We start from the raw sequence: 56,265 nt of genomic DNA on the forward strand, positions 1-56,265 counted from the left end.
CGTTCCTGCTCAACGGCCTGTCCTTCGTCGCACCGCTGGCCGGCCTGCTGATGATGCGCTCCCGCGAGCTGTACGCCGTCGAGCGCGCCCCGCGCGGCAAGGGCCAGCTGCGGGAGGGCCTGCGCTATGTCGCCGGACGGCCCGAGCTGCTCTGGCCCATCGTCCTGGTCGGCTTCATCGGCACCTTCGCCTTCAACTTCCCCGTCTACCTCACGGCCTTCGCCGACGACGTCTTCCACGGCGGCGCGGGCGTCTACAGCATGTTCAACACGCTGATGGCGGTCGGCTCCGTCGCCGGCGCCCTGCTCGCCGCCCGGCGCGGCACGGCCCGGCTGCGGCTGCTGATCCTGGCCGCGGTGGCCTTCGGCACGCTGGAGATCCTCGCCTCCACCGCGCCGCAGCTGTGGATGTTCGCCCTGCTCATGGTGCCGCTGGGGCTGTTCTCGATGACGGTCAACGTCACCACCAACACCAGCCTCCAGATGGCCACCGACCCGGCGGTGCGCGGCCGCGTCATGGCCCTCTACATGATGGTCTTCCTCGGCGGCGCCCCGGTCGGCGCCCCGATCGTCGGCTGGGTCACCGACACCTACGGCGCCCGCCTCGGCTTCGCGGCCGGCGGCGCGGTCGCGGTCGCCGCGGCGGCCGTCATCGGCCTGATCCTGGCGAGGGCCGGCGGCCTGCGGCTGTCGGTGGCCTGGCACGGCGGCCATCCCCGAGTACGGTTCGTACCCCGCGAGCGTCAGAGGGCGCTGGCTCCGGTGGCATGAGGGCCACCGGGCCCCACGGTCAGTCGCGGGGGAACTCGTCCGTCTTGAGGACGAGGCCGACGGACGTCCGTGTCAGGTCGATCTCCTCGCCGAAGCCGAAGCTGACATCGCCGTGGTAGGTGCCGTCCTTCGGCAGCGTGTGCAGGTGCCATTGGGCGGTGTACGGATCGACGATCAGGTACACGGGCACGCCGGCGGCGGCGTAGGTGTCCTTCTTCGGGCCGTAGTCGTTGGCGGCGGTGTCCTTGGAGATGACCTCGGCGATGAACTCGACATCCTGGTAGCGCCAGTGGCCCCGGCCGTCCTTCACCGAGCGGTCGGCGAACGCCACGACATCACAGGCGAAGCCGTTCAGCCGACCGGGGAAGTCGATCCGTACATCCGAGGCCAGGCGTTTGCGTGCGTACTTGGCGCGCAACTGTTCCAGGACATCGAAGATGATCTGAAAGTGCGTGTCCCGTTGCGGTGCCATGAAGATGTGCCCCCCGACGATCTCGGTCTTGTAACCCTCGGGGATGGGCATCTTCTCCAGCCACTCGAACATCACGTCGAGTGTGAGCTCGTCGCCGCTCTCGGCCATCTCGATCCTGTCTTCGAGGACGGTCATCGTGGCGCTCCTCACCGGCTGCCGCTCGATGCGTACAGCCGCGCAGTACAACGATACGCACGGCAGCGAGGACACGCGTGAGCGTACGCACGTTCCCCTGTGAGACTGGACGCATGAGACTCTTCGCCGCCGTGTTGCCGCCCGAGGACGTGGTCCGGGAGCTGGGTGTCGAGGTGGGGCGGCTGAAGGGGCTGGCCGGGGCCGATGGGATGCAGTGGACCGGGCGGGCCGGGTGGCACTTCACGCTCGCCTTCTACGGGGAGGTGGACGACGAGCTGGTACCGGAGCTCACCGCGCGGCTGGGGCGGGCCGCGGCGCGCACCGCGCCGTTCCCGCTGGCGGTGTGCGGGGGCGGTCGGTTCGGGCGGGGCCGGGCGCTGTGGGCCGGGGCCGACGGGGATCTGCGCACGATGCGGCTGCTGGCCGAGCGCAGTGAGGCCGCCGCGCGGAAGGCGGGCGTGCCGATGGACGAGCACCGCCGCTACCGGGCCCACCTGACCGTCGCCCGCAGCCGGGACACAGCCGACGTACGGGAGTACGTGCGGGCCCTGCACGCGTTCCGCAGCCGTACCTGGACCGTGGACGAGGTGGTGCTGGTGCGCAGCCACCTGCCGAGGTCCGGGACACCGGGCGAGCAGCCCCGTTACGAGGCGGTCGCCCGTCGGGCACTGGGCGCGGCCGGTTAGGCTCGACGGCGTGGACCCGAAGACCCGGAACCGGATCATGGCCGGTGCGCTCGTGCTGATGTTCGTCGTGGTGGTGCTGGCGGCGGCGCTCGGCAAGTAGGCGCCGCCGCCGGGCGTCACGGCGTGCCCGCGGTCACCAGGCGAAGGCCTCCGGGGACGGCCCCGGCCCCGGGAAGATCTCGTCCAGCGAGGCCAGCAGCTCCTCGCTCAGCTCCAGCTCGACCGCCCGCAGCGCCGACGCGAGCTGCGCGGCGGTGCGCGGACCGACGATCGGGCCGGTCACCCCGGGCCGGGTGAGCAGCCAGGCCAGCGCGGTCTCGCCGGGCTCGAGGCCGTGCTTGTCGAGCAGGTCCTCGTACGCCTGGATCTGTGCGCGCGCGGCGGGGTCGGCGAGCGTGTCGGCGGCCCGCCCGGAGGCGCGGCGACCGCCCTGCGCCTCCTTCTTGATCACACCGCCCAGCAGACCGCCGTGCAGCGGCGACCACGGGATGACACCGAGCCCGTAGTCCCGTGCGGCCGGGATCACCTCCATCTCGGCACGGCGTTCGGCGAGGTTGTACAGGCACTGCTCGCTGACCAGCCCGATGGTCCCGCCGCGCCGGGCGGCGATCTCGTTCGCCTGGGCGATCTTGTAGCCGGGGAAGTTCGAGGAACCGACGTAGAGGATCTTGCCCTGCTGGATCAGGACGTCGATCGCCTGCCAGATCTCCTCGAACGGGGTGTTCCGGTCGATGTGGTGGAACTGGTAGAGGTCGATGTGGTCGGTCCCCAGCCGCTTCAGCGAGGCGTCGACCGCCCGCCGGATGTTCACCGCGGACAGCTTGTCGTGATTGGGCCAGGCCTCGCCGTCGGGGCCCATGTTCCCGTACACCTTGGTCGCCAGCACGACCTTGTCGCGGCGGTCCCCGCCCTTGGCGAACCAGCTGCCGATGATCTTCTCGGTACGGCCCTTGTTCTCACCCCAGCCGTACACGTTGGCGGTGTCGAAGAAGTTGATCCCGGCGTCCAGCGCCGCGTCCATGATGGTGTGGCTGTCGGCCTCGTCGGTCTGCGGACCGAAGTTCATCGTCCCGAGGACGAGCCGGCTGACCTTGAGTCCCGTGCGTCCGAGCTGCGTGTACTTCATGGTCGTCCAGCCAACGGCTTGGAGCGCGCTCCAGGCAAGAGGGGTCAGTCGTGAGGGAAGCCGTCGGTCTTGAGGACGAGGCCCACATGGGTGGTGGTCATGTCGACCTCCCCGCCGTAGTTGATGGACGTGTCGCTCACGTAGGTGCCGTTCTTGGGGTGGGTGAACAGACGGCACTTGCGGACGTAGGGATCGGCGATCAGATAGACCGGCACCTCTGCGAGGGCGTACGCGGTCTTCTTGGGGTCATAGTCGTTCCGCGCGGTGTCCTTCGAGATGACCTCGGCGACGAACTCCACATCCTGGTAGCGCCACTTGCCCTTGTCGTCCTTCTGCGCTCCGTCCCTGATCTTCGCCACGTCCGGGCAGAACCCGTTCCGGTAACCAGGGAAGTCGATGCGGACATCCGAGAACAGCCTGGCCTCTCGCCCGAACCGGTCTTCCAGAGCCCAAAGGATCATACGGATGGTTTCCCAGTGGATGTCCCGCTGCGGCGCCATGTAGACGGCCCCCCCGACGATTTCGACCTTGTATCCCTCGGGGACGGGCATCTTCTCGAGCCGGTCGAACATCTCGTCGAGCTGGCGCGTGTTGTCGCTCTCGGCCATCGCGATCCTGTCGTCGAGGACGGTCATCGTGGCGCTCCTCCCCGGCCGCCCACGGACGAGTGCGGCCGCCCACGGACGAGTGCGGCCGCGCGGTACAACGATACGCACGGTGAGCAGGACACGGGGCCGGGCGCATATGCCAGACCCCCCGGGTCGCTACACCGCCCCGTACGGCCCGCCCAGCCCCCACCCGTGCCACATCGCCTCCGCGAACGCCGCCGCGAGCTTGTGTTCGCCGGTTTCGTTGGGGTGGGTGCCGTCGTAGGTGTCCGTGTGGAAGTCGTACGACGGCGGGGGCGGGACCAGGAGCAGCGGGGAGGCCGCGTCATCCAGGTCGGCGACGGCCTTCGCCAGGAGTTCGTTGAAGCGGTCGACCTGTTCGGCGAAGGGCGCGTCGGCCTCCACCCGGATGTTGCGGATCACCGGCATGACGGCCACGCGGACGCGCGGGTCGGCGGCCCGCGCCCCGGCGACGAACGCGCGGACGTTGTCCGCCGTCTGCTCGGCGTTGGTGTAGAAGCCCAGGTCGATCAGGCCCAGCGACACCAGCAGCACATCCGCCCGGCAGGAGCGCACGTGCTCGCCGATCAGCGGGGCCATGTGGTGCCAGCCCTCGCCCCAGCCGGCCAGATGGCCGCGGGGGAAGTCCGGGTCGGCGTACGCGTACGACGTGGGCGCGTCCGTCGACGGGTCGTGGAGCGTCTCGCGCGGGCCCACCAGCGTGAAGGGGCGGTCGTACGCCGTGCACAGGTGCTGCCACAGCCTGTAGCGCCAGGTGTGTTCACCCGCGCTCCCGATCGTCATCGAGTCACCTACGGGCATGAACCTGAGCACACGATCATCATGGAGGACCGGCCGGGCCGGCGCGATGTGAGCCCGGCCACCTGCCGTGAAGTCCGCCCGGTGATGGCAGTCTTGGGTCATGCGCCGACCTCTCGCCCTGCTCGCCGCGACCCTCCTCACGGGCGCGCTCGCCGTGCCCGCCTCCGCAGCCGGAGGGGACGACGGTTTCGCGATCAAAGACCCGCGCATCACCGAGTCCAGCGGGCTCGCCGCCTCCCGCCTCCACCCCGGCGTCTACTGGACCCACAACGACAGCGACGACGGCCCCTACCTCTACGCCGTCGACGGCGCGACCGGCGAGACCGTCGCCCGACTCACCCTCACCGGAGTGGGCACGCCCCGGGACGTGGAGGCCATCTCGATCGGACCCGGCAACAAGATCTACGTCGGGGACATCGGCGACAACCTCGGCGGCACCTGGCCGCACGTCTGGATCTACGAGCTGCCCGAGCCCGAGCGGCTGGCGGACGCGACCGTGCGGGCCACGCAGTACGTCGTGAAGTACTCCGACGGGGCCCGGGACGCCGAGTCGATGGTCGTGCACCCGAAGACCGGGCGCGTGTACATCATCGACAAGAACGAGGAGGGCGGGCACCTGTACGAGGGGCCCGAGCAGCTCTCGGCGAAGGGCGACAACGTGTTCCGGCCGGTCGCGCCCGTCGAGCTGTGGGCCACCGACGCCGCGCTCTCCCCGGACGGCCGCGACCTCGCCGTACGCGGCTACTTCGGCGGGATCCACTACGCCTGGAACGGAGGGAAGCTCCAGCGCAAGGGCCGGCTGAGCGTGCCGTTGCAGGGGCAGGGGGAGTCGGTGACCTACTCCGCCGACGGGTCCCGGCTGCTGTTCGGCAGTGAGGGCACGGAGAGTCCCGTGGAGTCCCGGGAGGCGCCCGGCGCCGGGAACGGGGACGGCGGGGGCGGGAAGGGTGCCCGCGCGGGGGACGGGAAGGACACCGCGGGTGAGGACGGCGGCGACACGGTCAGAGTCGGGGGCGCCGTCGCGGCGGCCGTCGTCGTCGCGCTGCTGTTCGGGCTGGGGCGCAGGCGGCGGCGCCGCTGATCCGGCCCGATCGGGGCGGCAGCCTCTAGGGTCGCGTCATGCGCCAGATGCCGTCGTCCGACATGGTCAGCCTGATCTCGTTCCTCGCCGTGCTGCTCATCTTCTTCAGCATCGACGTGCGCTCCAGGACGACCGGGGTCTCCAAGCCGTGGCACGCGCACCTCTTCGAGTGGGCGTCCCGGATCGGAGGCATCGCCACCGCGGTGGCCCTGGCGCTGGGCTGGGTGGACCTCTTCCTCCCGGACGAGGACAGCCCGATCCACGTGGCGTTCGTGGCGGCCCCGGGCTCCGTGGCGGTGCTGTGCGCCATCGCGCTGGGGCTGGAGATGCTCTGGCAGCGCTGGCAGGCCCCCGACCGGGGCAGGAGCAAGCGGTAGCAGGGAGCACGCCGTGGAACCGCTGAACAGCGGTGAGCGCAGGGGCAATGCTGTTGCCTTTCCAGACGCTCGCGCCGACCCACCTCGGCTTTGCCCAGTCTTGCCGTGCCCGTCACTTTGCCTGAACGGACCTGGACACCTTGCCTCTCGCACAGTCCACTGAAAAGGAGGCAGTATCGCCGGTGAGGAGGAAAACAGATGCACGGGCGCAAATCGCGGGAGCGGCCCCTGATTCTGCAGGCGTCGCGAGGCGGGGTGGGCGCGCGGCGTGAGCTGCCCAGGGCCGGTGTCTCTGTGCTGCCCCCGCCCACCACCAACGTACTCCAGGAGCTTCAGCGCAGCGCGGGCAACGCCGCGGTGACCCGCATGATCGCCCGCAGTGCTCGCCCCACGGCCACTTCGGAGCGCCAGGACGGAGCGACCTCGCCGATCTCTGTCGGTCCGGCATCTGCGCCTTCGGTTGACGGGGCGCACGGGCCGGGCCGGACCTTAGCGGTACAGCGCGTCGCCGGTCAGGCCAGGCACCTGGAACAGGTGCTGCCCCGCGAGGAGTGGTACCGCCTGCAACTCGATCCCCGGCATCACGACGAGGCACGCCGGACGCACCCGAACAACCCTGGGGAACTGTACGACCACCAGCAGTCGCCGGGATTCCAGGGCAGCATGAACGCCGCCTACGAGAAGTTCCTGAACGATCCGGAAACCATCGGCGAACGTGTCGACTTCCGCATGTACGAGGCCATGCACCACGCCGTGGGCTCCCAGTTGGGAGAAGAGGTGGAAAAGTCTGGTGAGGCCGGTGCCCACACGATGTATCCGCTCCGCGCCGACTCCCCGACACCCTCGGTGCTCGAGGAAAAGATCGCCGGCAGGCCTCTCATGGTCAAGGCGGACCCTCTGATGCAATTCAACATCATTCCGCGCGATCCGCTGACGTGGAGTGGCCACTTCCGGCCCCACGGCGCGGATGGGGTGTACACCGAGACCCTCTACCAGCACACGGAGGTCGAACACCTTGTGGACGAGGTGTTCGACCGCTACTACGAGAAACTCGGCACGGCCCGGTCCCCGAAAGAGAAGCTCAAGGCCATCGCCTGGGCGGTGCGGACCCTTCACATCATCCACTCGTACGCGGACACCAACCGTCGCCAAAACGTTCATGTGCTGTTGCATCGGTTGCTGATGGCGGCGAACTTCAATCCGGTGATCTACAAGGACATGGACGAGTTGTTCCAGGGTGGTCGGTCCCTGGAAGAGATCGCCAACGCGCTGGAGTCCGGCCAGGGCATGGATCTGCTGTCCAATTCGATGCCTGCGACGGCGCCGCAGTACGAGGTCGAGTGGCACCAGCGGGGCAGGTTCGCCCGGCAGGAGCAGTCGAATCCCGTACCTCAGGGGACCTCTACCGAGTTGATCGAAATTCCGGACTTCTGATCGAGAGCCATCGGCGGGGCAGCGGGAGACCACACCCGACCCCGGCCGGGAATACGCCAGGTGACTCACGCCCGAAGGGTGATGCCGCCCAGCGTTGCATGAGGCGGAAGACGTAGCGCCCGTCGGCGGTCACCCGTCGGCGGACTCCGCCGCCTCCGCCGTGCGGCGGGTGACGAAGACCTCCAGGCCGTCCAGGATGCGCTGGAGGCCGAACTCGAAGTGGTCGAAGTCGGAGCCGAAGGTGTCCTCGGAGAGCCCGGACAGCACGGGGTAGCGCCCGCTGCGCATGGCCTTCTCCAGGGCCGGCCGCTGCGCCTCCCAGAACTGCGCGTCCGTCAGGCCCGAGCTGCGTTCGGCCTCCGCCTGGTACAGCTGGGTGCGGGCGGCCCCGACGACGTATCCGTCGATCATGATGATCGCCGACAGCAGTTCGGGGTCCGACAGGCCCATCGGCCTGATCCGGGAGAACACCTTCTCCAGGCCGTCCAGGGCGCTCGGGCCGAGGACCGGACGGGACTGGTTGACCTCCAGCAGCCAGGGGTGGCGTCGGTACAGGGCGAGGGTGGCCCGGCCCAGGGCCTCCAGGGCCGACCGCCAGCTGCCGTCGCCGAGGTCCGCGGGGTTCTCCGACGGGCGCTGCACCCGGTCCAGCATCAGGTCGAGCAGCTCGGCCTTGCCGGGGACGTAGCGGTACAGGGACATCGTGCCGGTGCCCAGCTCGGTGGCGATCCGGCGCATCGACAGCGCGCCGATCCCGTCGCGGTCGGCGACCTCGACGGCGGCCTCCACGATGCGCTCCAGCGTCAGCCCGGGTTTCGGCCCTCTGCTGGGGCGTGGGCCCGTGTCCCACAGCAGATCGAGGGTGCGGGCGATGTCGCCGCTGCCGCTGCTCCGGGTACCGCCCCTGCCGCTGCTCATGGAGGCAGTCTAGATCCGCGCCAAAAAACTGGGTACGACGTACGCACAATCGGGTACGGTGTACTCAGTTGATGGAAGGGGGACCCCATGGACAACGGCGACGGCTGCGCCGTCCGGGCCGAGGGCCTGGTCAAGCGCTACGGCGGCAAGCGCGCCCTCGACGGCTTCGACCTCACCGTCCGCGAGGGCACCGTGCACGGACTGCTCGGTCCGAACGGCGCCGGGAAGACCACCGCTGTGCGCATCCTGTCGACCCTGATCCGGCTCGACGGCGGCCGTGCGGCCGTGGCGGGGCTCGACGTCGCCCGCCGGCCGCGCGAGGTGCGCGGGCGGATCGGACTCACCGGCCAGTACGCGGCCGTGGACGAGGTGCTCACCGGACGGCAGAACCTGGAGATGTTCGGCAGGCTGTTCCACCTGGGCGGCGCCCGCGCCCGGGCACGGGCCGCCGAGCTGCTGGAGCGGTTCGGCCTGAGCGACGCCGCCGACAAGGGCGTCGGCGACTACAGCGGCGGCATGCGGCGGCGCCTCGACCTCGCCGCCTCGATGATCCTGGCACCGGCCGTGCTCTTCCTGGACGAGCCGACGACCGGGCTCGACCCACGCAGCCGCGGCGAGGTCTGGGACGCCGTACGGGCGTTGGTGGCCGACGGCACGACCGTGCTGCTGACCACGCAGTATCTGGAGGAGGCCGACCGGCTCGCCTCCCGGATCACCGTCATCGACCAGGGCCGGGCCATCGCCGACGACACCCCGGACGGGCTGAAGAACCGGGTCGGCGGCGACCGCATCGAGGTGGTGGTCGCCGAACGCTCCGAGATCCCGCGCGTGGCGAAGGTCGTCGCCCGCGTCGCCGACGGCGAACCCGAGTCGGACGACACCGAGTTGCGGGTGCACGCCCCCGTGACCGACCGGGTGGCCGCGCTGACGGACGTGGCGCGCACCCTCCAGGACGAGGGCGTACGGGTCGAGGACATCGGGCTGCGCAGGCCCAGCCTCGACGACGTCTTCCTGCGCCTGACCGGACACCGCACGGAGAAGAAGGAGGAGGCGGCGGCATGAGCGTGCTCGACCCGGCCGTCCCGGACGGCCACGGCCGCGTGTACTGGGCCCTCGCGGACTGCTGGAACCTCGTCCGCCGGGGCCTGACCCACTACCAGCGCCAGCCGGTCAACATCGCCTGGCAGCTGGGCTTCCCGATCCTGTCGGTCCTCCTGTACGGCTATGTCTTCGGCAGCGCGATGACGGTGCCCGGCGGGGGCGACTACAAGGACTTCCTGATGCCGGGCATGTTCGTGATGACCATGGCCTTCGGCTTCATCAACACCGCCACCGTCGTGGTGTACGACTCCACCAAGGGCGTCATCGACCGCTTCCGCTCCATGCCGATGGCCTCCTCGGCGGTGGTGGCCGGACGCGGGGTGACCGATCTGATCGTCGCCTGCGCCGAGTTGGCGATCCTGATGCTGACGGCGCTCGCCATGGGCTGGCGCCCGGACGGCGGCTGGGCCTTCCTCGCCGCGTTCGGGCTGCTGCTGTGGCTGCGGTTCGCGCTGATCTGGCTCGGCGTCTGGCTGGGTCTGCTGGTGCCCAACCCGGAGGCCGCGGGCGGTCTGTTCGCGGTCGCGTTCCCGCTGACGATGATCTCCAGCATCTTCGTCGCCCCGCAGCTCATGCCCGACTGGCTGGGCACGGTGGCGGCCTGGAACCCGATCTCCTCGACGGCCGCCGCGACCCGCGAGCTGTTCGGCACCCCGGTCGGCGGCGGCGACTCCTGGGTCGAACAGCACGCCCTGCTGATGGCGGGCCTGTGGCCGGTCGTCCTGACGGCCCTCTTCCTGCCGCTCGCGGTCCGCAGGTTCCAGCGGCTCAGCCGGTGAGGCGGGCGGCCACCGCCCGCCTCGTGCCGCGGCCGGAGGTCAGCCGGCCGGGACCGGCTCGACCACGCGTGTGGTCGAGGCGACGTCCGGCAGGGGCCGTTCGCCGGTGAGGACGGCCTCGCCCCCGGCGTCGTTCCTGAGGTGCTTGTCGAAGAACGCGGTGGCGTAGGTGGTCAGCGCGTTCTGCTGGGGCGCCGGGGCCAGTTCGCGGTCGGGGCAGGTGCTGTCGTCCTCGCCGAGCGGGGCGGGCGGGGTCCACCGGGTGTTGAAGTAGTTGTGGTTGCCGTCGCGCAGCGAGACCGAGTAGGCCGGTTGCGTGGTGCGCCCCACGACGTCGTCCAGGTACTCCTGCCCCCACTCGTGGACGGCGCCGTCGCAGCCGGAGGTCACCACGGCGACGGGCGTCCGCGTGACGAGGGTGTCGCTGTTGTCGCCCACCGGGTCGTCGAACTTGATGGGCGCCAGGGCGAGTACGGCGCCCATCCGGACCCCGTCCGGGACGTCGTCCCGGTGCTTGTCCGACGCCTGCCACATCACGCCCTTGCCGCCCCGGGAGTGCCCGACCGTCCCGACGCGCCGCATGTCCACGTGCCCGCCCAGGGCCGGCAGGTCCCGGGCGAGCGCGCCGCGGCCCGAGGCGAGCTCCCGCCACAGCCGCAGGTGCTCGTTGATGAGCCGGGCGCGGTCCCCGTAGTCGAAGGAGGTCATGTTGATGCCGTCCGCGCTGAGCGAGACGACCACGTAGCCGCGAGCGGCGAGGGCCCGGCCGAGGTAGTCGTAGCCCCGGTGGCTCGGGAACGGCTCGCCCCGGTCGCAGGGCCACGCCTGGGCATCGGTGTCGGTGCACGCCCACCAGGAGCCGTGGGAGATCACGACGAGCGGCAGCTTGCCCCTGACCCGGCTCGGACGGTGCACCACCGCGCGGATCTCGCTGACCGTGCCGGTGGCGGGGTCGGTGAACGCCGTGTCGCCCAGGTCGTAGCCCTCGGTCACGGTCCGCCCCGCGGAGCCGTGGCCGGTTGTGGCCTGGTCGGTGGCCCCGGTGGCCGCCGACGCCCCGCTCCCCCCGGTGAGGCTCGCGCCCAGCAGCACCGCGGCGGCCAGCGCCCCGACAGCGGTGGCCCTCGTCCTGGCGTGTAAGCGGATCCGTCGTGTCATCACCATTCTCCTGTCCGGCGGGCGTCTCCCGCCGTGTGGAGAGACGACGGGGCAGGAGGTTCGGTTGGGACGGATGTGTGGGACGGCAGGGCGCTGACGGCGGCGGGTCGGATGGCATAGGCCGGAGGCATGTTCACTCGTACGGCTGAGGCTGCCCCCGAATGTCCTCGCATGGTGTGCGCGTGCAACTACGTTCTGTCGCATGGTCAGTTCACCGCATGAGGCATTGCACCGCATCTTCCGGGTGGATCCGGGGCTGTTCGCCCGGCTTCTGCCGCGGGCCGGTATCGGTTTCCCGGAGCACACCGCGATCGAGCCCTTGGATACCGACCTCACGGAGATCAGGCCACTTGAGCGCCGAGTGGACAGTGTGTTCCGGGTGCGTGTGGCCGACGAGGAGGGCGGCTTCGTGCTGGCCGTCGAGTCGCAGGGCAAGCCGGATCCGGACAAGCACAACAGCTGGACGTACTACCTGGCCCACATGTACGCCAAGTACCGGCTGCCGCCGTTCCTTGTGGTGGTGTGCAAGGACAAGGCGACCGCGTCGTGGGCGGCGGAGCCGATCCGTATCGGCCGCGGGTTCCACACGAGCATGGTCGTCTTTCCGCTGGTCCTGGGGCCCGGCACTCTCCCCGTGATCACCGAGGCGGAGGAGGCGGCCCGGGATCTCGGAGTCGCCGTCTTCTCCGCCCTCGCCCACGCCAAGGATCCGGGACTGACTGCGATACTGGACGCGCTGGCGTCAGGAGTGGCGGAGGACGCCGACGAGTCCCGGTCCCAGGGCATCATCGGGTCGGACGAGGGTGGCGAAATGGACCGCGTGGACTGGGCGGAAATCGTCGAAGTCGGTCTGGGCGAGGGCCCGGGCCGTGAGTACTGGAGGCATCTGATGGCCACTTACACCCCGAACTTCCCGGGCAGCAACACGATCGTCGAAGAGTCCTGGCTCGAGGGCAAGGAAGAGGGCAAGGAGGAGGGCAAGGCCGAAGGTAAGGCCGAGGACATCCTGCATATTCTCGGAGCGCGGGGTGTCGAGGTCTCCGAATCCGTGCGGGAGCGGATCACCGGGTGCACCGATCTCGACGTGCTGGGGACCTGGCTCGACCGCTCGCTGCACGCGGTGCACGCCGAGGAGCTGTTCGCCGAGGAGTGAGCAGGGAGCACGGACACGCGACGGGCGCCCGGTGGATCGTCCGCCGGGCGCCCCTCGCTCAGTGGTGGCGGAGTCGACGCACCGCGTCAGCGCTTCCGGGGCGCCTCTTCCCGTCACCCCACGACCGATGCCGACAGCCCGGTCAGCAGGAGGTCGACGAGGCGCCGCAGGCCGGTGGCGGGGTGTGCCGAGCGGTACGAGGCGATGGCGGCGAGGCACACGCGTACATCCTCCACGGTGACGTCCGGGCGCACCGCACCGGCCCTGCGGGCGCGGTCCACGAGTTCCTCCAGGGCCCGTGCCTGTGCGCGCCGGTCGCCGGCGAAGGCGGCGGCCGCCGGGTGGGAGCCGAACAGGGCCTCGTTGAGCCCGCGGTCCCGCACCCGGTGCTCCGCGAAGCCGCGCACGGCACCGCTGAGGGCCCGCCAGGGGTCGGGCTCCTCCAGGGCCGCCCGCATGTCCGCACGGCACCGGGCGACCTGCTCGGCGAGCGCCGCTGCGACGAGGTCGGAGCGTGCCGGGAAGTGCCGGTGGACCGTGGCGATGCCGAGCCCCGCGCGGCGGGCGATCTCCCGCATCGGCAGGTCGAGCCCGTCGGCGGCGAAGGCGGCGCGGGCGGTGGCGACGATACGGCGACGGTTGAGTTCCGCTTCCCTGCGTGGTTTCCGAGTCACTTCCCGCTCCGCGATTCTCACTTCGGACCGATACGGAACAGCTGTTCCACCTCCCTGTCTACCGTGAGGCGGCGCCCGGACGGTCCGGGCGGGAGAGGTGATCATGCAGGCAGTGCAGTTCGACCGTTTCGGTCCTCCCGAGGTGCTCGGCGTGCGCTCCGCGCCCGAGCCGCACGCCGGTCCGGGACAGGTGCGCATCGCGGTCCGTGCCAGTGGGGTCGCCCCGGTCGACCTCGCGCTGCGGGCCGGCACCTCACCCTCCCGCGACAGCCTGCCCCTGCCCCACATCCCCGGCGTGGACGCGGCCGGTGTGGTCGACGAGGTCGGCGAGGGGGCCGAAGGCTGCGCCCCGGGCGACGAGGTGTTCGGCGTCGTCGACGCCGCCCGACTGGGCGGGGCGAGCGCGCAGTTCGCCGTCCTGGCGTTCTGGGCGGCGAAGCCGGCCGCCCTGTCCTGGGAGGAGGCGGGCGCCGCCGGGACGGGCGTGGAGACGGCGACCCGCGCCCTTGACGTGCTCGGCGTGCGCGACGGGACGGCCCCGACCCTGCTGATCGACGGTGCGACGGGCGGGGTCGGCAGTATCGCCGTGCAGCTGGCCGTGGCGCGCGGAGCCCGTGTCGTCGCGACCGGCCGCCCCGGCAGCGAGGAGTTCCTCACCGGCCTCGGCGCGACCCCCGTCCCCTACGGGCCCGGCCTGGCCGAGCGGGTCCGGGCGCTGGGCGTCGCACGCGTCGACCTCGCGCTCGACGTGGCCGGAGCCGGCTCGCTCGGCGAACTCGTCGCTCTCACCGGCGGACCCGGGTCGGTGGTCACGCTGGCCGACTTCACCGGACCCGGCGCCGGGGTGCGCCTGTCCACCGGGCGGATCGGCGGTCAGCCCGACGGGCGTCACGGACTCGCCGTCGCCGCGGCCCTCGCCGAGAAGGGGCTGTTCCACGTGCCGGTGCAGGCGGTCTTCCCCGCCGTCCGGGCGGCCGACGCGCACGCCGCGGCGGCGACGGGCCCCCGCCGCGGGAAGACCGTCCTCGATCTCACGGCACTCGCGCCGGGCGCCCCTCGCTGACGCAGGAGCCGTTACAGGCGCTCGATGACGTAGTCGACGCACCGCGTCAGGGCCTCGACGTCCGCCGGGTCGATCGCCGGGAACATCGCGACGCGGAGCTGGTTGCGGCCGAGCTTGCGGTAGGGCTCGGTGTCGACGACGCCGCCCGCGCGCAGCACCTTGGCGACGGCGGCGGCGTCGATCTCGTCGGTGAAGTCGATCGTGCCGATGACCTGGGAGCGCTTGGCCGGGTCGGCGACGAACGGGGTGGCGTACTTGGACTCGTCCGCCCACGTGTACAGCCGGGTCGAGGAGTCCTTCGTACGGGCCGTGGACCAGTCGAGGCCGCCCTGGCCGTTCAGCCACTCCAGCTGCTCGTTCAGCAGGAACAGGGTGGCCAGCGCCGGGGTGTTGTACGTCTGGTTCTTGCGGGAGTTGTCGATCGCCGTGGGGAGCGAGAAGAACTCCGGGACGTGGCGGCCGGAGGCGTGGACGCGCTGGGCGCGCTCGATCGCGGCGGGGGAGAAGATGCCGATCCACAGGCCGCCGTCGGAGGCGAAGGACTTCTGCGGGGCGAAGTAGTAGACGTCCGTCTCGGTGATGTCGACCGGGAGGCCGCCCGCGCCGGAGGTGGCGTCCACCAGGACCAGGGAGCCCTCGTCGGCGCCGGCCACCCGCCGGATCGGCATGGCGACACCGGTGGAGGTCTCGTTGTGGGTGAAGGCGTACACGTCCACGCCCGCCTCGGCGGCCGGCTCCGGGTGGGTGCCGGGGTCGGCGGAGATCACGGTGGGCTCGGCGAGCCAGGGGGCGAGCTTGGCCGCCTTGGCGAACTTGGAGCTGAACTCGCCGAAGCTGAGGTGCTGCGACTTGTTCTCGATCAGTCCGTGCGTCGCGATGTCCCAGAACGCGGTGGAGCCGCCGTTGCCGAGGATCACCTCGTAGCCCTCGGGCAGGGAGAACAACTGGGAGACGCCCTCGCGCACCTTGCCGACCAGGTTCTTCACGGGGGCCTGGCGGTGGGAGGTGCCGAGCAGGGACGTGCCGGTCGCGGCCAGGGCGTCCAGCGCCTCCGTCCGCACCTTGGAGGGACCCGCGCCGAAACGACCGTCGGCGGGCTTGATGTCAGCGGGAATCTGGATCTCGGCCACGACCGGAGCCTAACGGCTGAGGGAAACCCCGGCGAAACATCGTCCGTCCGCTGAGACGGGTGGCGGACGGCCGCTGAGACGGCCGGTCGACGGGTGACCGATGGCCGTGGACGGGTGGCGGACGGGCCGGGGGGAGGCCCGTCCACCACCCGCGTCCCTCACCCGCCGAGCTTCACCGGAAGCTCGAACAGGTCGTTCTGGGTGACCACCGGCTTGTTGCGCAGCTCGCTCGCCGGCACCGCCAGGTCGAGCCCCGGGAAGCGGGCGTACAGCGCGGGCAGCGCCACACCGGCCTCCAGCCGGGACAGTGCCGCGCCGGGGCACACGTGCGGGCCGTGCCCGAAGGAGATGTGCCGGCCGGCGCTCTCCCGGGTGATGTCGAAGTCACCGGCCGTGGGCCCGTGCGCCTGCTCGTCGCGGCCGATCGCGGCGTACGACACGATCAGCGCGTCCCCGGCCGGCAGCACCTTGTCCCCGACCGGTACGTCCTCCGTCGCGAACCGGATCAGCACATGGGACGTCGGCGTGGAGTACCGCAGCGTCTCCTCGATCACCGCCGACCAGTCCGCCGCGCCGGAGAGCACCATCTCCCGCTGCTCCGGGTGGGTGGACAGGTTCACCACCGCGTTGACGATGAGGGAGATCGTCGTCTCGTGACCGGCCGCCACCATCAGCTGGAGCGTGGCGACGATCTCCTCGTCGGTGAGGCTGTCGCCGTTCTCCGACGCCTGGATGAGCGCGGAGGTCAGGTCGTCGCCCGGGTGCTCGCGCTTGTGCGCGACCGTCTCGGCCATGATCCCGGCCAGCTCGGTCAGCGTCGCGACGACCTCCTCCGGCGGGGTCTGCGTGGAGAAGAACTTCTCGAACAGCTCCTTCAGCCGCGGCAGCCGTTCCTCCGCCAGACCCATCAGATCGGCGATGACGTACATCGGCAGCGGGTAGGCGAACACGGCCTTCAGGTCGAGCGTGTCGCCGGGCTGCGCGGCCACCTGGTCCAGCAGGCCCTCGGTCAGCTCCGTGATCCGCCCGCGCATCCGCTCCACCCGGCGCGGGGTGAGGGCCTGCGCGACCAGCGTGCGCATCCTGCGGTGGTCGGCGCCGTCCACGGTGAGCATGGAACGGGGCGGGTTGGCCAGCCCGATCAGCGGCCAGTCGGGGGCTATCTCACCGCGCTGCCAGGCTCCCCAGACGTTGATGTCCTTCACCAGCCGCGGATCGGTGAGCAGCTTCTTCGCCTCGGCGTGATGCGTCACCGCCCACACCGGCACGCCGCCCGGCAGGGTCACGGCGGCCAGCGGCCCCGCCGCCCGCAGCGCCGCGCTCTCCGCGTCCAGGTCGGAGACGAAGGGGTCCAGGGGGATACGGGTTCGATCCGTGTCCGGTGTCGTGGTGTCCGTACCAGCCGTCATGCGAGCGTGCCTCCAAGGGCGGGAGTGGGAGTGAAGGTGACCGGGAGCTCGGACAGCCCGCGCAGCCACGGCGACGGGCGGCGGGTGAGGCTCGCGGCCGGCACCGCGAGGTCGAGGTCCGGCAGCCGGTCCAGGACGACCTCGATGCCGGTCCGCGCGATCACCTCGGCGATCTCCTGGGCCGGGAACGGGCAGCGGTGCTCCCCGTGACCGAAGGAGAAGTGGGCGCCGTTGCCGCCGGTCAGCGCGGAGCCGTCGGTGCGCACCTGCGGGTCGGAGTTGGCGCCCTGCAGGCCGAGGAGCAGCATGTCCCCGGCGCGGATGCGGCGCCCGCCGAGCTGGGTGTCGCGGGACGCCCAGCGGGCGGCCACGTTCTGGGTCGGGGTGTCCTCCCACAGCACCTCGTTCATCGCCTCGGCGACGCTGTTGCGGCCGCCGAACAGGGAGGCGGCGAACCGGCTGTCGGTGAGCATCAGATGCAGCGAGTTGCCCATCCAGTCGGCGGTCGGCTGGTGCCCGGCCGCCATCATCACCATCAGGTCCTGGACGATCTCCTCCTCGGTGAAGCCCGAGGGGTCGGCGAGCATCCGGGAGGCGACGTCGTCGGCCGGCTCCTTCTTCCGCGCGGCCACCAGTTCCGTCATCGACGTGAACAGGTGGGTCTGGCCCGCGAGCGCCCGCTCCCGCCCGTCGATCATGTCGTTGAGGGCGGTGACCAGCGCCGGACCCGCCTCGTCGGGGAAGCCGTAGAGCCGGGCCAGCACCCGCACCGGCAGCAGCATCGCGTACTCGCCGACGATGTCGGCGCTGCCCCGGGAACAGATGGCGTCGATCAGCCCGTCTGCGAACTTCTCGGCGTACTCCCGTAGTTCGGACGGGTCGACCTCCTCGAGGGCGGTCACCAGCATGCCCGCCCGCTCGCGGTGCCGCTCGCCCACGGTGTACAGGATCGACGGCTGCCTGCGGCCGATCATCGGCAGCAGCGGCCAGTCGTCGGGGATGTTCTCCCACTGGTTCCACAGCTCGGAGTCGCGGCTGAACAGCACCGGGTCGCCGGTGATCTGGTGCAGCTCGCGGTAGCCGAGCACCAGCCAGGCCGGCGCGTCGCCGTCCAGCACCACGGGGACGACACTGCCGTGCTCGCGCCGCATCTCCCGGTAGACCCGGGCCGGGTCGTCCTGGAGCAGGGATCCCTGGAAGCGGACGGCGTTGGGGAAGGAGGAGGGACTCACACCAGCTCCTGACGGGAGGCTCGGGCCGGATCGGCGTACCGGCTCCGGATGTGTTCGACCAGGGTGATCAGGACGATCTTGCTGGACTCCCGGGAGCGCGCGTCGCAGTTCACCAGCGGTACATCGGGTTCGAGGTCGAGGGCCTCGCGGATCTGCTGGGGCGTGAAGGTGGGCCCGCCGAAGTCGTTGCAGGCCACGATGAACGGCGTGCCGTGCTTCTCCAGCCGGTCGATGGCGTACCAGGAGTCGTCGATGCGCCGGGTGTCGACCAGCACCACCGCGCCGAGCGTCCCGGAGAACAGCCGGTCCCACAGGAACCAGAAGCGCTCCTGGCCGGGCGCGCCGAACAGGTACAGCACGTTGCGGCTGTCCAGGGTGATGCGGCCGAAGTCGAAGGCGACGGTGGTCGCGGTCTTGCCGCGCACCCCGCTGACGTCGTCGACGCTCTCGCCGGCCTGGGTCATCGTCTCCTCGGTGTTGAGGGGACGGATCTCGCTGACCGAGCGGACCATCGTCGTCTTGCCGGCGCCGAAGCCGCCCACGACCACGATCTTCAGGCCGTTCTCGGCCGACGCGCCGAGTGGCGTACGGGTCTCGGCCGCGGTGCGTGTCTCAGAGGTTGCGGAGTCCAACGAGCACCTGCTCCAGGATGTCGGGGTCGGGTACGGCGGCCTGGCGGGGGTGACGGGCGCTGACCCGGCCCGCCGCGAGGAGATCGGAGAGCAGGATCCGCGTGATGCTGACGGGCAGCTTCAGCTCGGCGGCGATCTCCACGACCGCCGTGGGGCGCTCGGTCAGCCGGAGGATCGCCGCGTGCTCGGACTGCATGCCGGGCACCGGGGCGCCTTCGGCGACGACCAGGGTCACCAGGTCGAAGGGGTTGCCGGGGCCGGACCGGCTGCGCCCTCCGGTGAGGGTGTAGAGCCGGTCGGGGGAGTCGTCCCTGCCGGGCCTGCTCATGATGTGCGCGGCAGGGCGGTCAGGTGCTCGCCGAGCTGTTCCACGAGTTCGCTCATGTTGTGCCCGATGAGCCCGGCGTCCGCGTCCTCGGTGGTGACGACGGCCAGGTGCGCGCCCTGGCCGGCCTCCACGATGAACAGGACGCCGCCGTAGAACTCGGTCATCGCCGAGCGCACCCCTCCGCTGCCGTCGCCGAACTCGACGGAGGCGCCGTGGGACAGCGACTGGATACCGGCGGCGATCGCGGCGAGCTGGTCGGCCTGGTCGGCGGAGAGCTCCGGGGTGCGGCACAGCTTCAGGCCGTCACGTGACAGCACCAGGGCGTGCCGCGCGCCCGGCGTGCGCTCCAGCAGGCCCTCCAGCAGCCAGGTGAGCTTCTCGTCGGCGGTGGTCGTGCCGGTCATGAGGTGGTGTCGCCTTCCGGAGTCGTGGGGGTGGGCTGTGCTTCGGGGTTCGGTTCGGGGGTGGTCGGGGTGTCGCCCGCGCCGGCGAGGGCGTCCGGGGCGGCCGGCGTGTCCGCGGGGGCGGCGGAGTCCGGGGCGGCCGATGTGCCGGCGGGGGCGGCGGAGTTTGGGGCGGCCGTGTCGTCCGCGGTGGGGGCGCGTACGGCCTGGCGGAAGCTGCTGAAGCGGGCGGTGCGGGCTCTGGTCTCCTCGGCCGTCGGGGCGGGCCGGTCGGCGGCGGGCCCGGTGCCCGTACGCGCGCGTTCGGCCTCGGCGAGGGTCCGGCCGCGGCGCCGGCGGGGCAGTACCAGGGGCGGCGACGGGTCGGAGTCCGCGGTCGGGGACTCGTGGGTCGGTACCGGGTCGGGGTCGACGTCGGCTCCGGAGCGAACGGCGGCGTAGGAGGGGGCGGGGCGGGTGCTCTCGCGGTGCGCCGGACGGCTGTCCGGGGCGGTGCCGTCGCCGTCCTGGCCGCCGTCGGGCGCGGTGGTGTGGCCGGTCTCCGGTTCGGGCCGGCCGGGGGTGGGGGCCGGGTCCGCGGGGCTCTCCTGGCCGGCCGGGGGCGTCTGCGCGGGGACGGAGGCGCGGGACGCCGGTGCGGAGGCGCGGGAGGCCGGTGCGGAGGTGCGGGAGGCCGGTGCGGAGGTGCGGGAGGCCGGTGCCTGGGGTGTGGACGGGGCCTCCGGCGGGACGAGGATGTCCTGCGGGACGAGCATCAGGACCCCCGTGCCGCCGCGGGCCGAGGGACGGTAGGAGACCCGGAGCCCGTACCGCCGGGCCAGCCGGCCGACCACCGCGAGGCCGAGGCGGGTGCCGGTCAGGCCGCCGAGGTCGGCGGACTCCCCGGAGACGGCGAGTTCGGCGCGGCGCAGCTGCGCCTCGCCCATGACGAGACCGCTGTCCTCGACCGACACGATGACGCCGGCCGGGACCTCCTCGACGTAGACGTGCACCTCGGCGGTCGGCGGGGAGAAGTTCGCCGCGTTGTCGAGGAGTTCGGCGAGCGCGTGCATCACGCCCTCGGCGGCGTGGCCCGCGACCGCGGCGTCGCTGGCGGAGTGCACCCGGATCCGCTGGTAGCCGCTGATCCGGCCCATGGCGCCGCGCAGGATCGACTCCATGGCGATGGGCCTGGCCCAGCGGCGGCCGGAGCGGGCGCCGGTGAGGACGGCGATGGAGTCGGCGAGCCGGCCCGCCTGCGCGGTGCGGTGGTCGAGGTGGAGCAGGTCGGCGAGGACCTCCTCGTCGTGGTGCTTCTCCTCCATCGCGCGCAGGTCGGCGAGCATGCCGGTGGACAGCGCCTGCATCCGCGCGGCCGCGTTGGCGGTCGCGGCCAGGGCGGCGGCGCGGGCCCCGGTGGCCTCGCGCAGCTGGGCGGTGAGCCGTGTGTTCTCCCAGGCGAGCCGGGTCTGCTCGCCGGAGAGCCGGTCGCGTTCGGCGGTCAGCCGGTCGCGCTCCTCGGTGTGCTCACGTGTCAACCGCGCGATGTCGGCGGAGTGTTCGTCCGCCGCGCGGCGCAGTTCCTCCGTGTGCCGCTCGACGGTGCGGGCGAGCCGGCCGGTGTGCTCGTCGGCGAGCCGGGCCTGCTCCTCGGCGTGCTCCTGCGCCAACCGCGCGGTGGTGATGTTGTGCTGCTCGGTGAGGCGCTCGCGCTCCGCGGCCAGGGTCTCGGCGAGATGGCTGCGCTCCTGGTCCAGCTCGGCGGACAACCGGGCGCGCTCACGCGTCAGTTCGCCGGTGAGCCGGTCGTGCTGGCGGCGGGACTCCTCCGTGAGCCGGGACCGTTCCTGGAGCAGCCGCCCGACATCCTCGGTGACGGCCTCCAGCCGGGCCCGTGCCGCACGCGCGGACAGGACCGCGTACGCCGCCCAGGCGGTGGCCGCGCACAGCAGCACCGCGGCGACCGACCCGGTCACCGCCACGGCGCCGATCGCGGCGTCCGGGACGAGGAAGACGGCGGCGAGCACGGCCAGCGCGCCGAGTGCCGCCGTGAGCAGCGGGACGGGCAGCAGGCTGCGGGGGGTGGGGCGGTCGCCGGGGAGCAGGGGGGAGGTCATCAATCAGGGTCCTCGGTCGGGTCCTCGGTCGGTCCGCGGGCGTGCGCCGGGTGGCTGCGCGGGCCTCGGGGCGGGGTCGACGGGACGCCGGACCTGTTGTGGGGGTCGCCTTGTGGGGTCGCCTTTCGAACGAGGTCCGACATCAGTGCGCAACTCGCCGTCACTATATGCAAGTTAGTGTTCCTCTTGGGAAGATTCGACTTCCGTTTTCAGTAAATCCGGTGTCTCCCGGGTGATCGGCGCACCGCGGGACCTGTGCGTCGCCCCATGTCGTCCCGGCCGCGCGGGGGCATCCTGAGGGCATGACGGATCACCGGGAACTGTCGGCCGGACTGCGGGCCGCCGTACGCGGCGAGGTCGACTTCGGCACGACCGCGCGTGCGCTGACCACGATGGACGCCTCGAACTACCGCCGGGTACCGCTCGGCGTGGTGGCCCCCCGGGACGCCGACGACGTGGCGGCGGTGCTGGCGGTGTGCCGCTCGCACGGCGTGCCCGTGGTGCCGCGCGGCGGCGGAACGTCGATCGCGGGACAGGCCACCGGCACGGGCGTGGTGCTCGACTTCACACGCCACATGAACCGTCTGCTGTCCCTCGATCCCCAGGCACGCACGGCCGTGGTCCAGCCGGGCCTGGTCCTCGACCGGCTCCAGGAGGCCGCCGCCCCGCACGGCCTGCGCTTCGGCCCCGACCCCTCCACCCACAGCCGCTGCACCCTCGGCGGCATGATCGGCAACAACTCCTGCGGCTCCCACTCGGTGGCCTGGGGCACGACCGCCGACAACGTGCGCGAACTGTCGGTCCTCACCCCGCGCGGGGAGCGGCTGCGTCCGGCACGGGCGTGGGCGGGCGCCCCGGCGGGCCTGCGCGAGCTCGTCGACGGCGAACTGGCCCGCCTGCGCACGGGCTTCCCGGACCTCCCGCGCCGGATCTCCGGCTATGCGGTGGACGCGCTGCTGCCCGAGAAGGGCGCCGACGTCGCCCGCTCCCTCTGCGGCTCGGAGGGCACCCTGGGGGTGCTCACGGAAGCGGTCGTGGACCTCGTTCCCGCGCCCCGCGCGCGTGCGCTCGCCGTGCTGGCGTACGCGGACGAGAGCGGGGCGGCGGAGGCGGCCGCGGGGCTGCTGGAGCACGGCCCGCTCACCGTGGAGGGCATGGCGGCGGACCTGGTGCCCGCCGCGTCCGCCGCGGACCTCCCGCGCGGCGGGGCCTGGCTGTTCGTGGAGACCGGCGGCGACACCGGCGAGGAGGCACGCGCGCGTGCCGGGACGATCGTCCGCGCGGCGGACGTCGTGGACTCCCTGATCGTCACCGACCCCGCCCGACAGCGCGCCCTGTGGCGGATCCGCGAGGACGCGAGCGGTAAGGCGACGAGGATGCCTGGGGGCACCTCCCGGACGAAGTCTGGGGGAGGGTCGGAGGCCTGGCCCGGCTGGGAGGACTGCGCGGTGCCGCCGGCCCGGCTCGGCGCGTATCTGCGCGACTTCCGGGCGCTGCTGGCCGAGCACGGGCTGCGCGGCACCCCGTACGGGCACTTCGGGGACGGCTGCATCCACGTACGCATCGACTTCGACCTGCTGACCGGACCCGGCATCGCCCGCTTCCGGCGCTTCTCGGAGGAGCTGGCCGGCCTGGTCGTCTCCCACGGCGGCTCCCTCTCCGGGGAGCACGGCGACGGACAGGCCCGCGCCGAGCTGCTGCCCCGCATGTACGGCCCGGAGACGGTCGCCCTCTTCGAACGTGTCAAGTTTGTCTGGGACCCCGACGACCTGCTCAACCCGGGCATGCTGGTCCGCCCCGCCCCCCTGGACGCGGACCTCCGCTTCTCCGTCCTCCCGCGCGAACCGGTGGACGTCGCCTTCGGCTACCCCGCCGACGGCGGCGACTTCTCGGCGGCCGTACGCCGCTGCGTGGGCGTCGCCAAGTGCCGTACGACCTCCGTGTCGGGGTCCGCGGTGATGTGCCCGTCGTTCCGCGCGACGGGCGAGGAGCAGCACTCCACGCGCGGACGCGCCCGCCTGCTGCACGAGATGCTCGCGGGCGAGCTGGTGACCGACGGCTGGCGCTCGACGGAGGTACGGGACGCCCTGGACCTGTGCCTGGCCTGCAAGGGCTGCCGCTCGGACTGCCCGGTCGAGGTCGACATGGCCACGTACAAGGCGGAGTTCCTGCACCACCACTACGCGGGCCGCCGCCGTCCGCCCGCCCACTACGCGATGGGGTGGCTGCCCGTCTGGCTGCGCCTGGTCGCGCGGACGAGGACGGCGGGCGTGCTGAACACGCTGGCCTCCGTCGCCCCGCTCGCCCGCGCGGCGAAACGGCTGGGCGGGATCGCACGGGAGCGGGAGATCCCCCGGGTGGCGGGGGAGACGTTCACGCGCTGGTGGCACGGCCGGCCCGATGCCCCGCGCGGGGAGGGCACGACGGTGCTGCTGTGGCCCGACACGTTCACGGAGCACCTGTCGCCGTCCGTGGGCCGCGCGGCGGTCCGCGTACTCGAGGCCGCGGGCCTGCGGGTGGTCCTGCCCCCGACCCTGCGCCCGGCCCGCCGCCCGGTGGGCGACGCCCGCTCCCGCTCGGCCCTCTCCCTGCTGACGGCCCGCAGGGCCCGCGTCTGCTGCGGCCTGACCTACATCTCCACCGGCCAGCTGGACCGCGCCCGCGCGGTGCTGCGCCGCACCCTGGACCTGCTGGAACCGGTCCTGGACACGGACATGCCCGTGGTCGTCCTGGAACCGAGCTGTGCGGCGGCCCTGCGCACGGACGCCCCGGAACTCCTCCACGACGACCCCCGCGCGGCACGGCTGGCCGCCCGCGTCCTCACCTTCGCCGAAACCCTGGAACGGCACGCCCCGCACTGGACCCCGCCGGCCCTGAACCGGCCGGTCACCGGCCAGACCCACTGCCACCAGCACGCGGTCCTGGGCGAGGCCCCCGACCGCCGGCTGCGCGAGGCGGCGGGCCTCACCGGCGAACTGACCGGCGGCTGCTGCGGCCTGGCCGGCGACTTCGGCTTCGAGTCCGGCCACTACGAGGTCTCCACGGCGTGCGCGGAGGAGGCCCTCCTTCCCTCGGTGCGCGAGGCACCCGAGGACGCGATCGTCCTGGCCGACGGCTTCTCCTGCCGCACCCAGCTCCACCAACTGGGTGGCGTGCGGGCCCGCCACCTGGCGGAGGTGCTGGCGCAGGCGCTGGAGGACTGAGCGGGCGCGGCGCTGTCGCTCCGGGCACCGGCGGTGCCCGAACGGGCAACGGGCCCTGGCCCCCCGTCCGCTGTGCCGTGCGGCAGGCCCGGTTACCGTCTGGCTTGGAGCCGGTATCTCCCTCCGCCGTCACGCCCCGCCGTGACGCCGTCGAGGATCCGCGCCGGCAGATGACCAGGGAACGGGGAAGAGACGGCGTACCCCTGCGATGCGGGGACCGGCCGGGAACACACCATGGACAACGAGCCCACCGGCGACGGCGCGGCGCAGCCCGAGGACCGGCCCGAGGAGCGGACGCCCGAAGCGCGGACGCCCGACACTCAGGCGCCTGACCCGGAGGCGTCCGCCGCGGAGGCGCCCGACAGCCAGGCGCCCGACAGTCAGGCGTCCGACAGTCAGGCGTCCGACAGTCAGGCGTCCGACAGCCAGGCGTCCGGCAGCCAGGCGTCCGGCAGCCAGGCGTCCGGCAAGGGAAAGGACGGCCGCCGTCGCCGTCGCGGCACCGGCGTCTTCACGGTGGTCGTGCTGCCGGCGGCGGTGACGCTCGCCGGGGTCTTCGCCTTCGTCTCCATGGCCGGCATCTTCGACACCGCCGCGCCGCAGGGGCAGTCGGAGACGGCCGTCAGCAACGTGGACGGCTCCTACGTCCCCTGGCTGCGCAAGGCGACCGAGGACTGCAAGGGCATCGGCCCCGCCCTCCTCGCCGCGCACATCGACCAGTTGTCGGGGTGGAGCGACGACGGCGCGAGCCTCTCCCGGCAGGGCCTGGCCCGTTTCACGGAGGCCGACTGGAAGAAGTGGGGCGGTGACGACGACGGCAACGGCACGTCCTCGCCGCAGGACGCGGCCGACGCCATCATGGCGCTGGGGCGGCGGGACTGCGCCCTGGCCGAGGACGTGACCGCGCTGCGCACCAAGGGCAGGATCAGCGGATCCGTCGCCGACCTCACCCTCGCCGCCTACGCGGTCGGAACGGACGAGGTCACCAAGGCGGGCAAGGTCCCGAAGGCGGCCCGCTCCTTCGTCGCCGACGTCAAGGACCGGCTGCCGCAGTACGAGTCCCTGGTCCGGCGCAACCCCGAGAAGCAGGACGGCCGGGTCAGCACCGCACTGCTGCAACCGCCCGTCACCACGCTCACCGTCACCTCGCCGTTCGGCACCCGCGAGCACCCCCTGACCGGCGTCACCAAGCTGCACACGGGCGTCGACTTCAACGCCCCGCAGGGCGCCCAGGTCTCCGCGACCCGCGAGGGCCGGGTGACGTTCGCCGGCCGGACCTCCGCCTACGGCATCCGGGTCGTCATCGACCACGGCGCGATCGACGGCAAGCGGCTGGAGACCACGTACAGCCACCTGTCCGCCCTCCAGGTGACCACCGGTCAGTCCGTGGTGGCCGGCCAGGCCGTCGGCCTCGTCGGCTCCACCGGCCTGTCCACCGGCCCCCACCTCCACTTCGAAGTCCTCCTCGACGGCGAATACACCAACCCGATCCCCTGGCTCACCCAGCCCCAGAACTGAAGCCCTCCGGCAACCTGCGTCCCCGGCTCTCCGCGACGCGCAGTGCGTCGGCGAGGGCATGGGTGAGGCACTCGGCGAGGTGCCTAAGCTCACCGCGCGGCGTACCGGGCAGCAGCTCCCGCGCATGGGCGAGCAGTTCCCGGCCCATCCCAAGCTGTACGGCCTCGGTGGCATCGGCCAGGCGGGAGACGGGCCCGTCGTGCTCGTCGGTGATCAGGTAACAGGCCTTCCCACCGGTACCGCCCCAGGGCAGCAGACGCGGCTCGCACGACTCCGTCATACCGCCCGCCCTTCGTGAAACCAGGAAGCGGCCGCATACGGACGCACGGCCACGGTCGCGGAACCGTCGAGCAGGGGGTGGAGCCCATAGGGGCTGCGGTGCGAGGGGAGGGGGATGCCTGCTGGCACGGGGATGCCTGCTGGCACCGGACGGGACGAGGGCGGGGCGGCGGCCACCGTGCGGGGACCGGTACGCCGGTGGGCTCCGCGCGGGCTGAGCATCAGGCTCACCCACTCGACCAGACGGCCGCGCGACAGTCGTGCGGACCTGTCCAACATCACCCAAGACTGGACCGGTGGACCGGTCCAGCGGTAGGTCCGCCGGGCGCCGGGGTCGTCCCATGGGCCGGGCAGGATGCGCGCATGGTCGATCGAGCCCCGGCACCTGTTCCCACCGCACTGGTGAGTGAGGAGCGGGCGTTTGCGCTCGCCGGCGACCAGCGAGGCCGGAACGCTGATCATCGTGGACGCGGGAGACGCTCCCCACCGCAGCGGCGCGTGGAACGCCGAGGAGGTCCGTCTGCTCGGCCCGGTTCCCGCGCCGGTCGGGGAACGACTGAACGGCATTTGCAGTCAAGCCCATTGAAAGCTGCCGCACATGAGCCAAGCGTCATGTGCACCAGGCAGATCACAGGTCGGCCCTTGGCCGGTCCCATCCCACAGGGGGCACGGTGGCGATCTCGGCGATCATCCTTCTCTTCATCATGGCGGTCACGCTCCTCGCGTTCGTGGTGGCGCGGCGCCTGCTGACGACCGGCGCGGCACTGGCGGTGACCGGCGCAGTGCTGGGCGCACAGATCGTGGGCGTCCTGATCGTGGCGGAACTCACGCTGGCCAACATGGGCTGAGCCGCTGACAGGAGCGGCGAGAGCGCCGATGTTCCAGGCCGCAGGCTGGGCACCCGGTCGACCACCTGGCCCCCGGCATTCGGGGCCCGCCCGGCGCCCTTGGGCACCACGCCGGCGTAGAACCCGAGGCCACTCAGAACGTTCGTCGCCGAGCGGCCGGGAGTCGAGGCGGACGGGGTCGCGTCGTAGAGGCCGGGCGTGTGGCTCGGAGGGCGCTCAGGGAACCGTCTTCCCGCGTACCAGCGGGTGGCACACCGGCTGGATCTCTTCCGGGAGGTCGTCGGGGGTGCACCAGCGGGCCTCGAGGATCTCGAAGGGGTCGAGGCGCAGTTCGCCGCCGAGCAGGCGGGCCTCGTAGGCCACCTCCATGCGGGTGCGCAGGCCGCTGTTCAGCATGACCAGCCGGCCCGTCTCGACGTCGAGGCCGGTCTCCTCCTTGACCTCGCGCACCACCGTCGCGCGGAAGTCCTCGCCCTTGCGGGCGAAGCCGCTCGGCAGGCCCCACTGGCGGCCCGGCGGCCACATCCGGTGCCGCAGCAGCAGCACCCTGCCTTCGTCGTCGCGCACGACGCCGGTCACGCCGACCACGAACTTGGCGTGCAGCAGCCACATGATGCGGCTCTGTAGCGGGCGCAGAAGTCGCCAGAGACGGACGAGAAGACGTCGCACAGGGCCTCGGATGTCGGGAACGGACGGGGGTGCCACCAGAAGAGACCGTACCTGGTGGGGGTCCACGTCGTGGACGGAGTTGACCGAGGTGGCGCGCGGGCCTCATCGTCAGGCATATAAACGCTTTACGGTGCTGACTTAGTTCAATACGCTGGACCGGACAGTCCAGCAAGTCGCACACTCGGTACAGCCCTGTCTCCGCTCCGACGTCCCTGGAAGGCACCGTGACCACCCCCAGCGCCGCCACCCCGTCCACCTCTTCCGGAACGGGTCACGCTCCCGCGTCCCCCTCGGGCGGCGTCCTGCGAAGGCGGGGCTCGCTGGGACCCGTCGGGCTGGTCCTGGCCGGCGGGGTCTCCGTGCAGTTCGGCGGGGCGCTGGCGGTGACGCTGATGCCGCGGGCGGGCGCGCTCGGGGTCGTGTCGCTGCGGCTGCTGGTGGCCGCGCTCGTGCTGATGGTGCTGTGCCGGCCCCGGCTGCGCGGGCACTCGCGCGCCGACTGGAGCACGGTGATCGTCTTCGGTGTCGCCATGGCCGCGATGAACGGCCTCTTCTACCAGTCCGTCGCCCGCATCCCGCTCGGCCCCGCGGTCACGCTGGAGGTCCTCGGCCCGCTCGCCCTGTCCGTCCTGGCCTCACGGCGGGCGATCAACATCGTGTGGGCCGCGCTGGCCCTGACCGGCGTGTTCCTCCTCGGCGGCGGAGGCTTCAGCGGCCTCGACCCGCTGGGCGTCGCCTTCGCGCAGGGCGCCGGCGCCATGTGGGCGGCGTACATCATCTTCAGTGCGCGCACCGGGCGGCGCTTCCCGCAGGCGGACGGGCTCGCCCTCGCGATGGGGGTGGCGGCGATCCTCTTCCTGCCGCTGGGCATCGCCGAGTCCGGCACGAAACTCCTGAACCCGACGGTCCTCGCCCTGGGCGCGGCGGTCGCGGTGCTGTCCTCCGTGCTGCCCTATACCCTCGAACTGCTCGCCCTGCGCCACCTGCCCGCCTCCACGTTCGCGGTCCTGATGAGCCTCGAACCGGCCCTCGCCGCCACCGCCGGCTTCCTGGTCCTCGACCAGGCCCTGACCGCCACGGAGGCCGCCGCCATCGCCCTGGTCATCGCGGCGAGCATGGGCGCGGTACGGACACAGGTGGGGCGGGGGAAGGTCAGGAGGGCGAAGGCTCTCTCCTGACGGTCGCGGGGCGCGGCGAGGCGTGTCGGGACTAGAGTCGCTCTCGTCTCTCGAAACAAGCGGCCCCGTCACGGGACCGGCCCGTCCCAGAGGCACGAAGGGAACAGCGCCATGAGCGTGCAGCACGGTGAGAACGTCGACGACCGTCCGCTCATCCCTCGCCCGGAGCGAACACCGGGTGCCCTGCGGGCTGCCTGTACGGTCGTGGCCCCCGGCCTCCTGGCGGCGTACGACCGGGCGAAGGACCAGGCGCTCGCGGAGGCGGTGGAGCACGGCTCGCTGGGGCCGGTGCACGCCTACCTCAGCCACTGGGCCGCTCTGATCGAGATCGAACGTCACCCGGCCACCGCCGGTGAGTACCACCGTGCGGAGTACCTCGCCCAGATCGCCGCCACGCCGGATGAGGCCCGCCGGCACCTCAGAACGGCGAGTTCCCTCTACCGCGCGGCCGCCAAGGCGGTGCACGCGGAGTGACCTGGCGTTGGGAGTACGAGCCGGATCAGGAGACGGTGGCGGGCGGCGCCCCGGCCGGCTTTCTCGCAGAGGTGGAGAAGATGGCCGACGAACTGGTCAGAGCGGCCGAAGCGCTCCACCTGCACGGTCCCGGATTCCAGGGCGCCGATGAAGGGGCCAAGCACGCGTTCGTCGCCGGGGGCTTCTTCGTCTACATGGTCACCCCACGCTCGGAGCTCGTCACCATCTGGCAAGTGACACCGGACCCCCTTTTCTGACGGCTCGGCCTTTTCTGACGGCTCGGCCGGAGCGCGGCGAACAGGCCCCTCCCGCCCCGTGCAAAGCGCGAACGAATCCATGCAAGCACGCTTGCTTGTTTTGTCCGCCGCTGCCATGCTCCACGCAACCGCGCCGCACACCGCCGTGCACGTGTTCCGAGGGGAGCGCCTCGTGTCCGATCCGACGCCTGTGATCGACGATCTGCGTGAGGAGAGCGAGGAGCTCGACCGGCTCGTGGCCGGGCTCGGGGACGAGGGGTGGGGGCGGGACACGCCCGCCGCCGGATGGACCGTCGCCCACCAGATCGCCCACCTCGCGTGGACCGACCACTGCGCCCTGCTCGCCGTCACCGACGCGGACGCGTTCAAGGCGCTGGTCGAGCGGGCGCTCACCGCGCCCCGCACCTTCGTCGACGAGGGCGCCGAGGAGTACGCCAGGGCCGCCCCCGCCGAACTGCTCGCCCGGTGGCGCGAGGGCCGGGCGGCGCTGGAGAAGGCGCTGCGGGAGGCCCCGGCCGGGGCGCGCTTCCCCTGGTACGGGCCGCCCATGTCCGCCGCCTCCATGGCCACCGCCCGTCTCATGGAGACCTGGGCCCATGGACTGGACGTGGCGGACGCGATCGGTGTGATGCGGCCACCCAGCGACCGGCTCCGGCATGTGGCGTGGCTCGGGGCACGCACCCGGGACTTCGCCTACGGCGTGCACGGGCTCACCCCGCCCGCCGAGCCGTTCCGGGTCGAGCTCGCCGCGCCCGGAGGCGGGACCTGGGCGTACGGGCCCGAGGACGCGGCCCAGCGGGTCACCGGGCCCGCGCTCGACTTCTGCCTGCTCGTCACCCAGCGCGCCCACCGCGCGGACCTCGCCCTCACCGCCTTCGGCCCCGACGCCGACCGCTGGCTGGACATCGCCCAGGCCTTCGCAGGACCGGCCGGAGGCGGTCGGCAGCCGAAGGGAAGCACCCGGTGACCCTGCGCATCGGCAACTTCTCCGGCTTCTACGGCGACCGCCTCGACGCCCTCCGCGAGATGCTCACCGGCGGCGAGGTCGACGTCCTCACCGGCGACTACCTCGCCGAACTGACCATGCTCATCCTCGCCCGGGACCGCCTCAAGGACCCCTCCGCCGGGTACGCCCGCACCTTCCTGCGGCAACTGGAGGAGTGCCTCGGCCTCGCCCACGAGCGGGGCGTCAGGATCGTCACCAACGCCGGCGGACTCAACCCGGCCGGCCTCGCCGACGCCGTACGGGCCCTCGCCGGCCGGCTCGGCATCCCCGTGCGGGTCGCCCACGTCGAGGGCGACGACCTCACCGCGCGGTACCCCGGCAGCCTCGCCGCCCACGCCTACCTCGGCGGTTCCGGCATCGCGGAGTGCCTCCGCGCGGGCGCCGACGTGGTCGTCACCGGCCGCGTCACCGACGCCGCCCTCGTCACCGGGCCGGCCGCCGCCCACTTCGGCTGGGCGGCGACGGACCACGACCGGCTCGCGGGAGCCGTGGTCGCCGGGCATGTGCTGGAGTGCGGGACACAGGCCACCGGCGGGAACTACGCCTTCTTCACCGAGCACCCGCCCGGCGCCCTCCGCCGGCCCGGCTTCCCCCTCGCCGAGATCCACGCCGACGGCACCTGCGTCCTCACCAAGCACCCCGGCACCGGCGGCTTCGTCGACGTCGGCACCGTCACCGCCCAGCTGCTCTACGAGACCGGCGGCGCCCGGTACGCCGGGCCGGACGTCACCGTCCGCCTCGACACCGTACGGCTGCGGCAGGACGGGCCCGACCGGGTGCGCGTCGAAGGGGTGCGGGGCGAGGCACCGCCGCCCACGCTCAAGGTCGGCCTCAACCGGCTCGGCGGCTTCCGCAACGAGGTCGTGTTCGTGCTCACCGGGCTCGACATCGAGGCCAAGGCCGCCCTCGTCAAGGAGCAGATGGGCGACGCGCTCGCCAAGTCCCCGCCCGCCGAGGCGCGCTGGGAACTCGCCCGCACCGACCGGCCCGACGCCGACACCGAGGAGACCGCCAGCGCCCTGCTGCGGCTCGTCGTACGCGATCCCTCGCAGGAGGCCGTCGGACGGGTACTGAGCGGGGCCGCCATCGAACTGGCCCTGGCCGGCTACCCCGGATTCCATGTGATGGCGCCACCGGGAAAGGGCTCCCCCTATGGGGTCTTCGAGGATGTGTACGTCCCCCATGGCGACGTAGACCATGTGGCCGTTCTCCACGACGGACGCCGCGTCCCCGTGGCGCCGCCCCCCGACACCGCCGTACTCGAGGACGTACCGGAACCCGCGCTCCCCGCACCGCTGCCACCGGGTCCCGTCACGCGAGCCCCCCTCGGGCTCCTCGCCGGCGCCCGCAGCGGCGACAAGGGCGGAAACGCCAACGTCGGCGTCTGGGCCCGCACCGACGAGGCCTGGCGGTGGCTCGCGCACGAACTCACCACAGCCCGGTTCCGGGAACTGATCCCCGAGGCCGCCGCCCTGCCCGTCACCCGCCACGTACTGCCCCGCCTGCGCGCCCTGAACTTCGTCGTCGAGGACATCCTCGGCGAGGGCGTCGCCGCGCAGGCCCGCTTCGACCCCCAGGCCAAGGCGCTCGGCGAATGGCTGCGCTCCCGGCACCTCGACATCCCGGAGGCCCTGCTGTGACGGTCCTCGAATCCGCCCTGAACACCGCCGACCCGGAGTACCGCGCCCACCGCGACGCCATGCTCGCCAAGCTCGCCGAACTCGACGCCGAACACGCCAAGGCCCTCGCCGGCGGCGGCGAGAAGTACGTCCGGCGCCACCGCGAGCGCGGCAAACTCCTCGCCCGCGAACGCATCGAACTCCTCCTCGACCCCGACACCCCCTTCCTGGAACTGTCCCCGCTGGCCGGCTGGGGCAGCGACTACACCGTCGGCGCCTCCCTCGTCACCGGCATCGGCGTCGTCGAGGGCGTGGAGTGCCTGATCACCGCCAACGACCCCACCGTGCGCGGCGGCGCCAGCAACCCCTGGAGCCTGAAGAAGGCCCTGCGCGCCAACGACATCGCGCTCGCCAACCGGCTGCCCGTGATCAGCCTCGTCGAGTCCGGCGGCGCCGACCTGCCCTCCCAGAAGGAGATCTTCATCCCCGGCGGCGCCATCTTCCGGGACCTCACCCGGCTCTCGGCGGCCGGCATCCCCACCGTCGCCGTCGTCTTCGGCAACTCCACCGCGGGCGGCGCCTACATCCCTGGCATGTCCGACCACGTGATCATGGTCAAGGAGCGGGCGAAGGTGTTCCTCGGCGGCCCGCCGCTGGTGAAGATGGCCACGGGGGAGGAGAGCGACGACGAGTCCCTGGGCGGTGCCGAGATGCACGCGCGCGTGTCGGGCCTCGCCGACTACTTCGCCGTCGACGAACCCGACGCCCTGCGCCAGGCCCGCCGCGTCGTCGCCCGCCTCAACCACCGCAAGGCGTACGACGATCCGGGACCGGCCGCCCCGCCCAAGTACGACGAGGACGAACTGCTCGGCATCGTCCCCGGCGACCTCAAGATCCCCTTCGACCCGCGCGAGGTCATCGCGCGGATCGTCGACTCCTCCGACTTCGACGAGTTCAAACCCCTCTACGGCACCAGCCTCACCACCGGCTGGGCCGCCCTGCACAGCCACCCCGTCGGCATCCTCGCCAACGCCCAAGGGGTCCTCTTCAGCGAGGAGTCCCAGAAGGCCGCCCAGTTCATCCAGCTCGCCAACCAGCGCGACATCCCGCTGATCTTCCTGCACAACACCACCGGCTACATGGTCGGCAAGGAGTACGAGCAGGGCGGCATCATCAAGCACGGCGCCATGATGATCAACGCGGTCGGCAACAGCCGGGTGCCGCATCTGTCGGTGCTGATGGGCGCCTCCTACGGCGCCGGCCACTACGGCATGTGCGGCCGCGCCTACGACCCCCGCTTCCTCTTCGCCTGGCCCAGCGCCAAGTCCGCCGTCATGGGCCCGCAGCAGCTCGCCGGCGTGCTGTCCATCGTCGCCCGCCAGTCCGCCGCCGCGAAGGGACAGCCGTACGACGACGACGCGGACGCCGCCCTGCGCGCCATGGTGGAGCAGCAGATCGAGTCCGAGTCGCTGCCGATGTTCCTCTCCGGACGCCTCTACGACGACGGCGTCATCGACCCGCGCGACACCCGAACCGTCCTCGGCCTGTGCCTGTCCGCGATCCACACCGCCCCCTACGAGGGCGCGCGCGGCGGCTTCGGCGTCTTCCGGATGTGAGGCCCATGATCACGACCCTTCTTGTGGCGAACCGCGGCGAGATCGCCTGCCGCGTGATGCGCACCTGCCGCGCGACGGGCATCCGGACCGTCGCCGTCCACTCCGACGCCGACGCCGGCGCCCTCCACACCCGCGAGGCCGACGCCGCCGTACGCCTGCCGGGGACGACGCCCGCCGACACCTACCTGCGCGGCGACCTCGTCGTGAAGGCCGCCCTCAGCGCCGGAGCCGACGCCGTGCACCCCGGCTACGGCTTCCTCTCCGAGAACGCCGACTTCGCGCGGGCCGTGCGGGACGCCGGCCTGATCTGGATCGGGCCGCCCCCCGAGGCGATCGAGGCGATGGCGTCCAAGACGCGCGCCAAACAGCTCATGGGCATCGAGCCCCTGCGCGACGTCACCGAGGCCGACCTGCCCGTCCTGGTCAAGGCGACGGCGGGCGGCGGCGGACGCGGCATGCGCGTCGTACGGCGCCTCGCCGACCTGGACGGCGAACTGGCCGCCGCCCGCGCGGAGGCCGCGAGCGCCTTCGGCGACGGCGAGGTGTTCGTCGAACCGTACGTGGAAGGCGCCCGCCACGTGGAGGTGCAGGTCCTCGCCGACACCCACGACACGCTGTGGGCGTTCGGCACCCGCGACTGCACCCTCCAGCGCCGCCACCAGAAGGTGATCGAGGAGGCCCCGGCACCCCACCTCGACCGGGGGATCACCGACGAGCTGTACGCCCTCGCCATCCGCGCCGCCCGCGCCGTCGGCTACGTCGGCGCGGGAACCGTCGAGTTCCTCGTCACGAACGACCGGGTCCACTTCCTGGAGATGAACACCCGCCTCCAGGTGGAACACCCCGTGACGGAGGCCGTGTCCGGCGTCGACCTGGTCGCCGAGCAGATCCGCGTCGCCGAGGGCCACGCGCTGGGCGACGGGCCGCCCGCCCTACGGGGACACGCCGTCGAGGCCCGCCTCTACGCCGAGGACCCCGCCCAGGACTGGGCACCGCAGACCGGCCGGCTGCACCGCCTCTCCGTCCCCGACTCCGTACGCCTGGACACCGGCTACGCCGACGGCGACGACATCGGCGTCCACTACGACCCCCTGCTCGCCAAGGTCGTCGCCCACGCACCCACCCGCGCGGAAGCCATCCGCAAGCTCGCCTCCGCCCTCGAGCGCGCGGTGATCCACGGCCCCCGCACCAACCGGGACCTCCTCGTGCGCTCCCTGCGGCACGAGGAGTTCACCGAAGGGCGCATGGACACCGGGTTCTACGACCGGCACCTGCCCGCACTGACCGCCCCCGCCCCCGACCCGCACGCCCCGCTCGCCGCCGCCCTCGCCGACGCCCACGGCCGCTCCCGCTTCGGCGGCTGGCGCAACCTGCCCTCCCAGCCGCAGATCAAGCGGTACCTCATGGACGGACAGGAGCACGAGGTCCGCTACCGGCACACCCGCGAGGGCCTGACCGCCGACGGCGTCCAGGTCGTGCACGCCGACGCCGGCCTGGTGATCCTCGACGTGGACGGCGTACGGCGCCGCTACGAGGTCAGCCGGTACGGCGACCGGGTGTACGTGGGCACCACCGCCCTCACCGCCCTGCCCCGCTTCCCCGACCCCACCGCCCAGCACGCCCCCGGCTCCCTCCTGGCCCCCATGCCGGGCACGGTCGTCCGCGTCGCGGAGGGCCTCACCGAGGGCAGCCAGGTGGAGGCCGGACAGCCCCTCCTCTGGCTGGAGGCAATGAAGATGCAACACAAGATCACCGCCCCGGCCACGGGAGTCCTGGCCACTCTGAAAGCCACCACGGGCCAACAGGTGGAGCCCGGCATGTTGCTCGCAGTGGTGCAACCCGCCTAAGGGGCGCGGGGAACTGCGCGAGTAACCACAGCGAATCCGCACCCTCCGAACCACGCGAAGCCCCTCCCCCTCAGGAGCCCTCATGGCGATGACCGAATCAGAAGAGCACAAGGCCCTCCGCGCGGCCGTCGCCGCGTTCGCGAACAACCACCCCCGCGCCACCCACACCACCGACCACCGCACCTTCTGGCAGGACGCAGCCAAGCTCGGCTACATCGGCGTCAACCTGCCGGAGGCATACGGCGGTGGCGGCGGCGGCATCACCGAACTCTCCCTCGTCCTCGAAGAGATGGGCGCCGCGGGCAACCCCCTGCTGATGATGATCGTCTCCCCGGCGATCTGCGGCACCGTCATCTCCCGCTTCGGCACCGACGCCCAGAAACGCCAGTGGCTGCCCGCCCTCGCCGACGGCAGCCGCATGATGGCCTTCGGCATCACCGAACCCGACGCCGGCTCCAACTCCCACCGCATCACCACCACCGCGCGGCGCGACACCGGCACCGGCGACTGGATCCTCACCGGCCGCAAGGTGTTCGTCTCCGGCGTCGACATCGCCGACGCCACCCTCATCGTGGGCCGCACCGCCGACGCCCGCACCGGCAGGCTCAAGCCCTGCCTGTTCATCGTCCCGCGCGACGCCGAAGGTTTCCAGCGCCGTCCCATCGACATGGAACTCAACGCCGTCGAAAAGCAGTTCGAGCTCGTCCTCGACGACGTACGGCTGCCCGCCGACGCACTCGTAGGGGACGAGGACGCGGGACTGCTCCAGCTCTTCGCCGGCCTCAACCCCGAGCGCATCATGACGGCCGCCTTCGCGATCGGCATGGGCCGCCACGCACTGACCCGCGCCCTCGCCTACGCGCGCGAACGCACCGTCTGGAACGCACCCATCGGCGCCCACCAGGCCATCGCCCACCCCCTCGCCCAGGCGCACATCGAACTCGAACTCGCCCGCCTGATGATGCAGAAGGCCGCCCACCTCTACGACGCCGGTGACGACGTCGGCGCGGGCGAGGCCGCCAACATGGCCAAGTACGCGGCCGCCGAAGCCTGTGTGAAGGCCGTCGACCAGGCCGTGCACACCCTCGGCGGCAACGGCCTCACCCGCGAGTACGGGCTCGGCGCGCTGATAACCGCCGCACGCGTGTCTCGTATTGCCCCGGTGAGCCGGGAGATGATTCTCAACTACGTTTCCCACCAGACCCTGGGCCTGCCCAAGTCGTACTAGGCACCGGTCCCTCGGCCGTCTTGGAGGAACCATGTTCCGCAGCGCGTACGCAGACGTCCCACCGGTCGAACTCCCCACTCACGACGCGGTGCTCGCCCGCGCCGCCGAGTTCGGCAGCACCCCGGCACTGATCGACGGCACCGACGGCACCACCCTCACCTACGAACAGGTCGACCGGTTCCACCGCCGGGTCGCGGCCGCGCTCGCCGAAGCCGGCGTACGCAAGGGCGACGTGCTCGCCCTGCACAGACCCAACACCATCGCCTTCCCCACCGCCTTCTACGCGGCCACCCGCGCCGGGGCCTCCGTCACCACCGTCCACCCCCTCGCCACCGCCGAGGAGTTCGGCAAACAGCTCAAGGACTCCGCGGCCCGCTGGATCGTCACCGTGTCCCCGCTGCTGGAGACCGCACGCAGGGCCGCCGAACTCGCCGGCGGCATCCAGGAGATCTTCGTCTGCGACAGCGCGCCCGGACACCGTTCGCTGATCGACATGCTCGCCTCCACCGCACCCGAACCCGTGGTCGACATCGACCCGGCCGAGGACGTCGCCGCCCTGCCCTACTCCTCCGGCACCACCGGCGTCCCCAAGGGCGTCATGCTCACCCACCGGCAGATCGCCACCAACCTCGCCCAGCTCCAGCCGCTGATCACCACGGGCCCCGGGGACCGCATCCTCGCCGTCCTTCCCTTCTTCCACATCTACGGACTGACCGCCCTGATGAACGCGCCCCTGCGGCAGGGCGCCACCGTCGTCGTCCTGCCCCGCTTCGACCTGGAGACCTTCCTCGCCGCCCTCCAGAACCACCGCATCACCGGCCTGTACGTGGCCCCGCCCATCGTGCTCGCCCTCGCCAAACACCCCCCGGTCGCGCAGTACGACCTGTCCTCCCTGAAGCACATCATCAGCGCCGCCGCCCCCCTGGACGCGAGCCTCGCCGCCGCCTGCGCCCAGCGGCTCGGACTGCCGCCCGTGGGACAGGCGTACGGCATGACCGAACTGTCGCCGGGCACCCACGTCGGCGAACAGAGAAGCACAAGCAGGCGCACACAGGGTAATTCTGCTGTTACGCTGAGGTGCGTCGGGGTGGTCATCATGACGCCCGGGCCTACCGCCGGGCTGGCGGGAAGTCAGGTCTGTGGAGCTGATGTAAGACCGCTGGACGGTGTTCCGTCCCCTGCCTTTACGGGAGTGGCTGTCGGCGTTGAAGCAGAAAGGCCGACCTGTGAGGGGCGGGCTCCCGGCCGTTCGCGGCAGGGAGGAGGTCAACAAGTACAAGGGCTTCCTCGCGGCCAACGCATCGGGTCTGGTTGCCCTGTTCTCGATGGCAGGGCGATAACCAAGCCGCCGTCGTGGGTACGACGAGGCGCTCCGGGGCTGGCAGCCGTTGGAGCGCCTCGCGCCCATGGCCTCTCTGAAGGCGAGACCGACGTGTCCCTCGCCGAGCACGTCGCCCCGTACAAGCGGGTCCGCCACGTCACCTTCATCGACGGCATCCCCCGCGCCGCCTCCGGAAAGATCCTGCGCCGCGAACTCCGCGCGGCGCACAAGGAGCCCTCGTGACCCTGATCGGCCGCACCCGCGACCGGGGCGTCGAAACGCTCAGCCTCGACGCCCCGGAACGCCGCAACGCCCTGTCCGCCGCCCTCGTCGGCGAACTGGCCGCCGCCCTCACCGACGCCGGCCAGGACGCCGGCGTCCGCGCGGTGCTCCTCACCCACACCGGCACCACCTTCAGCGCGGGCGCCGACCTGCGCGACCCGCCCCCGCCCGAAGCCTTCGTGGGCCTGCTGCGGCAGATCGTCGAACTGCCCAAACCCGTCGTCGCGCGGATCACCGGACACGTCCGCGCCGGCGGACTCGGCCTCCTCGCCGCCTGCGACATCTCCGCCGCCGCGCACACGGCCACCTTCGCCTTCACCGAGGTCCGCGTCGGCGTCGCCCCGGCCGTCATCTCCCTGCCGCTGCTGCCCCGCACGGACCCGCGCGCACTCGCCCGCTACTACCTCACCGGCGAGCGCCTCGACACCGCCGAAGCGGCCCGCATCGGCCTGCTCACCGCGGCCGGCGACGACGTCGACGCCACCCTCGCCCCCGTCCTCGACGGCCTGCGCAAGAGCGCCCCCGAAGCCCTGGCCGAGACGAAACGGCTGCTCACGGCTAGGGTGCTGGAGACCTTCGACCGGGACGCGGCCGGCCTGACCGCGCTCTCGGCCCGACTCTTCGCCTCCGCCCACGCGCGCGAGGGAATGACCGCCTTCCTCGAACGACGGGATCCGCAATGGGCGCTGTGAGCACGGCCGACCGTGCCGAACGAGTCCCCAAGCAGGACCGCAGCCGGGCCACCCGGCAGCGGCTCCTGGAAGCCGCCGTGGCCTGCCTCGCCGAACACGGCTGGGCGGGCTCCACGGTCTCCGTCGTCGCCGAACGCGCCGGCGTCTCCCGCGGAGCCGCCCAGCACCACTTCCCGACCCGCGAGGACCTCTTCACCGCCGCCGTCGAGTACGTCGCAGAGGAACGCTCCACCGCCCTGCGCGCCCTCTTCGCCGACGGCCCCGACGGCTCCGACGGCCCCGGTGGCCCCGACGGCCCCGACGGCCCCGGTGGCCCCGGCGGCTCCGGTGGCCCCGGCGGCTCCGGTGGCCCCGGTGGCTCCGGTGGCGCCGCCACGGGCGACCGCCGCGCGGTGGTCGCCGCCCTCGTCGACCTCTACACCGGGCCCCTCTTCCGCGCGGCCCTCCACCTATGGGTCGCCGCCACTAACGAGGAACAGCTCCGCCCGCGCGTCACCGAACTCGAACTGCGCGTCGGCCGCGAGTCCCACCGCATCGCCGTCGACCTCCTCGGCGCCGACGAAACCCGCCCCGGCGTCCGCGAAACCGTCCAGGGCCTCCTCGACATGGCCCGCGGCCTCGGCCTCGCCAACCTCCTCAGCGACGACACCGCCCGCCGCGAACGCGTCGTGACCCAGTGGACGGTCCTCCTGGAGCAGGCGCTGCGCTGACCCGCCCCCGGGTCACGGAGCGAGCCGCTCCACCCGCCAGGCACCGCCGCGCTCCGCGACGTAGCGCAGCCGGTCGTGCAGCCGGTTCTCCCTGCCCTGCCAGAACTCCACCGACGCCGGCACCACCCGGAAACCGCCCCAGTGCGGCGGCACCGGCACCTGCTCACCCTCCGGATAGCGCGCCGCCAGACCCGCGTACGACGCGTCCAGCTCCGCACGGTCCGCGATCACCGACGACTGGCCGCTCGCCCACGCCCCCAACTGCGAACCGTGCGGACGGGTACGGAAGTACGCCGCCGTCTCGTCCCGCCCGGTACGGTGCGCGGTCCCCGTCACGATGACCTGCCGCGCCATCGGATGCCACGGGAACAGCAGCGACACCCGCGGGTTCACCGCCAGGTCACGGCCCTTGCGGGACGCGTAGTTCGTGTAGAAGACGAAACCCTCGTCGTCGAAGTGCTTCAGCAGCACCGTGCGCGAACTGGGCCGTCCCTCCGCGTCCGCCGTCGACACGATCATGGCGTTCGGCTCGAACAGCCCGCCGTCCGTCGCGGCCTGCTTGAACCAGCGCGCGAACTGCTCCACCGGGGTGGCGGCCACGTCGGTCTCGGAGAGCCCCTCGGTCCGGTACTGCTTGCGCATCGCGGCGAGATCGAAGGGAACGGGGTCTCGATCGGTCACGCCGTCATCCTCCCCCATGACCGCCCGCCTCCGGGGGCACGGTGTCCTTCATCACGCCATGGCACTCAGTGCCGCGAACCCTCCCCAAAGATGGCACCCGGGGATATCGTGCAGGCACTGATCCGGTTGGGTGACCGCCAGCCGGGCACTACAGGGATGACGTCCCGGACCGCGAGTCCACACAGCGTGACCGCGGAACCACCGGACGCACCCGATCGCACCGGCTTGATCCGACACATGGTCGTCCCATCCCACAACACCATCTGTCACCCACCTCACGAGGAGCCGCCAGATGTCCGACTTCGTACCCGGGCTCGAAGGAGTCGTCGCGTTCGAGACGGAGATCGCCGAACCGGACAAGGAGGGCGGCGCCCTCCGCTACCGCGGCGTCGACATCGAGGATCTCGTCGGGCACGTCTCCTTCGGCAACGTCTGGGGCCTGCTCGTCGACGGAGCGTTCAACCCCGGCCTGCCGCCCGCCGAACCCTTCCCCATCCCCGTGCACTCCGGCGACATCCGCGTCGACGTCCAGTCCGCCCTCGCCATGCTCGCCCCCGTCTGGGGCCTCAAACCACTCCTCGACATCGATGCCGAGCAGGCCCGCGACGACCTCGCCCGCGCCGCCGTCATGGCCCTCTCCTACGTCGCCCAGTCCGCGCGCGGCCAGGGCCTGCCCATGGTCCCCCAGCGCGAGATAGACAAGGCCGAGTCCATCGTCGAACGCTTCATGATCCGCTGGCGCGGCGAACCCGACCCCCGGCACGTCGCCGCCGTCGACGCCTACTGGACCTCCGCCGCCGAACACGGCATGAACGCCTCCACCTTCACCGCCCGCGTCATCGCCTCCACCGGTGCGGACGTCGCCGCCGCCCTCTCCGGAGCCGTGGGCGCCATGTCCGGCCCCCTGCACGGCGGCGCCCCCTCCCGCGTCCTGCACATGATCGAGGAGATCGAACGCACCGGGGACGCCGAGGCCTACGTCAAACAGGCCCTCGACAAGGGTGAACGCCTCATGGGCTTCGGTCACCGCGTCTACCGCGCGGAGGACCCCCGCGCCCGCGTCCTGCGCCGCACCGCCCGCGAACTGGGCGCCCCGCGCTTCGAGGTCGCCGAAGCCCTGGAGAAGGCCGCCCTGGCCGAACTCCACGCCCGCCGCCCCGACCGCGTCCTGGCCACCAACGTCGAGTTCTGGGCCGCGATCGTGCTGGACTTCGCCGAGGTCCCGGCGCACATGTTCACCTCGATGTTCACCTGCGCCCGCACCGCCGGCTGGTCGGCCCACATCCTCGAACAGAAGCGCACCGGCCGCCTGGTCCGCCCCTCCGCCCGCTACGTCGGCCCGGCCGCCCGCGACCCCCGCGACATCGACGGCTACACCGACCTCGCCCGCTGACTTCCTCGGAAAACGCAGACGACCCGCGAGCCTGGTTCCCCCTCGGGGGAGCCGGCCGGACGTTACCGGCGACTCGCGGGTCGGGTGACTGCGTTGGATTAGGCCGGCTGCACGCGTAGCTCGCGCGCTGGCTCGGCACCGCACCGGGTGTGGTGACGGGCCACTAGCCCGCAGCCACCTCTTCCGTCCGGTTTGCATACATCTGCCGAACCACCTCCCTTCCGAAGTACCGCCACCCTAAGAACCGATCGCCGCCGGATCAACCACTTTTTTCGTTGCCTTTTCGCCGGAGGGATCAGGGCTGGTTGAGGGAGGTCAGGAAGGGGTCGATGGCGGTGAGCCAGGCTTCTGGCTGGTCGTAGTGGATGAGGTGGCCGGCGTCGGTGACCTCGGCGTACCGGCCGTGGGGGAGGACGCGGACCATTTCCTGGGCCTCGGCGCGGCCCAGTTCGCCGTCGAGGCCGCGGACGACGAGGGCGGGGCAGCGGACCTGGGCCAGTTCCTCCCAGTGGGCGTCGTAGACCCAGGTCTCGCGGGTGCGGAGCATCTGGTCGGGGTCGAAGACGGGGCGCCAGCCGTCGGGGGACTCGGCCATCACCTCGGCGTAGAACTCGCCGCGGGCGGGGTTGGGGCGCTCCACCCAGGGGTCGTCCTCGCCGAACCATTTGCGGACGTCGGCGAGGGTGGCGAAGGGGACGGGCCAGGCCTTGAACCACTCGGCCCACTCGCGCTGGGAGGCGGCGCCGAGGGCGGAGGCCCGCATGTCGCAGATGATCAGTCCGCGGACGAGGTCGGGGCGTTTGGCGGCCAGCTGCCACGCGGTCAGTGCGCCCATCGCGTGGCCGATGAGGACGGTGGGGCCGAGGCCGAGCTGTTCGAGGGCGGCCTCGGCGTCGTCGACGTAGGCGTCGCGGGTGAAGGAGGCGTCCGAGGGTTTGTCGCTGCGGCCGTGGCCGCGCTGGTCGAGGGCGACCGCGCGGTAGCGCGCGGAGAGCCGGCGGGCGGTGGACGCCCAGTGGGAGGCGCGGCCCATCAGGCCGTGGAGTAACAGCACGCCGGGGGTGTTCTGCGCGGCCGCCGGTTCGGTGCCGGGCTTGGGCGGGTCGCCGAACTCCCAGGCGGCGAGTCGTACGCCGTCCGCTCCGGTCACGTCGATGCGTCGCGCCATGGTCCCGGCACCCCCCAAGCTCGCTGACTGCCCACTGCTGGTGTCCTGCGCCCTGCCCGTGTTGCCACTGCCCGCAGATTATCGAATGCGCATTCGAGGAAGCCTTCCTGTCCGGCAACACCCCTCGATCGAGTGACCTCCGTCGGGGATTGATCGCCGCGACCCAGGGGAGATCTTCAGCGGGAGGCGGACCGCTCGGGGAAACCGGTCCGAGGGGAATGACCCTGAGAGCTCGGGGCTCCGGGTCAGCACAGGGGAGGACAGGCCCCGGCGCCACGCGGCGCCGGGGCTCCTCACGTGGTCACGGCACATCCTCCCGCCCCTCCCCGGCCGGGGCGACATCGCTGCCGGACCGGCCAAGAATCCCTCAGGTCATATGCCTCACGCGACAGCCTTGCACGCGTTTCCGGCGTGCGCTGCCATTCGGCGTACTGGATCTCCGATTCGGCGCGTTCACACCGGCAGGCGTGAACCGTTCGCCCGGCGGTGGACGGGGGGCCGCCGGTGCGGGGCCTCCCCTCGCGACCGGCCGCTGCGCTCCGCCGTCAGGGCTTGGCCACAAACACGTGCGAGGCCACGTCCGCCTTCAGCTCGGCCGCCTCGCCGCTGCTGCCCACCAGCACCCCGCCCGCCGACTCCGTCACGCTCACCACCGAGCCGGGCTGCACGCCCGCCCGGCGCAGCGTGTACATCAGCTGCGCGTCGGTCTGGATCGGCTCGCCGATCCGGCGCACGACGACCGTCTTGCCTCCGGTGCCCGGGTCGAGGTCGGCCAGGGACACCATGCCCTCGTCGAGGAACGGGTCGGCGCCGTCCTGCTCGCCGAGCTCCTCGAGACCCGGGATCGGGTTGCCGTAGGGCGACTCGGTCGGGTGCCGCAGCAGCTCCAGCACGCGGCGCTCGACGGCCTCGCTCATCACGTGCTCCCAGCGGCAGGCCTCGGCGTGGACCTGCTCCCACTCCAGGCCGATCACGTCGACCAGGAGGCACTCCGCGAGCCGGTGCTTGCGCATCACGCGTGTGGCCAGCCGGCGGCCCTCCTCGGTGAGGTCGAGGTGGCGGTCGGGGGCGACGGACACCAGTCCGTCGCGCTCCATGCGCGCCACCGTCTGGCTGACCGTCGGCCCGCTCTGGTCGAGCCGCTCGGCGATCCGGGCGCGCATGGGGACCACACCTTCCTCCTCCAGCTCGAGGATGGTGCGGAGATACATCTCCGTGGTGTCGATCAGTCCGGACATACATGCCCCTTGATGAGATGTGCGTATTGGCTCTGCCGGAGGCTGGACTGCTCACCGGCCCGTGCGCTGGCCCAGAACTCAATTCTTACCCATCCGGCTGACAACCGGGCGGTGCTGTGGAAAGGAGCGGTGCCGGAGCCGGGGATCGGGGTGGCCGGGCGCCGTATTGACACGGCGATGGTCCAGACCGCACGGTGATCCGCGACACCCCGGCGCTCGCTCCGGGGCACGCTCCGGGGCGCGCTTCACCGCGCAGTGCTCCACCGTTCTCCACCGTCCTCCTCCGTCCACCTCCACCGTCCTCCGCGAAGGGATGCCGCATGAGCGACCGCACTCCGGCCGGTCAGTTCCTCGACGCCGCGATCGACCTGCTCCGGCGGATCCGCGACGAGGAGGGCGACGCCGTGGCGGCCGCGGGCACCATGCTCGCCGACACGGTCGCGGAGGGCGGCCGTCTCTTCGCCTACGGCGCCGGGCACTCCTCGCTGGCCGCGCAGGACCTCGTCTACCGCGCGGGCGGCCTCGCCCTGATGAATCTGCTCGCCGTGCCGGGTGCGGTGGGCGTCGACGTGCGGCCGGCCACGCTGGGGTCCGCGCTGGAGCGGGTCGACGGGCTGGCGAGCGTGGTGCTCGAGTCGTCGCCGCTGCGCGCGGGCGACGCGCTGCTGATCATCTCGCTCTCGGGGCGCAACGCGCTGCCCGTGGAGATGGCCATGAAGGCCCGTGAGATGGGCGTGCGGGTGATCGGCGTGACATCGGTGGCGTACGCGGCGCAGACGTCGTCCCGGCACGCGTCGGGGACGTTCCTGAAAGACCACTGCGATCTGGTGCTGGACTCCGGGATCGCGGTGGGGGACGCGGAGCTCACGCACGACAAGGTGCCGGCGCCGTTCGCTCCCGCGTCGACGGTGGTGACGTCGGCGTTGTTGCAGTCGGTGGTGGCGACGGCGGCGGTGGTGCTGGCGGAGCGGGGGATCGAGCCGCCGTTGCTGCGGTCGGGGAATGTGGACGGGGGGCACGCGTGGAACGCGCGGGTGTTCGAGGAGTACGCGGACCGGATCTTCTACGGCCACTGAGTTCTGGGGCCGCTGAGTCGTACGGCCATTGAGTTCGCCCCCGCCGCCCCTTCCCTTCCCGTCCCGTCCCCGGGGGCAAGCCCCCGGACCCCCTTTTCGGCCCTGAACGGGCCTCGTCCTCAAACTCCCCCAGAGGGGGCACCCCCAGACGGGCTGGAAGCGACCCCACGTCACCGATCCGGGCGCGTCAAGGACGCCAGGTCCAGGGCCGTGGCGATGTGGGCCGCCACGTCCTCCGCGTACGTCGCGTCGGAGCGTTCGAACGCGTGGCGGCCCGCGCCCCGGAGAAACGTCACGGCACCGAGCGTCCGCCCCCGGCTCCGCAGCACCGTGCACAGCGCGTGCACCGCGTCCGGCGGCCACTGGCGGGCCTGAGCCCACGCGCGGGCGTCCTCGGGGGACAGGGAACCCGCCCCGGCCCGCACCGACCCCGCCCGCTCCACGCACTGCACCGCGGGATGCCCCTCGCCGTAGCGCACCGGCAGTCCCGCCCGGCCGTCGATCCGGGTGGGGCCCGGCGCTCCGGACGGCGTCGCGGCGACCCGTACGAGGCGCACCGGGCCGGCGTCCTCCGTACCGTCGGCCACGCGGTCGATCAGCGCGTGGTCGGCGAACCCGGCGAGGGCGAAGTCGAGGTGGACCGTCGCCGCCTCCGCCGGATCCTCGCACTCCGCCGCCGCACGCGCCGCGCGGTGCAGCTGCTGCGCGCGGAACCGCAGCAGCGAGGCCTCCTGCTCGCCCTGCCGCGACTCGGTCACGTCCTGGAACAGCCACCCCACGCCGAGCGGCACCGGCTCCTCGGCGAGCGGCGACGCCAGCCGCACGAACCCGCTGCGCCAGCACCGCCGCTGTTCGCCCTCGGGCGTGCGCACGGTCACCCACAGCTCGGCCGGTGCCGGCGGGGCGCCCTCGGCGAGCACATGGGCCAGCGCGCTCTCCAGCTCCTCCACGCCCTGCGCCAGCAGCTCGCCCAGCGGCCGCCCGAGGACGGAGGTCCGCCCCGCGCCCAGCGCCCGCGCGGCGTGCGCGTTGACCACCGCGGGCCGCAGGTCGACGTCGACCAGGACGACGCCCCAGCTCGCGTCCTCCAGCAGGGCCTCGCTCAGCGCGATGGACCGCTCGAGGTCGATCTGCGTGTGCACCTCGCTGAACGCGCAGTACACCCCCGCGGGCTTGCCGTCGGGCCCGCGCACGGCCGCGGACTGCGTCCGCACCAGCACCCGGCCGCCGTCCTTCGTCAGCAGCGCGAACTCGTGCACCTGCCGGCCGGGGGCGTCCATGGCCGACATCAGCCGCGCCTCGACCTCCTCGGCGTCCGCGTGGCGCACGGCCCACCCGGCGAACCCGGGGCGGCCCACCGCCTCGGCCGCGGTCCAGCCGAGGATCCGCTCGGCCTCACGGTTCCAGTGCGTCACCACGCCGTCCGCGTCGAAGGCGCACAGCGCGGCGTCCATGCCGTCGAGGAGCGCGGCGAGGAGGTCGGAGCCGTCCGATCCCTCCCGCCCGGGCTCGGGCTCGTCCGGCCCCAGCTCGTCGGTGGTCCCACTACGCCGGGAAGCACTCACCTGGACCCCCTGCAGGCTGCGTCCGCACGTACGGCACGACGGGTTGTCTCACTTGCAATCATTCAACTTGAACGTGACTCAGCGCACATCGGCTTCTCTACAAGATTGAGAGAATTGTTGTACGAACGAGCCGTGCCACCCCGTTCACGAGGGAAAAGGCCCCCGCGGCCGCCCCGCCCTGGGGCGCCGCTCCGGGCAGAACATACCGCGCGACCTTGTCGGCGGAGGCGGTGCGCCCAGGGCGGTGCGCCCAGAGCGGTGCTCACAGGGCGGTGCTCACAGGGCGGCGCGCTCAGCCCTTGCTGACCGCCGTGAGGATCTCCGGCAGCCGGCGGGCCGTCCGCGGTGCGGCCAGGCGCAGTCCCAGCAGGGTCAGGGCGGCTCCGTAGACCGTGCCGACCGGCAGCAGCAGCCAGCGCAGCTCCCGCCCGTCCGCGTCGATGTTCAGCCAGATGGTCAGGGCGATGACCGGGACGCACAGCACCGCCGCCGCGACCATGCCGCCGAAGATCGAGATCCAGGCGAGCCCGACCTGGCCGGGAGCGACGTTCTTGTAGCCCTCCTGCGGGATGGAGTACGGGAAGCGGGCCGAGGTCCACGCGCCCGTGGCGAGCATCGCGCCGAGCAGCGCGAAGGACAGGCCGAGCGCCTCCGGCAGCCGGCCCCAGTCGCCGAGGATCGCCGCCGTCACCACGGTGACGAAGGCGGAGTACGGCAGCGTGATCAGCAGCAGGGTCAGCGCGCGGGCGCGCAGTTCGAGGTAGGCGTCGCGGGCCGAGGAGATGGTCATGGCGACCATCCAGAACGCGGAGGTGTCCTGCCCGAACTGGTTGTACATCATGATGCCGAGCATCCCGGCGGCGAAGCAGGCGAAGTACACCGAGCCGGTGCCCTGCCAGGCGTTGAACACCGGCACGATCAGCCCGATCGCCAGCGAGGTGACCCAGGCGGTCTTGGTCTTGGGGTCGCGCCAGATGTAGAGCAGGCTGCGCTGCACGGCCGTACCGGTGCGGCCCGCAGGGAGCAGCCGGGCGAGCCCGGTCGACGCCCTCTCGCGCACGGCCGCGTCGCCCGCCTGGAGGGTGGAGGCGTCCGGGGAGGTCATCAGCCGCGTCAACGCGCGTGACCACAGCGCCAGCAGCGCCACCAGGGCCGCCGCGCTCACCGCCAGCTGCGCCGCCGCGATCCCGTACGACCCCTCGCCCGCCGCGTGCACCGCGCCGAGCGCCGACGCCGGCGGGAACCAGCGCAGCACGTCGGCCGCCGGGGCGAGTTGCTCCAGGCCGGACGAACCCAGCCGCTGCGCGCCGAAGTTGACCACCTGCGCCCCGACGGCGATCACCAGTCCGCTGAGGACGGCGAGGTCGCGGCCCTTGCGGCTGGTCAGCAGCCGTACGTTCGCGGCGGCGACCGCCCGCGCGAGGGCCACGCACACCAGCAGCGCCAGCGGCGCGGCGAGCACGCCCACGGCGATCGCCGCCCCGCCGTGCGCGACGGCGGCCACCGAACCGGCGAGGAGGCAGAGCGTGAACAGCGGTCCGATGCCGACGAGTGAGGCGGCGAGCAGGGCCCGTACCAGGGGCCGGGGCCGCAGCGGCAGCATCACCAGCCGGGTCGGATCGAGGGTCTCGTCGCCGCCGGGGAAGAACAGCGGCATCACCGCCCAGCCCAGTGCCAGTACGGCCACGAGGAGCACCACCAGGGACTCGACGTGGTCGAAGCCGCGCAGCGCGATCAGCCCGATCAGCTGGAGCGCGGCGAACAGCAGGGCGGCGACGGCGGAGGCGATGTACGCCGCCTTGCGGCCGCCGGACTGGCGCAGGCCGTTGCGCAGCAGGGACAGCTTCAGCCGTACGAGGACGGGGGTGACCGCGGCCCCGCTCATCGGGCGCCGCCGCCCAGCCAGTCGAGGTCGGAGCCGGCGTCGCGGCTGTCGGCGCCGACGAGTTCGAGGAACGCCCGCTGGAGCGAGGGGGCGTCGCCGCGCACCTCGGCGAGGGGGCCGTGGGCGCGGATGCGGCCGGCGGCCATCACGGCCACCCAGTCGCACAGCGACTCGACGAGTTCCATGACGTGGGAGGAGAACACGACCGTGGCGCCGGAGGCGGTGTACCGCTCCAGCACGCCCCGGATGGTCTGCGCGGAGACCGGGTCGACGCCCTCGAACGGCTCGTCCAGGAAGAGGACTTCGGGGTTGTGCAGCAGCGCGGCGGCCAGACCGATCTTCTTGCGCATGCCGGTGGAGTAGTCGACGACGAGTTTGTGCTGGGCGCCGGCCAGGTCGAGGACGTCCAGCAGCTGGGTGGCCCGCCGGTCGACCTCGTCACCGGGCAGCCCCCGCAGCCGCCCGGTGTAGGCGAGCAGTTCGCGCCCCGACAGCCGCTCGAAGAGCCGCAGCCCTTCCGGCAGCACCCCGATCCGGGACTTGACCTCCACCGGGTCGCGCCACACGTCGTGTCCGGCGACCTCGACGGTGCCCTGATCCGGCCGCAGCAGCCCGGTCACCATGGACAGTGTGGTGGTCTTCCCCGCGCCGTTGGGCCCGACCAGCCCGATGAACCGCCCGGCGGGCAGTTCCAGGTCGATCCCGCCCACGGCGACCTGCTGTCCGAAGCGCTTCCAGAGCCCTCGTACCTGTACGGCCACGGTTCCCACCACGTCTCCCTCCACCGGCTGGAAGCCTAGGCCACGGCCACCGGCGGCCCCTCAGCGATCCCTGCCGCAGGCGTAGGCCAGCGGCGAGACCAGCTCCTCGGCGTCGGGCAGCCACCGGTTCACCGGAGTGGGCCGGCAGGCCCACTGCACGGCCCCGCGGCACCCGAACCGCGTGGGCGGGGCGGCCAGGTAGGCGCCCTCCCCGAGGACCGCCAGGTCCAGCGACGCCACCGTCCACCCCAGCTTGCGCACCAGGTCCGGGACCTTCGCCGCCGCGCCCGGCAGGACGAAGAACTCCATCCGCCGGTCCGGCGTGAGCGTCACCGGGCCCAGCGTCAGTTCCATCCGCTCCATCCGCGCGAGCGCCAGGAAACCGGCCGTCTCCGGTACCGAGATCGCGTCGAAGGTCCGCCCGGTGGGCAGCAGGATCGAGGCGGCCGGCTGCTTCTGCCACATCCGCCGGGCGACGGTGGCGCTGCCGGTCGCCTGGGTCGCCCAGTCCGGACGCGCCGGGTGCGCGCCGGGGGCGGGACACGCCGTGTCACCGCACGAGCAGCCGTGCACCCCGTCCACGACCTCCAGCCAGGTGCCCGGGAACACGTCCCAGTGCCGTTCCTCCGCGTAGCGAACGGCGGTGTCCAGCAGCGATTCCCCGCGCTGCTTCGGGATCTGTACGGCGTCGGCGCCCGCGATCGTCTCTTCCACGATGAACACAACTACGGCCGTCACCAGGGGTTACGCCCGCCCCCATGCGCGGGGGAGGAGCACCTCTTCCGTGCTCGGGGCGCATGGGTGCATCCATGGGGGCGCGCGGGAGGATCCACGTCCGCGCGTGGGTAGCCACGAAAGGGGTCGGCACCAGCCGTTACCCCGGCAATCCTCACATGCTTCGCATTGTCGGCACATCGGCGGGGCATTGATCTTCACGGCCGGTTTTCTCGCCGGGACGTGAGAAGTACGGCCGCGGAAGAACGTCAACCGGTGCGTGGGCAGGCACCGCAGCCTCAGGGGGTACGCCATGGCCGCAAGGCCTCTCGTCGCGCGGCAGCCGAACGAACGGCTGCAGGCGCTCATCCAGGAAGCCGGATGCTCCAACGCCGGTCTGGCCCGCAGGGTCAACATGTGCGGCGCCGAGCACGGCCTCGATCTGCGCTACGACAAGACGTCGGTGGCGCGCTGGCTGCGCGGACAGCAGCCGCGGGGGCGGGCACCGGCGATCATCGCGGAGGCCCTGGGCCGCAAGCTGGGCCGGACGGTCACGATCGACGAGATCGGCATGGCCAACGGCAAGAACCTCGCCTCGGGGGTCGGTCTCCAGTTCTCGCCGACGGTACTGGGGGCCATCGAGCAGGTCTGCGAGCTGTGGCGCAGCGACGTGGGCCGGCGGGACTTCCTGTCCGGCTCCTCCGTGGCGGCGTCCGCGCTGGTGGAGCCGAGCCGCGACTGGCTGATCTCCGGCCCGGACGGGCAGGTGGCGCGCTCCGCGGGGCCGCGCGTGGGCCAGTCCGACGTCGCGGCCGTACGGTCGATGACCCAGGCGCTGGTCGACCTGGACCACCAGTACGGCAGCGGGCATGTGCGCCCGGTCGTCGTGCACTACCTCAACAGCGTGGTCTCGGGGATGCTGGCGGGCTCCTACCGGGAGGCCGTGGGCCGGGATCTGTTCGCCGCGGTCGCGCGGCTGACCGAACTCGCCGGGTACATGGCCGTCGACACCGGGCAGCCGGGCCTCGCCCAGCGCTACTACATCCAGGCGCTGCGGCTGGCGCAGGCGGCCGGCGACCGCGGCTACGGCGGGTACGTGCTGGCGGCCTCCATGAGCCACCTGGCCGCGCAGCTCGGAAACCCGCGCGAGATCGCGCAGTTGGCGCGTGCGGCGCAGGAGGGCGCGCGGGGGCGGGTGACGCCCCGCGCGGAGGCGATGTTCCTCGCGGCGGAGGCGCGCGGGCACGCGCTGATGGGCGACGCGCACGCCGCGCAGGGCGCGGCGGGGCGGGCCGTGAGCGCCATGGAGGCCGCCGACGCGGACTCCGGCGACGACCCGGTGTGGATCGCGCACTTCGACGAGGCCTATCTGGCCGACGAGTTGGCGCACTGTCACCGGGATCTCGGGCAGGCCGGGGCCGCCGCGCGGTGCGCCCGCCAGTCCCTGGAGGGTCATCCCGAGGCGCGGGCCCGGCGGCGGGCGATCGGCTATGTGCTGTTGGCCACGGCCCAGGTGCAGCAGCGGGAGATCGAACAGGCCTGCAGCACGGGCCTGAAGGCGGCCGGGCTGCTCCACGGGCTGCGCTCCAACCGCGGCGCCGAGTACCTGGAGGACCTCCAGCAGCGCCTGGAGCCCTACCGGGAGGAGCCGGTGGTACGGGAGTTCGGGGCGCGCATGGAGCTCCAGGCGGCGGCCTGACGCCGGTGCCCGCGCGGGGCGGCGTGCAGGAGGTGAACGTAATCAGCGTGCGGTGACCCGGTTTTGTTACCGCGCTCACAGGGCAGGAGGTCTTGTTCTGTGCTGCGTGGCACCGGGCTCCGGGGACCCGGTAGCGTGAACCGACGATTCACAAGGTCCCCCATTGGTAGGAGTCCCGGTGACGCAGAGTGGACAGGGCGAGGAGCCCTCGGCGCGCGAAGCGCGCGAAGGCATCGTGCTGCCCTCCGACGGTGGTGAGCCCCTGCTGCCGGGCATGACGGTCGCACCGGTCCCACGGGGTGGTGGCGCGGGGGGCGGGCCCTCCGACGGCCACTTCCCGGCCTCGGCCCCGCCCGGCGGCCAGACCTGGGGCACGCCGTGGGGTCCCGACCAGCGGAACGCGGGGCCGCAGCAGGCCCAGGAGTGGCCGGCCGCGCCCGACGGCGGCCAGTGGGGCACGCCCGAGGGGTCCTCCTGGGGCGACGGCAACGCTCCCCGGAGCGGCGCCCAGGGCCCCGGCCCGCTGCCCCCCGAGAACGCCCCGGCCCCGTCCCGGCCCGACCCGGGCTACGGCACCCACCCGGGCACGAACCCCTCGTCGGCCGGGCACGGTGCGGGCGGTGCCTACGGTGCCGATGCGTCGTCCGCCGGACACGGCGCGGGCGGTGCGTACGGTGCCGATGCGTCGTCGGCCGGGCACGGTGCGGGCGGCTCGTACGGCCCCGGTCCCTCGTCGGCCGGGCAGGGTTCCGGCGGCTCGTACGGCGCGGACGCGTCGGCCGGGCACGGCGGGCACCCCCCGTACGGCTCCGGCGCCGGTTACGGCGACCGGACCGGCGGGCACGGCGCGTCCGCCCCCCTGCCACCGGCCGGCGCCGACCCCTCCGGGCACGGCCCGCACGGCGCCGGATACGGCGCTCCCGCCCCGCAGGCGTACGGCTCCCCGGCCGGAGTCGCGCCCGACGGGTCGGAAGGGGCCACCCAGTTCCTGCCGCCGGTGCCCGCGGGCGGCGCCGACGAGGCGGCGACGCAGTACATACCCCCGGTGGGCCCGGGCGCGCTGCCGCCCGAGATGCCCGCCGCACACGACCCCGAGACCACCCGGTACCTGGGCGCGCAGCCGCAGGGCACCCCCGCCGCCGGCAACCCGGACGCCGAGGCCACCCAGTACATCGCCCCCGTCACCGACCAGCCGCCCGGGCAGCCCTACGGCGCCCCGCAGCCCGGCGCGGGCGACCGGCAGCCCCCCGCCGAGTTCGACAGCCTCTTCCGCAGTGACAACGGCCCGGCCGGATCCACCCAGCAGCTCCCCCGCGTCGAGTACGGCGGGCCCGGCCCCGCCGCCCCCGCCGCGCACCCGGCCGGACCGGCCGGCGGCGGACGCGGCCAACGCGGCGGCCGCTCCGGCAGCCGCGTACCGGCCATCGCGGCGGTCGGCATCGGCATCGCCGTCCTCGGCGTCGGCGCGGGCGCCTGGCTGGGCAGCGGGGACGGCGGTGGCGACGACGACAGCGGCAAGCGCACCGTGTCGGCCACCGCGCCCGCGAGCGAGGAGGCGTCCCCGTCGCCGTCCGTGGACCCCGCCCGTCAGCAGGCCGTGGAGCTGGACAAGCTGCTGGCCGACAGCGGCGACAGCCGCACCTCCGTGATCAACGCGGTGGCCGATGTGAAGGCCTGCCGCGACCTCGGCACCGCCGCCAAGGACCTGCGGGCCGCGGCCGGGCAGCGCAGCCAGCTGGTGACCGACCTCTCCGCCCTGTCCGTGGACAAGCTGCCGGAGCACCAGGCCCTGACCACCGCGCTCACCAAGGCGTGGCAGGCGTCCGCCTCGGCCGACAACCACTACGCGGCCTGGGCGGACCAGGTGGCCGGTTCCAAGGGCAAGTTCTGCAAGAAGGGCCAGGCCCGCGCCACCAAGCAGACCCGGGCGGGCAACCGGGCCAGCGGCACCGCGACCACGGAGAAGGGCAAGGCGGCCAAGCTGTGGAACACGATCGCCAAGCAGTACGGCCTGACCGAACGGCAGCCCACCCAGCTCTGACCGGCCGGCGCTCAACGGCGGCGGGTCACAGGTCCGCCTCGCGCAGGGTCGCCGTCACATCGGTGGCGCCCTTTCGGGCCGCGACCAGCCGGCCCTTCTCGACCACCTGAAGGGTCACGTGCGCGTTGACCAGCCGGGGGAAGCCGACGGCGGCGAGCTCGTCCTGGAACTTCCACCGCAAGGTGGGCGTGAGCCCGCCCGTGTCGGCCTTCAGCCCGCCGTCCAGCGCCCCGCTCACCGTGTCGGCGGTCACCGCGCCGTCCCCGAGCGACTCGACGGCCTGCCGGAACACGGTGTAGGCGATCCACGTGGTCTGCACCCCGGCGTCCGCCGGGTCGATCCGGTTGTCGCCGAAGGCCTCCTCTGTGATCACCTTCTTCATCCCGTCCCAGCGGGGGTCGCTCGCCGCCGGGTACCAGCCGGTGACGTACGACCCCTCGTACGGCCCCGACGCCCCGCCGGACGCGTCGATCACCGACTGGTCGACGCTGCCCAGCACCGTCGCCGTACGCACGTCGGGGTGGCCGGCGCGGACCCGCCGGAAGGAGTCCATGAAGGTGCCCGTGCGGTCGCCGAGCGCGGGCACGACACAGCCCCGCTCCCCGGGAACGGCGGTGGCCCGCCGCAGGGCCTGCTCCGCGTGACGCTGGTAGGAGGTGGCGGTCTCCGGGGCGCGCTGGTCGCCGGTGGGCCGGTGCCCGCCCGCCTTCAGGCCCGAGTCGAGCAGCGGGGGCAGCTGGTCGCCCGCGATGCTGTCGGGCCGGATCAGGGTGACCGGACCGCACAGGCCGGCGAGGGTGCGGCCGAGGCCGGCCAGCAGCGCCGGCTGCCCGCCGTTGACGGGGTAGGACAGGGGGCTGGTGAACTCGTCGTTGGTGATGCCGTAGCCGCCGAGGTACGGGATGCCGGCGCCCTCCAGGGTGGGCAGGAAGGCGTCGGTGTGCTGGCTGTAGGAGCCGACGACCGCGACGGCCCGCTCCTCGACCGCGCGCCGGGCGCACCGCGAGACGGCCGCGGTGTCGTTCCTCTCGTTGCAGGTCAGCACGTTCAGCCGGCGCCCGTTGATGCCGCCCCGGGCGTTGATCCAGCGGCCGTACGCCTCGGCGAAGGCGGGCATCCCCGGCTTGTTGGTGGCGTCGCTGCCCTCGGGCGCCCAGGTCATCACGGTGACGGTGTCGTCCCCGGAGCCGCCCGCGACACCGGGGACGACACCGCACCCGGCGGTGAGCACCGCGCACGCCGCCAGGGCGCCGGCCCGGACGGAACGGGGGAGGAGGCGGGAGAAACGGGTCCTTCGGGTCTGTCGCCTGCCGGTCATGAAACCGCACGATTCCCCCGTACGGCCAACCTTGGAGTGACTCGCGGTCAACGGATGGTGACGGAGGGGTGAATTGCGGGGGCCCCTGTGACCGGTGTGGCACCGAAACGTACGATCGACGACCGTGCAAGGTTCGGAGAACTCTTCCCGTCGCGGCCGTCGCTCCTTCACCATGGGCGGCATGCCACTCAACGACATGCCGTGGTGGCGCTGGCGCAGCAATGTGCGCTCCGCGCTGCACATGCTCTCCGACCCGGTCTTCCAGCGGGACGTCTGGCTGGCCGGTGTGCCCGGCTACGGGGACGTCACCGACGCCGTCTACCGGCTGGTCGAGGACACCTGGCTGGACAACTGGTCCGCCGAGAAGTACGTCGGCACGATCTTCCGCGAC

General features: G+C 72.6%; 52 protein-coding genes (2 of these 52 only partly in view). 28 read left to right on the forward strand and 24 right to left on the reverse strand.

Annotated features, from left to right (window positions below; translation table 11 throughout):
- On the forward strand, positions 1-770 hold the 3' portion of the coding sequence (locus tag AC5L3C_RS20855; RefSeq protein ID WP_493650278.1) for an MFS transporter. The gene continues 595 nt to the left of window position 1, outside the view; 770 of the gene's 1,365 nt are visible here — the last part of the coding sequence; its start codon lies beyond the left edge, outside the window; the stop codon is at positions 768-770.
- A gap of 19 nt (positions 771-789) precedes the next feature.
- Here AC5L3C_RS20855 and AC5L3C_RS20860 read toward each other — a convergent pair whose 3' ends face one another.
- Positions 790-1,377, reverse strand: a complete 588-nt coding sequence (locus AC5L3C_RS20860; RefSeq protein WP_493650279.1) for a Uma2 family endonuclease — start codon at positions 1,375-1,377, stop codon at positions 790-792.
- Between the two features lie 113 nt (positions 1,378-1,490).
- Between AC5L3C_RS20860 and thpR the strand changes: the two genes are divergently transcribed.
- Positions 1,491-2,063: an RNA 2',3'-cyclic phosphodiesterase gene (gene thpR, locus AC5L3C_RS20865; RefSeq protein ID WP_493650280.1), complete on the forward strand. Its 573-nt coding sequence runs from the start codon at positions 1,491-1,493 to the stop codon at positions 2,061-2,063.
- A 133-nt stretch (positions 2,064-2,196) separates the two neighbouring features.
- On the opposite strand, the gene AC5L3C_RS20870 is transcribed toward thpR, so the two are convergent.
- The 3 genes from AC5L3C_RS20870 to AC5L3C_RS20880 form a co-directional block, all read right to left on the reverse strand.
- Positions 2,197-3,189, reverse strand: a complete 993-nt coding sequence (locus AC5L3C_RS20870; RefSeq protein ID WP_493650281.1) for an aldo/keto reductase — start codon at positions 3,187-3,189, stop codon at positions 2,197-2,199.
- Positions 3,190-3,233: 44 nt separating this feature from the next.
- Positions 3,234-3,824 carry a Uma2 family endonuclease gene (locus AC5L3C_RS20875; protein WP_493650282.1) on the reverse strand — a complete coding sequence of 197 codons (591 nt, stop codon included), beginning with the start codon at positions 3,822-3,824 and terminating at the stop codon, positions 3,234-3,236.
- Positions 3,825-3,953: 129 nt separating this feature from the next.
- Positions 3,954-4,601: a GDSL-type esterase/lipase family protein gene (locus tag AC5L3C_RS20880; protein ID WP_493650283.1), complete on the reverse strand. Its 648-nt coding sequence runs from the start codon at positions 4,599-4,601 to the stop codon at positions 3,954-3,956.
- Positions 4,602-4,719: 118 nt separating this feature from the next.
- Between AC5L3C_RS20880 and AC5L3C_RS20885 the strand changes: the two genes are divergently transcribed.
- From AC5L3C_RS20885 to AC5L3C_RS20895, 3 genes are all read left to right on the forward strand, one after another.
- Entirely contained in the window at positions 4,720-5,700 is a 981-nt protein-coding gene (locus AC5L3C_RS20885; RefSeq protein WP_493650284.1) for a WD40 repeat domain-containing protein, read from the forward strand.
- Between the two features lie 38 nt (positions 5,701-5,738).
- Positions 5,739-6,077 carry a hypothetical protein gene (locus AC5L3C_RS20890; protein WP_493650285.1) on the forward strand — a complete coding sequence of 113 codons (339 nt, stop codon included), beginning with the start codon at positions 5,739-5,741 and terminating at the stop codon, positions 6,075-6,077.
- Positions 6,078-6,275: 198 nt separating this feature from the next.
- Positions 6,276-7,511 carry a hypothetical protein gene (locus AC5L3C_RS20895; RefSeq protein ID WP_493650286.1) on the forward strand — a complete coding sequence of 412 codons (1,236 nt, stop codon included), beginning with the start codon at positions 6,276-6,278 and terminating at the stop codon, positions 7,509-7,511.
- Positions 7,512-7,640: 129 nt separating this feature from the next.
- Here the strand turns inward: AC5L3C_RS20895 and AC5L3C_RS20900 are convergent, their stop codons facing one another.
- Complete coding sequence (locus AC5L3C_RS20900) at positions 7,641-8,429, reverse strand: TetR/AcrR family transcriptional regulator (protein WP_493650287.1); 789 nt, start codon at positions 8,427-8,429, stop codon at positions 7,641-7,643.
- Between the two features lie 87 nt (positions 8,430-8,516).
- Here AC5L3C_RS20900 and AC5L3C_RS20905 point away from each other — a divergent pair, with 87 nt between their 5' ends.
- Together AC5L3C_RS20905 and AC5L3C_RS20910 are read left to right on the forward strand one after the other, a co-directional pair.
- The gene (locus AC5L3C_RS20905; protein WP_493650288.1) at positions 8,517-9,491 is read left to right on the forward strand and encodes an ATP-binding cassette domain-containing protein; all 975 of its coding nucleotides are present in this window, start codon (positions 8,517-8,519) and stop codon (positions 9,489-9,491) included.
- Positions 9,488-10,309, forward strand: a complete 822-nt coding sequence (locus AC5L3C_RS20910; protein ID WP_125505728.1) for an ABC transporter permease — start codon at positions 9,488-9,490, stop codon at positions 10,307-10,309. Before AC5L3C_RS20905 ends, AC5L3C_RS20910 begins: the two co-directional genes overlap by 4 nt.
- A gap of 39 nt (positions 10,310-10,348) precedes the next feature.
- On the opposite strand, the gene AC5L3C_RS20915 is transcribed toward AC5L3C_RS20910, so the two are convergent.
- Entirely contained in the window at positions 10,349-11,467 is a 1,119-nt protein-coding gene (locus AC5L3C_RS20915) for an alpha/beta hydrolase family protein (RefSeq protein ID WP_493650289.1), read from the reverse strand.
- Between the two features lie 202 nt (positions 11,468-11,669).
- Between AC5L3C_RS20915 and AC5L3C_RS20920 the strand changes: the two genes are divergently transcribed.
- Complete coding sequence (locus AC5L3C_RS20920; RefSeq protein ID WP_493650290.1) at positions 11,670-12,620, forward strand: hypothetical protein; 951 nt, start codon at positions 11,670-11,672, stop codon at positions 12,618-12,620.
- Between the two features lie 113 nt (positions 12,621-12,733).
- Here AC5L3C_RS20920 and AC5L3C_RS20925 read toward each other — a convergent pair whose 3' ends face one another.
- On the reverse strand, positions 12,734-13,294 hold the full coding sequence (locus AC5L3C_RS20925) for a TetR/AcrR family transcriptional regulator (protein WP_493650291.1): 561 nt from the start codon (positions 13,292-13,294) through the stop codon (positions 12,734-12,736).
- Between the two features lie 103 nt (positions 13,295-13,397).
- Here AC5L3C_RS20925 and AC5L3C_RS20930 point away from each other — a divergent pair, with 103 nt between their 5' ends.
- Positions 13,398-14,357: an NADP-dependent oxidoreductase gene (locus AC5L3C_RS20930; RefSeq protein WP_493650292.1), complete on the forward strand. Its 960-nt coding sequence runs from the start codon at positions 13,398-13,400 to the stop codon at positions 14,355-14,357.
- A gap of 11 nt (positions 14,358-14,368) precedes the next feature.
- Here the strand turns inward: AC5L3C_RS20930 and serC are convergent, their stop codons facing one another.
- From serC to AC5L3C_RS20965, 7 genes are all read right to left on the reverse strand, one after another.
- On the reverse strand, positions 14,369-15,487 hold the full coding sequence (serC, locus tag AC5L3C_RS20935; RefSeq protein WP_493650293.1) for a phosphoserine transaminase: 1,119 nt from the start codon (positions 15,485-15,487) through the stop codon (positions 14,369-14,371).
- 158 nt (positions 15,488-15,645) lie between these two features.
- A complete protein-coding gene (locus AC5L3C_RS20940) occupies positions 15,646-16,896 on the reverse strand; it encodes a cytochrome P450 family protein (RefSeq protein ID WP_493650294.1) in 1,251 nt (416 codons plus the stop codon).
- On the reverse strand, positions 16,893-18,128 hold the full coding sequence (locus AC5L3C_RS20945) for a cytochrome P450 (protein ID WP_493650295.1): 1,236 nt from the start codon (positions 18,126-18,128) through the stop codon (positions 16,893-16,895). Before AC5L3C_RS20945 ends, AC5L3C_RS20940 begins: the two co-directional genes overlap by 4 nt.
- Positions 18,125-18,760, reverse strand: a complete 636-nt coding sequence (locus tag AC5L3C_RS20950) for a GTP-binding protein (protein WP_125505742.1) — start codon at positions 18,758-18,760, stop codon at positions 18,125-18,127. The genes AC5L3C_RS20945 and AC5L3C_RS20950 overlap by 4 nt, the downstream gene beginning before the upstream one ends.
- Complete coding sequence (locus tag AC5L3C_RS20955; protein WP_125505744.1) at positions 18,741-19,088, reverse strand: DUF742 domain-containing protein; 348 nt, start codon at positions 19,086-19,088, stop codon at positions 18,741-18,743. The genes AC5L3C_RS20950 and AC5L3C_RS20955 overlap by 20 nt, the downstream gene beginning before the upstream one ends.
- Entirely contained in the window at positions 19,085-19,492 is a 408-nt protein-coding gene (locus AC5L3C_RS20960) for a roadblock/LC7 domain-containing protein (RefSeq protein WP_125505746.1), read from the reverse strand. Before AC5L3C_RS20960 ends, AC5L3C_RS20955 begins: the two co-directional genes overlap by 4 nt.
- The gene (locus AC5L3C_RS20965; protein WP_493650296.1) at positions 19,489-21,588 is read right to left on the reverse strand and encodes an ATP-binding protein; all 2,100 of its coding nucleotides are present in this window, start codon (positions 21,586-21,588) and stop codon (positions 19,489-19,491) included. Before AC5L3C_RS20965 ends, AC5L3C_RS20960 begins: the two co-directional genes overlap by 4 nt.
- Positions 21,589-21,890: 302 nt before the next feature.
- Here AC5L3C_RS20965 and AC5L3C_RS20970 point away from each other — a divergent pair, with 302 nt between their 5' ends.
- A complete protein-coding gene (locus AC5L3C_RS20970; protein WP_493650297.1) occupies positions 21,891-24,791 on the forward strand; it encodes an FAD-binding and (Fe-S)-binding domain-containing protein in 2,901 nt (966 codons plus the stop codon).
- 234 nt (positions 24,792-25,025) lie between these two features.
- Positions 25,026-26,309 carry a M23 family metallopeptidase gene (locus AC5L3C_RS20975; RefSeq protein ID WP_493650299.1) on the forward strand — a complete coding sequence of 428 codons (1,284 nt, stop codon included), beginning with the start codon at positions 25,026-25,028 and terminating at the stop codon, positions 26,307-26,309.
- Here AC5L3C_RS20975 and AC5L3C_RS20980 read toward each other — a convergent pair.
- Positions 26,290-26,589 (reverse strand): hypothetical protein, encoded by a 300-nt coding sequence (locus AC5L3C_RS20980; protein WP_493650300.1) that lies wholly within the window; start codon positions 26,587-26,589, stop codon positions 26,290-26,292. The genes AC5L3C_RS20975 and AC5L3C_RS20980 overlap by 20 nt on opposite strands.
- A gap of 670 nt (positions 26,590-27,259) precedes the next feature.
- Here AC5L3C_RS20980 and AC5L3C_RS20985 point away from each other — a divergent pair.
- On the forward strand, positions 27,260-27,436 hold the full coding sequence (locus tag AC5L3C_RS20985) for a hypothetical protein (RefSeq protein ID WP_493650301.1): 177 nt from the start codon (positions 27,260-27,262) through the stop codon (positions 27,434-27,436).
- Between the two features lie 216 nt (positions 27,437-27,652).
- On the opposite strand, the gene AC5L3C_RS20990 is transcribed toward AC5L3C_RS20985, so the two are convergent.
- A complete protein-coding gene (locus AC5L3C_RS20990; RefSeq protein ID WP_493650303.1) occupies positions 27,653-28,105 on the reverse strand; it encodes an NUDIX hydrolase in 453 nt (150 codons plus the stop codon).
- Between the two features lie 224 nt (positions 28,106-28,329).
- Here AC5L3C_RS20990 and AC5L3C_RS20995 point away from each other — a divergent pair, with 224 nt between their 5' ends.
- The 11 genes from AC5L3C_RS20995 to AC5L3C_RS21045 all read left to right on the forward strand — a co-directional run bounded on the left by AC5L3C_RS20995 (position 28,330) and on the right by AC5L3C_RS21045 (position 40,335).
- Complete coding sequence (locus AC5L3C_RS20995) at positions 28,330-29,283, forward strand: EamA family transporter (protein WP_493650304.1); 954 nt, start codon at positions 28,330-28,332, stop codon at positions 29,281-29,283.
- Positions 29,284-29,394: 111 nt separating this feature from the next.
- Positions 29,395-29,757, forward strand: coding sequence for a DUF6247 family protein (locus AC5L3C_RS21000; RefSeq protein ID WP_493650305.1), 363 nt, complete (start codon positions 29,395-29,397; stop codon positions 29,755-29,757).
- Positions 29,754-30,014, forward strand: coding sequence for a hypothetical protein (locus tag AC5L3C_RS21005; protein WP_493650306.1), 261 nt, complete (start codon positions 29,754-29,756; stop codon positions 30,012-30,014). The genes AC5L3C_RS21000 and AC5L3C_RS21005 overlap by 4 nt, the downstream gene beginning before the upstream one ends.
- A gap of 172 nt (positions 30,015-30,186) precedes the next feature.
- Positions 30,187-30,981 (forward strand): TIGR03084 family metal-binding protein, encoded by a 795-nt coding sequence (locus AC5L3C_RS21010; protein ID WP_493650307.1) that lies wholly within the window; start codon positions 30,187-30,189, stop codon positions 30,979-30,981.
- Positions 30,978-32,660: an acyclic terpene utilization AtuA family protein gene (locus tag AC5L3C_RS21015; RefSeq protein WP_493650308.1), complete on the forward strand. Its 1,683-nt coding sequence runs from the start codon at positions 30,978-30,980 to the stop codon at positions 32,658-32,660. Before AC5L3C_RS21010 ends, AC5L3C_RS21015 begins: the two co-directional genes overlap by 4 nt.
- Positions 32,657-34,255 (forward strand): acyl-CoA carboxylase subunit beta, encoded by a 1,599-nt coding sequence (locus AC5L3C_RS21020; RefSeq protein WP_493650309.1) that lies wholly within the window; start codon positions 32,657-32,659, stop codon positions 34,253-34,255. The genes AC5L3C_RS21015 and AC5L3C_RS21020 overlap by 4 nt, the downstream gene beginning before the upstream one ends.
- Positions 34,256-34,260: 5 nt before the next feature.
- Positions 34,261-36,102: an acetyl/propionyl/methylcrotonyl-CoA carboxylase subunit alpha gene (locus AC5L3C_RS21025; RefSeq protein ID WP_493650310.1), complete on the forward strand. Its 1,842-nt coding sequence runs from the start codon at positions 34,261-34,263 to the stop codon at positions 36,100-36,102.
- A gap of 82 nt (positions 36,103-36,184) precedes the next feature.
- Complete coding sequence (locus AC5L3C_RS21030; RefSeq protein WP_493650311.1) at positions 36,185-37,330, forward strand: acyl-CoA dehydrogenase family protein; 1,146 nt, start codon at positions 36,185-36,187, stop codon at positions 37,328-37,330.
- Between the two features lie 31 nt (positions 37,331-37,361).
- Positions 37,362-38,894, forward strand: a complete 1,533-nt coding sequence (locus tag AC5L3C_RS21035; RefSeq protein WP_493650312.1) for an AMP-binding protein — start codon at positions 37,362-37,364, stop codon at positions 38,892-38,894.
- Positions 38,891-39,625, forward strand: a complete 735-nt coding sequence (locus AC5L3C_RS21040; protein ID WP_493650313.1) for an enoyl-CoA hydratase family protein — start codon at positions 38,891-38,893, stop codon at positions 39,623-39,625. The genes AC5L3C_RS21035 and AC5L3C_RS21040 overlap by 4 nt, the downstream gene beginning before the upstream one ends.
- On the forward strand, positions 39,613-40,335 hold the full coding sequence (locus AC5L3C_RS21045; protein ID WP_493650314.1) for a TetR/AcrR family transcriptional regulator: 723 nt from the start codon (positions 39,613-39,615) through the stop codon (positions 40,333-40,335). Before AC5L3C_RS21040 ends, AC5L3C_RS21045 begins: the two co-directional genes overlap by 13 nt.
- 12 nt (positions 40,336-40,347) lie before the next feature.
- On the opposite strand, the gene pdxH is transcribed toward AC5L3C_RS21045, so the two are convergent.
- A complete protein-coding gene (gene pdxH / locus AC5L3C_RS21050; RefSeq protein ID WP_493650316.1) occupies positions 40,348-41,034 on the reverse strand; it encodes a pyridoxamine 5'-phosphate oxidase in 687 nt (228 codons plus the stop codon).
- 274 nt (positions 41,035-41,308) lie between these two features.
- Between pdxH and AC5L3C_RS21055 the strand changes: the two genes are divergently transcribed.
- On the forward strand, positions 41,309-42,409 hold the full coding sequence (locus tag AC5L3C_RS21055; RefSeq protein WP_493650317.1) for a citrate synthase 2: 1,101 nt from the start codon (positions 41,309-41,311) through the stop codon (positions 42,407-42,409).
- Between the two features lie 295 nt (positions 42,410-42,704).
- Here the strand turns inward: AC5L3C_RS21055 and AC5L3C_RS21060 are convergent, their stop codons facing one another.
- Positions 42,705-43,577, reverse strand: a complete 873-nt coding sequence (locus tag AC5L3C_RS21060; protein ID WP_493650318.1) for an alpha/beta fold hydrolase — start codon at positions 43,575-43,577, stop codon at positions 42,705-42,707.
- 545 nt (positions 43,578-44,122) lie between these two features.
- Positions 44,123-44,815, reverse strand: a complete 693-nt coding sequence (locus tag AC5L3C_RS21065; protein WP_493650319.1) for an iron-dependent transcriptional repressor DtxR — start codon at positions 44,813-44,815, stop codon at positions 44,123-44,125.
- Between the two features lie 320 nt (positions 44,816-45,135).
- On the opposite strand from AC5L3C_RS21065, the gene AC5L3C_RS21070 reads away from it, so the two are divergent.
- Positions 45,136-45,891: an SIS domain-containing protein gene (locus AC5L3C_RS21070; protein WP_493650320.1), complete on the forward strand. Its 756-nt coding sequence runs from the start codon at positions 45,136-45,138 to the stop codon at positions 45,889-45,891.
- 170 nt (positions 45,892-46,061) lie between these two features.
- On the opposite strand, the gene AC5L3C_RS21075 is transcribed toward AC5L3C_RS21070, so the two are convergent.
- The 4 genes from AC5L3C_RS21075 to AC5L3C_RS21090 all read right to left on the reverse strand — a co-directional run bounded on the left by AC5L3C_RS21075 (position 46,062) and on the right by AC5L3C_RS21090 (position 50,825).
- The gene (locus AC5L3C_RS21075; protein ID WP_125505792.1) at positions 46,062-47,456 is read right to left on the reverse strand and encodes a PAS domain-containing protein; all 1,395 of its coding nucleotides are present in this window, start codon (positions 47,454-47,456) and stop codon (positions 46,062-46,064) included.
- Positions 47,457-47,748: 292 nt separating this feature from the next.
- Complete coding sequence (locus AC5L3C_RS21080) at positions 47,749-49,341, reverse strand: transporter (protein WP_493650321.1); 1,593 nt, start codon at positions 49,339-49,341, stop codon at positions 47,749-47,751.
- The gene (locus AC5L3C_RS21085; protein ID WP_185930883.1) at positions 49,338-50,114 is read right to left on the reverse strand and encodes an ABC transporter ATP-binding protein; all 777 of its coding nucleotides are present in this window, start codon (positions 50,112-50,114) and stop codon (positions 49,338-49,340) included. Before AC5L3C_RS21085 ends, AC5L3C_RS21080 begins: the two co-directional genes overlap by 4 nt.
- A gap of 48 nt (positions 50,115-50,162) precedes the next feature.
- Positions 50,163-50,825 carry a bifunctional DNA primase/polymerase gene (locus tag AC5L3C_RS21090; protein WP_493653953.1) on the reverse strand — a complete coding sequence of 221 codons (663 nt, stop codon included), beginning with the start codon at positions 50,823-50,825 and terminating at the stop codon, positions 50,163-50,165.
- Positions 50,826-51,129: 304 nt separating this feature from the next.
- Here AC5L3C_RS21090 and AC5L3C_RS21095 point away from each other — a divergent pair, with 304 nt between their 5' ends.
- Positions 51,130-52,515 (forward strand): NsdA family TPR-like regulatory protein, encoded by a 1,386-nt coding sequence (locus AC5L3C_RS21095; protein ID WP_125505797.1) that lies wholly within the window; start codon positions 51,130-51,132, stop codon positions 52,513-52,515.
- Between the two features lie 178 nt (positions 52,516-52,693).
- The gene (locus tag AC5L3C_RS21100; protein ID WP_125505799.1) at positions 52,694-54,556 is read left to right on the forward strand and encodes a hypothetical protein; all 1,863 of its coding nucleotides are present in this window, start codon (positions 52,694-52,696) and stop codon (positions 54,554-54,556) included.
- Between the two features lie 25 nt (positions 54,557-54,581).
- On the opposite strand, the gene AC5L3C_RS21105 is transcribed toward AC5L3C_RS21100, so the two are convergent.
- Positions 54,582-55,874: an ABC transporter substrate-binding protein gene (locus AC5L3C_RS21105; protein ID WP_125505801.1), complete on the reverse strand. Its 1,293-nt coding sequence runs from the start codon at positions 55,872-55,874 to the stop codon at positions 54,582-54,584.
- A 172-nt stretch (positions 55,875-56,046) separates the two neighbouring features.
- Between AC5L3C_RS21105 and AC5L3C_RS21110 the strand changes: the two genes are divergently transcribed.
- Positions 56,047-56,265: the 5' portion of an SCO4402 family protein gene (locus AC5L3C_RS21110; RefSeq protein WP_125505803.1), read on the forward strand. It continues 228 nt past the right edge of the window; only the first 219 of its 447 coding nucleotides appear in the window; its start codon is at positions 56,047-56,049; the stop codon falls past the right edge of the window.

This window comes from Streptomyces speibonae, from assembly GCF_984686075.1.

Coding starts and splice junctions, on each gene's coding strand:
- AC5L3C_RS21000 (WP_493650305.1), top strand. CDS start 29,395: ATGAGCGTGCAGCACGGTGAGAACGTCGACGACCGTCCGCTCATCCCT.
- AC5L3C_RS20970 (WP_493650297.1), top strand. CDS start 21,891: ATGACGGATCACCGGGAACTGTCGGCCGGACTGCGGGCCGCCGTACGC.
- AC5L3C_RS21055 (WP_493650317.1), top strand. CDS start 41,309: ATGTCCGACTTCGTACCCGGGCTCGAAGGAGTCGTCGCGTTCGAGACG.
- AC5L3C_RS20930 (WP_493650292.1), top strand. CDS start 13,398: ATGCAGGCAGTGCAGTTCGACCGTTTCGGTCCTCCCGAGGTGCTCGGC.
- AC5L3C_RS20960 (WP_125505746.1), bottom strand. CDS start 19,492: ATGACCGGCACGACCACCGCCGACGAGAAGCTCACCTGGCTGCTGGAG.
- AC5L3C_RS20860 (WP_493650279.1), bottom strand. CDS start 1,377: ATGACCGTCCTCGAAGACAGGATCGAGATGGCCGAGAGCGGCGACGAG.
- AC5L3C_RS20915 (WP_493650289.1), bottom strand. CDS start 11,467: ATGACACGACGGATCCGCTTACACGCCAGGACGAGGGCCACCGCTGTC.
- thpR (WP_493650280.1), top strand. CDS start 1,491: ATGAGACTCTTCGCCGCCGTGTTGCCGCCCGAGGACGTGGTCCGGGAG.
- AC5L3C_RS20870 (WP_493650281.1), bottom strand. CDS start 3,189: ATGAAGTACACGCAGCTCGGACGCACGGGACTCAAGGTCAGCCGGCTC.
- AC5L3C_RS20885 (WP_493650284.1), top strand. CDS start 4,720: ATGCGCCGACCTCTCGCCCTGCTCGCCGCGACCCTCCTCACGGGCGCG.
- AC5L3C_RS20905 (WP_493650288.1), top strand. CDS start 8,517: ATGGACAACGGCGACGGCTGCGCCGTCCGGGCCGAGGGCCTGGTCAAG.
- AC5L3C_RS21045 (WP_493650314.1), top strand. CDS start 39,613: ATGGGCGCTGTGAGCACGGCCGACCGTGCCGAACGAGTCCCCAAGCAG.
- AC5L3C_RS20955 (WP_125505744.1), bottom strand. CDS start 19,088: ATGAGCAGGCCCGGCAGGGACGACTCCCCCGACCGGCTCTACACCCTC.
- AC5L3C_RS20895 (WP_493650286.1), top strand. CDS start 6,276: ATGCACGGGCGCAAATCGCGGGAGCGGCCCCTGATTCTGCAGGCGTCG.
- AC5L3C_RS20965 (WP_493650296.1), bottom strand. CDS start 21,588: ATGACCTCCCCCCTGCTCCCCGGCGACCGCCCCACCCCCCGCAGCCTG.
- AC5L3C_RS21035 (WP_493650312.1), top strand. CDS start 37,362: ATGTTCCGCAGCGCGTACGCAGACGTCCCACCGGTCGAACTCCCCACT.
- AC5L3C_RS21030 (WP_493650311.1), top strand. CDS start 36,185: ATGGCGATGACCGAATCAGAAGAGCACAAGGCCCTCCGCGCGGCCGTC.
- AC5L3C_RS20875 (WP_493650282.1), bottom strand. CDS start 3,824: ATGACCGTCCTCGACGACAGGATCGCGATGGCCGAGAGCGACAACACG.
- AC5L3C_RS20900 (WP_493650287.1), bottom strand. CDS start 8,429: ATGAGCAGCGGCAGGGGCGGTACCCGGAGCAGCGGCAGCGGCGACATC.
- AC5L3C_RS20910 (WP_125505728.1), top strand. CDS start 9,488: ATGAGCGTGCTCGACCCGGCCGTCCCGGACGGCCACGGCCGCGTGTAC.
- AC5L3C_RS21070 (WP_493650320.1), top strand. CDS start 45,136: ATGAGCGACCGCACTCCGGCCGGTCAGTTCCTCGACGCCGCGATCGAC.
- AC5L3C_RS21095 (WP_125505797.1), top strand. CDS start 51,130: ATGGCCGCAAGGCCTCTCGTCGCGCGGCAGCCGAACGAACGGCTGCAG.
- AC5L3C_RS20975 (WP_493650299.1), top strand. CDS start 25,026: ATGGACAACGAGCCCACCGGCGACGGCGCGGCGCAGCCCGAGGACCGG.
- pdxH (WP_493650316.1), bottom strand. CDS start 41,034: ATGGGGGAGGATGACGGCGTGACCGATCGAGACCCCGTTCCCTTCGAT.
- AC5L3C_RS20920 (WP_493650290.1), top strand. CDS start 11,670: ATGGTCAGTTCACCGCATGAGGCATTGCACCGCATCTTCCGGGTGGAT.
- AC5L3C_RS21025 (WP_493650310.1), top strand. CDS start 34,261: ATGATCACGACCCTTCTTGTGGCGAACCGCGGCGAGATCGCCTGCCGC.
- AC5L3C_RS21060 (WP_493650318.1), bottom strand. CDS start 43,577: ATGGCGCGACGCATCGACGTGACCGGAGCGGACGGCGTACGACTCGCC.
- AC5L3C_RS20940 (WP_493650294.1), bottom strand. CDS start 16,896: ATGACGGCTGGTACGGACACCACGACACCGGACACGGATCGAACCCGT.
- AC5L3C_RS20980 (WP_493650300.1), bottom strand. CDS start 26,589: ATGACGGAGTCGTGCGAGCCGCGTCTGCTGCCCTGGGGCGGTACCGGT.
- AC5L3C_RS21065 (WP_493650319.1), bottom strand. CDS start 44,815: ATGTCCGGACTGATCGACACCACGGAGATGTATCTCCGCACCATCCTC.
- AC5L3C_RS21105 (WP_125505801.1), bottom strand. CDS start 55,874: ATGACCGGCAGGCGACAGACCCGAAGGACCCGTTTCTCCCGCCTCCTC.
- AC5L3C_RS20890 (WP_493650285.1), top strand. CDS start 5,739: ATGCGCCAGATGCCGTCGTCCGACATGGTCAGCCTGATCTCGTTCCTC.
- AC5L3C_RS21080 (WP_493650321.1), bottom strand. CDS start 49,341: ATGAGCGGGGCCGCGGTCACCCCCGTCCTCGTACGGCTGAAGCTGTCC.
- AC5L3C_RS20880 (WP_493650283.1), bottom strand. CDS start 4,601: ATGACGATCGGGAGCGCGGGTGAACACACCTGGCGCTACAGGCTGTGG.